Origin of the sequence: Prauserella oleivorans (assembly GCF_042685745.1) — a bacterium.
GTDB classification, from domain to species: domain Bacteria; phylum Actinomycetota; class Actinomycetes; order Mycobacteriales; family Pseudonocardiaceae; genus Prauserella_A; species Prauserella_A oleivorans.
Map to the genome: position 1 here is coordinate 3,042,461 of NZ_JBHUNT010000001.1, position 57,671 is coordinate 3,100,131.

Consider the following 57,671-nt stretch of genomic DNA (forward strand, 5'->3'; position numbering starts at 1 on the left):
CGTTCCAGCGCTGGCTGCCCAGCGTCGGCGCCGTGCTGGCGACCATCGCCGCGGCCGGTCAGGTGCATCGCGAACTGCTGGCCTGGTGACTGCTGGCTTGGGGACGTCCTGGGCGTGCCGTCTCGTGGGACGGCACGCCCGGGGCCTCGTTGTGTCACGCGTGCGGAGTCAGCTCGTCCAGGCCGCTTCCAGCGCTTCCGCGACATCATCGTCACCCCGGTCGCGGTAGGCGCGGAGGATCTGCCGTCTCTTGGCATCCGAGGGCAGACCGACTGCGTTGGCGAGATGCTGTTCCGCACTGTCTGACGCCGCACCGGTCACGCCGATCATGGCAAGCGCCCGGACAAGCGGACCTTCCTCACTGGGCAGGGTGGGCGCCGGCTCCAGCGTGAAGGAGCGATCGTCGGCGAACAACAGGAACACCGACGTTCCTACGGTGATCTCGTCGCGCTCCAGGAATCGCTTGATGCTCGCGACCTGCGGTTGAACACCGGACCACCGTACGGACTGCAGGCCCAGAGCTGAGTGGAACTCGACCGTGTCGCCCGGCTGGAGGCCGATCGCTGTGGCGAGTCCGACGGGAGCGCCGAGGCCCGAACCGCGAAGGTGGTCGGAGGTGACGACGATGCGGTATGCCCAGCTGCCGTCGCGACGGAACAGGTGCCGTGTCTGTTCGGGGCCCTTCCGGCGCGTCGGACCGGCCGTGCTCCTGGTGACCACGCCGTTTCGGGTTTCGAAGGGCGGAGCGGCCGCGTAGGTCCTGATACTCGTTTCCGAGATTCGGTTGAACCGGGAGGTCAATTCCCCGATCAGCTCGTGCAAGGGCACGCTACCGGCGCGTGCGTCGATCACTCGGCCGATCTGGTCCCGGATCGTCGTGTACTCGTCGAAATCCCACTCGCTCAGTGCCCACGTACCACGGTCGACACGCTTGAACCGATCGTCATGAGCCAGCCGGTCCGACCACCCGCGGGCCGAATTGAGCTGCAATCGTTCCGCCATGGTGTCGGCGGTCAGCGGCTCACCGCAAACTGACAGGAGCGCTGCCACGCGGTCGGTGATGGAGCGCGGGCGCGTCAACACGTGACCGTCCATGAGCTCGTATTCACACCATTCTAGCCACGACCGCAGCTCGGCCTCGGTCATGCCGAACTCGCGCAGCACCCGGTCCAGGTCGGACAGGCTGGCGACGCCGTGCTGATCAGTGAGGTCCTCGAGGAGCAGACGAGTGCGTTCCCGTGTCTCGCGGACGTTCGGAGCCAGAGCCCACCCGTCGACCACCTCGAAGTAGTCGTCCAGCTTGTCGAGCACGAACCACAACGGCCTGCCGATGATGCCGACACGCTCATCCAGGATGGGATGTTCGAGCACAAGGCGCTGCATAGCCGCAACGGGTTGGATCTTCGCGCGCAGGCTCTCGAGCAACTTCCCGACCTCGACACTGGCCGCGAGCCACTCATGTAGCTTCGTGCGTACTCCCGCCTCGATCTGACGTGCGCGCTCGCGTGTGATCCCATGGTCGTCACCCAGTTGCTGCAAGGTGACCGGCTCGTCGGCGAACAACCGTTTGGATGCAATGGCCAACTCGCGGCCGTTGAACTGGTCGAACCAGCTTTCCACCTCATGCCGAGCGTCCTCGTACTGCCCGACAGGTTCCGGAAGCCGTTCCGCGCGCGACGAGGTTTCGGTGGCGGACACGTCCGGCGGCGGTTCGACGGCGGCCTCGGCCAGCGTCTTGAGCAGATCGATCACCGTCCTGCGTCCGACGCCCCGGGTGCTCAACAGACTGCCCCACGACAGGTGGACGAGGTCGTGAGCCGTCTCCGCGCCGACCGTACGCAGCAGGTTCCGCGCGCGAGTGCCAAACGGAAGGTGACCGAGCCGGCCGTCACCAGGCAAGCGAGGGAACGCGGAGGCCAACGGTTCGGCTTCGGGCCACAATCGGAGCAACGCGGAGGCGACGCCATAGAAGTACTTCTCCGTGCCCGCCCCGGCGGACCATGCCGACCTGGGTGACTCCGTCAACCACCAACCAGGGGCAGCCGCGACGTTGTCCAGTTCGAACGCCGCCCCGGGACGGCACCGCGCGAGCCATGGAAAGAACTCGGTCCAGGTGCCCCCGTCGGCATCGGCGACCTCCACTACGGGAACGGTGATCTCCGCGTTCTCGATGGTGGGCACGGTGTCCGGCGACCGCACCGGCGGCTCCGGCGTAGGCCCTTCCGGAACCGGCTCGACGGAGCTATCTGGCTCCGCGCTCGCCGCCGGATCGGTCAGGATCGGCCGGATCTTCAGCGTCTCGAGGACCGTCCACAAGGATGCGAGGGCACGTTCCTTGTCCAGGTAGTAGGCGGACTCCCGCACGCGCCAGAACTTCCAGCCACACCGCTTGAGCTCCTGTTCGCGGTACACGTCTTGGGCAAGTTGTTCCGCCGATTCGTGCCAGTGGTCGCCGTCGCATTCGACGGCGAGTTTCGCGCCGTCTCCCGTCACGACGAGGTCGATCCGTCGTCCGTTGCTCTCCACCTGGGGCGTGACGTGATAGCCCCGGCTCACGAGGTCGAGATACACACGCTGCTCGAACAGCGAGTCGAACTGCGGATGACGAACATCGGGCCGCACGTCCGCAAGGACCGGGTCGAGCGGCAACCTGTCCATGGTCATGTGCTCGAGCAAGGAAAGGCGCAGATCGCCCGGATTGAGCCGGTCTCGCGTCACCGAGTGGAACAGGTGGAGTTGGTCCTGCGCACGTGACACCGCAACGTTGAAGCTGCGCTGGAACGACGCGCGGGTGAGGGCGCTGAAATTCTGTTCAGGAGCGACCACCATGGACAACCAGACGACGTGGCGCTCGTCGCCCTGGAAGTCCGCGGCTGTACCGATCCGGAGTCGGCGTTCCTCCCATTGGTCCGGGCCGAAGCCGCGTTTGTGCAGCGCGTCCTTGATCTGGTCGATCTGTCGGTGTCCCTGCAGGACGACCACGCCGAAGGTCTTGTTCTCGTAGGCAGTGTCGTCGAGACAGCCGACAATCGAGTCGGCGATGGCGTCGGCCTCCACCGGGTTCACCAAGGTGCTGTTCTTCCCCTCGACGAAGCTGCCCTCGATGTAATGCGCGCGCAAGGGAGGTAGCCGATCCGCGCCGAACTGCCGTACGGGGACGAGCGGCTGATCCTGGTAGAACTCAGTGGAGCACCACTGGATGATCTCCGGCATACAGCGGAAGTGTTCGCGCAGCCTGACCAGGGGCCCGAACCTGCTACGCAGGAGCGAGAACATGCTCGATTTCGGCGTGAACTCGGTACGCAGGTAGCCGGGCACATCGTGCAGCTCGGCGTCCAGGGACTCGAAAACCGGCTGCAGGGCGCCCGCCAGGGTGTCGGGAGGTGTGCACTGTTTGTCGTCACCGACCACGATGACGCGAGGCGCAAGCCAGAGCAGGAAGCTGCTCGTGAGGTCTGCCTGGCTGGCTTCGTCGACAATGATCACGTCGAATGCATTCTGCCGCGCCGGCACAGTGTCGAGAACCTGCTGAATCGGCATTACCCAGGCCGGTACTGCGTCCTGTGCGACGCTCATCGCCTCGCGCGCGGCCTCGCGGAAACGTTCCGTGAACTTGCCCGTGCCCTTGCCGATGTTGGCGGTGTTGCTTGCGTACGAGCGCAAGGCTCCGACCTGGGTGGAGGTCATGCGACGCAGGCAACTGTTCCACGCCCGTTCGGCAGCGAGTTCGGCCGTGACCGACTCCAGGTCCTGCGTGGTGGACTCCAGCTCCGTCTCGAGCTCCTGCTCTCGTCCCAGCCGCGTCTGCTCCTCGACCCACGCCGTTGCGCAGGCATGTGCCCAGGCTTGTGGCCATGTGGAGACGCGGTCGGTCCACTCCGGTTTGGAAGCTGTGGTCGACAGATCTTCAGCGAGTGTGGGGCAGGCCGAGGTCAGCCGTGACAGTAGGGCGTCACATCGCAGCTGGGCTTGCCGTTGGGCCCACGCTCGCTCCAGCCGGCGGAGGCTGTCCTGGTAGCGATCGGCGTCCTGCCCGCCGATGGCCGCGAGAAGATCATCGTGTTCCGGCGCTCGCCGAGCCGCAGGTACGAGGGCGCTGATCTGTTCTGCGGTGGAAGCGAGCTCGTGGGCTGCCAGTTTCGCGCTGTATGCCTGCTCCGCTTTGATGGCATGGTCGGCGAAGTCGAGGATGTCGTCCAGCGTGCCGAGGCGTGGCCGCATCGCCGGGGGCAATGCGGTGAGCAGCTGGATCAGTTCCGTGCGTACCGAGCGAACCTGTTCGATCTTCTGGTACAGGTCACGTAGCCTGACCAGTTGATCGACGACCGCACTCCGTGGCGCGACGGTATGTACCGCGTATCCCAGAGGTGCAAACGCGACTCGGACCGTTTCGCCGATCTCGATGACGCGCAGGTGGTTCGCTACCTGGAACGCCGTGTCGGCCGTGGTCACGGCCGACCCGGCGACCCGTACGGACGGCAGAAATTCCTCGACGGCTTTCTGTTCCGGCTTCTTGCCCAGTTTGCGGAGCTTTCCGCCGGACTGCAGGTAGGTCCCGAAACTGTGGAATGCGCGGCCGGCCGCCGGCGGGATCGCCTGCGTGGCGACGTCTGCGAATCCGACCGCTTGATCGCAGCGCAGTGCCTCGTCGATCAGCGTCAACGAGTTCGCCGCGGATTGCCACAGGTACTCGTGTTGTTGCCCGAACAGTGCCGCAGTCGTCGCGTCAACCCACGTGGGGTCCGCCGGCGACGAGCGCAGTTGGTTGACTGTCTCGGCCGCGCGTTCGCAGGTCTCCCTCAACTGATGGAAACGTTCGTCCGTCAGCGTGCCCAGGGAGGAGACGAGGGCGCCCTGCTCGCCTTGAGTTACGTCGTTTCCTTGCTGCACACGGTTGACGAGTCCGGCGATCAGGTACTCGTCCGGCAGGTCTTCGCTCCGCGGCAGATCCTGCGTGCGCCGCGAGCGTCGTTCGTCGGTTTCCTCGCGAAGAAGGCGCACCAGTTCGGAGAACTCGTCCGTCGACAGCGGGCAGTCGCCGTCCGCGCGCCCCCGGATCCAGCCGAGATCGGAGTTCTTGTTCAGCTTCCGGACGATCGTGCTCAGAGTGCCGGAATAGCCGGCGGCGATCTCCGGGTGTTCGTACCGCTCCGATTCTCGTAGCGCCCGGATGTCCTCCAGAAGCTTGGCGCGTTGTTGCTTTTCTCGCTCCCGGCGAGCCGACAGCTCACGAATGCGCCGATCGGACGCGCGCGCGTCGAAGGTCGAATGCCGTTCGGAGAGCGTGGTGACGCTCTTGGTGAGAGCCGATCGGCCCTTGCGTTCGATGGCGGTCATCGAGACGCACAGGTCTTGCATCTGTGGGGGCAGTTTGTCTCGCAGTACCCGGAGCGCCTGCGCCTTTTCGCTGGTCACGAGAATACGCTGGCCGCGCGCAAGCAGGGCGCTCATCAGGTTCGCGATCGTGTGGGTCTTTCCGGTGCCGGGCGGACCCTCCACCACGACGCCGCTGTCCTCGCCGAGTCGCCGGATGACATCCCGCTGCTGGTCATTGGCGGGCAAGGGGAACAGCGGGTCGTCGGCGAGCGCTGTGGCCGCAGTCGCGCCGGTCCGTTCCAGCCAGGCGAGCTTGTCTGTCGCCTCGATCGGTTCCACGAGCTGAGCCAAACCGAGCGGCACCGGGGTGTCGGGCTCCTCCAACGCCCCGGCGATGGTCTCGTAGTAGCGACGCAGAGCGTAGGATCCCCGGGAACGCAGAACGATGGCGGGTGCGAAGTCCAGCCGGAACGACTTTCCGACCCGGCTCGCCTCCCATTCGTCGGTGACAGAGCACACGGTGTCGAGGGCGCGTTCGGCCCACTGTTTGAAGAAGCCGGTCACCTCAGGATTGACCGGCGACCCGCCCAGGCTCTGGAGTTTCTCGCGGAGTGGCGGCCCGGCGTTCCGGTCGAAGAAATCGAAGTCACCGATGATCTCGTCGTCCTCGAGCCTCGGCTCGGTGTCGTCGGCGATCACGCAGTGGATGTCGCCGGTCTCGCGGTCGTAGTCGATCCGGATCGGCTGAGTGAGCAGGTGGATCTTGATTGGCCGTCCGTATTCGGTAGCGGCCTGGAACAGACCCGACGCAAGAACGATTTCGAGCGATTCCGGCTGTTGACTGACGTGGCGTTCCATGTCCGCCAGCGTCGCGTGGATCTTCTTGAGGGCCAGCCGGTGCGCCTGCGCTGTAGCCCAGGCTCGCCAGTCGGAAAGCCAGCGGTCGAACGCCTGCTTGACCGCCGGTACGTCCTCAAGGTCGACGATGTCGTGTTCGGTGGGATGCGGGCCTCTCGGCCGCAGTACCGGTTCGTCGCCGTCGGTGTCGACCCAGAATCGCAGCAGGTCAGGCGCTACGGGCTCCGGATCGACTTGGACCTTGGGAACCACGAAGGCCCGACCGCCGGAGATGACATCCTCGTCGATCGGCACGTGCTTCGTGGCCTCGGACAGCCACAGCACTGCCGCGTGGTCGGCGATGTGACGGACCGGGGTGCTCCGCTTGATGGCGAGCTTGCGGAGGAAGCCCATCAGGCGGACGACACGGTCCTTCAGCGCGGGATCATTCTCGGGATTGGCCACCAACGGCTCCTTGCGCGACAAGACGGCGCCCGGACACGACCCGGGCGGTGGTTTTGTCGAGAGATCACAAGAATGCGTTAGCGCTCGGCTATGAGGGTCGCCGGATCGTTACCTGTGGTTCAGCCCGGAAGGTCGGACAACACGTCGCGGATCCTCGGTACCAGCGGGTGACGCCCGCCGTAGTGCCGGATGAGGTCGTCGAGCAGATTCCGTAGCGTCCGGTCCGCATGGTGCCGGCGGCCTGCGCTGAGCTGCCATAGTCCGATCTGGTGTCGGAGCTCGATCGGCCGTGGATCCCGCGGACCGTACACACGTTGCTCGTCGGCAACGAGCTTCTGCGCGATGTCCAGGGCAACGGCCGTGTTGCCCAGCTTGGCTTCGCACTCGGCCTGCTGCGACCGGCACCGGAACACCAGTTCGGTGTCCGGACCATTCGTGGTGGCGAGGTCGTCGGCCAGCGCGGCGTAAGCGGGTGCGGCGGCCCGGTAGTCGCCACCTTCGAACAGGATGTTGGCCAGTTCCAAGCGCACAGCCAGGACGTCCGGGTCCTTCTCGCCGAGGCGCTCGGCAGCCGCTTCGGCGACGGTAGCCAGCGCTTGTGCGGCTTCCTTGTAGCGCGCCTGCCGTGCCAGCTCATCGGCTTCTGCGCGGGTTTCTTCGAGTTCATCCCGGCTGATGTGGGTGCGGGGCGGCCGCGTCGGTTCCGGGGGCTGTGTCGTGGGGTGGGGGACCGTGGAGGGGGCGGGTTGGGTGGGTTCCGGTATCGACACAAAGGTCCTGCTGAGGACGGTTGCGTACATGCGCACCGGACTGGGCACCGTCGGCGGCTTCAGCACGCCTGGCAGAGGGCCGAGATCGGTGGCGTAAGGCAGGAGCCTCGTATAGGCCTCGTGCGCTGACGACGGGCGGTTTTCCGGTTTCTTCTCCAGAAGTGCTCGGAGCACCACATCCAGGCCTGAGGGAATCTCGGGGCGCTTCTCCCGCGCCGAGGCGGGCACCTCGTCGACCTGCTTGTTCATCACGGTGTACGAGGTCGCGCCGGTGAACACGGGGCGCCCGGTGAGCATCTCGTAGAGCGTGCAGCCGAGGGCATACAGGTCGGTCTGCGGTCCGCTCATCGCCGCCAGCACCTGCTCCGGGGCCATGTAGGCGGGGGTGCCGATGCTTTGACCGGTGCGGGTGATCCGGGAACGGTCGCCGAGGTCCAGGGCGACGGCGAGGCCGAAGTCGAGCACCTTCACGGTGCCGTCCGGCTCGAGGATCAGGTTGGCCGGTTTGAGGTCGCGGTGCACCAGGGACGCGTCGTGCGCGACTGCCAGCACGGCACACGCCTGTGCCGCGATCGCCGCCGCCCATCCCACCGGCAGCTGTTCCTGCTGCGCGATCAGGTCACTCAGGCTGATGCCGTGGACGCGTTGCATCACCAAGAAGGGTCTGCCATCCTCGGTGCCCACATCGAAGACAGCGGGCACACCCGGATGCTGAAGACGTGCGGTGATCCGTGACTCACGGACGAACCGGCGGACGAGTTCGTCGTCCGGAATGCCGTCCTGGAATCGGACAAACTTGACGACGACCTCGCGGTCGAGCTTGGCATCGTGGCCGACCCAAACTTCGCCCATGCCCCCGCGGGCCAGCGGCATCGGCTCCAACTCGTACCTGCCGTTGATCACCTTGCGCCGCGTCACGTGCCCTCCCGCTGAGTCTCCGACACAGGTATCACACAGGGTGTCGGCTCAGGAGACGGTAGGCTGCCACCATCGCGAGTACGGCTCGATCACGTCACCGAGCGGCTGCGGGTGCAGCGCGTCGAGGCGGCGGCGCAGCAGCTCGGCGTCGCGAGGGGTGAGGCCGACGAGCGGGCGGCGGAGCTTGATGCTCCAGGCATCCCCGACCCCGGCGAAGGCGTCCAGTTCGGCGACCAGCTCGCCGAGGTCGACGCCGTCCGGCCACGCCGTGGCACTCGGAAAACGGACGTCACAGCCCACCGGGAACCGGCGGCCGCCGAGGTCGACCGGGTCGTCGAGTGCCGCGACCGGGGTTGTCGCGGTGCCGGCGGCGATCACCCGGCCGCGGTCCCGGGTTGGGTTCTTGAAGCAGCCTCGGGTGGTGTACAGGAACAGGGAGTCTCCGGGCGCCAGGGCACGGACTTCGGCGCGGTTCAGGCCGGGAAACGCCATCCGCTGCTCGGTCAGCAGCCAGCCGAGCGCTTCGCGGTCACCGATGACGAGCAGGTAGTCGGCCATTCCGTAACGATAGGAGCTCGGACGGTAGCGCGGCTCGGCCTACCCGCGATGAGTGGGCATGACGTCGCCCACCACGCCGCCGCTGCCCGCGGACGAAGTATGGGACCGGTTGACCCGCGCCCGCGCCGACTACGAGACCGGGGTCGCCACCTGCTACGACGAGGTCTTGCACGAGGTGTCGCAGCGCATCACCGCGGCCGGTTCCGCGGGCAAGGCCGACATCGGTGCGCTCGTCTTCTGGAAGCGCTTGCGAGCCGATACCCGCTGGGTGCGCCGGCTGCACGCCGAGTCCGAGCAGCGGGTGTGGTCGATCATCGCGGTGGCCGTCTCGGCCGTCACCGATGACACGATCCCCACGGTCGAGGCAGCCGCACCGCGGCGCTCGGGCCTTTCGGGAACTGCCCGGGTTCCGATCGGGGCCTGCACTCGCCTCGGCCGTGCTGACGGGCGCCGTGCCGGCCCGCATGGCTGTTTACGACCGGCGTGCACACGCCGCTCTCGGTGCGCTCGGCGTGTCACTCACGGGCACCCGGCAGGTGTACCGCCGTTACATGGAGCAGGTCGAGATGCTGCGAGCGGGAGCGCGTCACCGCGGCCTGGAATGGACGGCCCGGGACATCGACGTGGCCTTGTTCTGGCTGGGCAGCGGAAGTGAGCTCGACCGGTAACGCAGTCGTTGCCGACAGCGAGCACCATGTGCAGAGAGTTCGACACGAGACGAATCGGTGAGCATCGCGTGGTCGATACGCTCGCCAGAGTGGCAGGGGAGACAGTGACGCCGGATATCGCCGTGGGTTCGCAGATCGTCGTGCGGGACGAGGAGTGGCTGGTCCGCTCGGTGCGCCGCACCCGGCACGGCGACTTACGGATCGAGGCGAGTGGCGCTTCCGAGCTGGTGCGGGACCAGGATGCCGTCTTCTACACCTCGCTCGACCGGGACATCGAGGTGCTCGATCCTCGCGCCACCGAGCTCGTGCCGGATGCCAGTCCGGGCTTCCGGAGCTCGCGGCTGTGGCTGGAGTCGCTGCTACGCCAGAGCCCCACGCCGGTGACCGACACGAACATCGTGTCCGGACACCTCGGCCTGGCCGACCGGATGGACTACCAGCTGCGCCCGGCGCACCAGGCGCTGTCCAACCTGCGGCCCCGCATCCTCATCGGGGACGCGGTCGGGCTCGGCAAGACGCTGGAGATCGGCATCACGCTCACGGAGCTGATCGAGCGTGGTCGGGGCGAGCGCATCCTGGTGGTCACGCCCCGCGCGGTGCTGGAACAGTTCCAGCACGAGATGTGGACGCGGTACGCCATCCCGCTGGTCCGGCTCGACTCCGACGGCATCCAGAAGGTCCGGCAAACGCTGCCCGCGACGCGCAACCCGTTCAGCTACTACAAACGGGTGATCGTGTCCATCGACACCCTCAAGAATCCGGCTCGGTACCGCCACCATCTGTCCGGTCACCGCTGGGACGTCGTCGTGATCGACGAGTGCCACAACCTGATCAACAAGGGCACTCAGAACAACAAGCTGGCCCGCCTGCTGGCGCAGCAGACCGATGCCCTGATCCTGGCCAGCGCGACGCCGCACAACGGCGAACCGGAATCGTTCGCCGAGCTGATCAAGCTGCTCGATCCCACGGCCATCGCCGACCCGAAGGACTACCGGGCGAGCGACATCGAGCACCTCTACGTGCGCAGGCACCGCAACTCGCCGGACGTGAAGCTCGAGGTCGGCCACCGGTGGGCGCAGCGGCGGAAGCCGCGCGTGGTGCCGGTGACGCCGACCGCGGAGGAACACGCGGTGCTCGAGGAGCTGACCGACACCTGGCTGCGCCCGGAGTCGGGGCGTCCACCGGTGACCGGCCAGGGTCGGGGGCTGTTCCCGTGGACGCTGTTCAAGGCGTTCCTGTCCTCGCCCAGCGCCTTGCGGACCAGCATTCGGCGCCGGTTGACCACCCTGGCCGGCCGGGGAGACGGCGAAGCGGAGGTCACCGCACTCCAGCGGCTCGACGAGTTGGCCGCGGCGGCCTATGCCCGCGGCCCGGCGAAGCTGGACGCACTGGTGCGGCACCTGTCCGACATCGGCGTGAGCAAGGACAGCGACACCCGCGTGGTCGTCTTCTCCGAACGCATCGACACCCTGCGCTGGCTGAGCGACGAGCTGAGGGGACGGCTCAAGCTACCGGCGCACGCGATCGAGCTGCTGCACGCGCAGCGCCCGGACAACGAGGTCCAGCAGGTGGTGGAGGACTTCGCCCTGGAATCGAGTTCCCTGCGGGTGCTGCTGGCCAGCGACATGGCCTCGGAGGGACTCAACCTGCACCGGCAATGCCACCAGCTCGTGCACTACGACCTGCCGTGGAGCTTCATCCGGATCCAGCAGCGCAACGGCCGCATCGACCGCTACCTGCAGGAGCATGAGCCGCAGATCACCGCGCTGGCCCTGACCTCCGAGGACCCGGACACCGTCAGTGATCTCCGCGTCGTCACCAAGCTTTTGGAGAAGGAGCACGCCGCGAATCAAGCACTCGGTGACGCGGGAGCGCTGCTCGATGTGCGTGACGCGGACATCGAGGAGGAGACGGTGATGGGCTTCCTGCGCGACGATGCCGACCTCGACGTGAAGGTGCCCGAACCCGAGCCCGATGAACTGAACCCGTTCGCGGCGTTGATCGCTACGGGAGGCGAGCACGCCGACGCGCCACCCGTGCCCACCGCGCCGCGGCGGACGTTGTTCGACGACGACGACAACTTCCTCGCCGAGGCGTTGGCCGAGATCGCCGACGACGACAGCACCTTCAATCTGTACCGTGAGGAGGAGACGGACCTCCTCGCGTTCGACACCCCGAAGGACCTGGCCGAGCGGCTGCGTGACCTGCCGGAGAGCTACCTGAGGGAACGGGAGGTCGCCACCCGCATCCGGCTGTCGGCGCAGCCGCGATACGCGGAACGACGCCTCGCCAAGGCCCGCGCCGACGGCGACTCCCTGTGGCCCGACGTCGGCTACCTCGCGCCGAACCACCCGGTGCTGGAATGGGCCACCAGCCGTGCGCTGGCCCGGTTCGGCCGGAACCAGGCACCCGTGATGGCGGCACCGGTGGCCGAGCCGGTGTTCTTGACCCAAGCGACGTGGGCGAACGCGCTGGGCCAGCCGGTGCTCACCCGCTGGGGCGCGGTGACCGGCTTGCCGGACGACCCCGAGGTGGGCGACCTCCGCGAAGCTCTGGAGCGGGCCGGCCTGAAGGAACAGGCACGCAACCCCGGTGGTGTGGAGGGCTGGGTCGACCGGCTCCAGCCGCTGGTTCCGGCGGCGGTGGCCGCCGCGACCGAGGACCTGCGCCGGCATCGGACCGAGATGGAAGGCGCATTGCTGGAACGGCTCGACGAGCACCGCCGGCGATTGTCCCGCTGGGAGCAACAGGCTCTGTTCGTCGTCGAGCAGAGCGGTGGACAAGGCAGGAACAAGCGGCAGGACGTGCTCGACACGAGTGGCGAGGTGTCCGCATTGATCGATTCGCTGGCGGCCGCGGGCGAACCCTTCGTTCGGGTCGTGGGTCTCATCGTGCCCAGCAACCAGCCGGCGTGAAAGGCTTCAGAACCCAGATGTACGACACCATCCGCAACGTCGGCGACTTCCTCTCCCCGCATTGGCTGTCCGAGGCATTCCCCGGCAAGCTGAAGACGCTGACCAAGGACTGGCGGGAACGCGCGACGCAGGGCAAGCACACCCCGCTCAAAGGACTGGCGGGCACCAGCGGGCGGTTCCTGGCAGCCAAAGCAGGCCTGCCCAAACCGGGCGAGGACGGATACACCGACGCGGTCACCGAACTCCACAGCCTGCTGCTGAACGCGCTCGGGTTCGAACCCGCACCCACCGTGCTGGAAACCGAACAGTCGGAAACACCGGTTCGGGTTCCGTTGCTCGCTCGAGCCCAGTCGCCCTCGGGCGAGGCCCTGCATGTGCTCCAGGCTGCACCGGTCGGCGACGTGGACGACCTTTTCGGCGGCACGGCCAAGGACAGCGACGACAGCGAGGACGATCGCACGGACCGGCGGGGGAGACTGCTCGAGCCGGTGACGGTACGGACGGGCAGCACCGAGGCGTCCAAACTCGATGAGATCGACTCGGTCACGAAGGCCGTGCAGCAGGTCTTCCTCACCGAGCACGCGCCGCGGTTCATCCTGGTGCTCGCGGGCGGCTGGGCACTGTTGTCCGATGTGGAGCGGTGGGCCGAGGGGCGGTACCTGGCGTTCGATATGGACACCGCACTGTCGCGTAAGGACGACAAGGCGACGGGCGAGCTGGCGTGGATCGCGGGCCTGCTGTCCGCGGACGTGCTGTTGCCGCAGGAGGACGGGCACAGCCTGCTCGGCGAGTTCTCCGACGATTCCATCAAGCACGCGGTGGGTGTCAGTGAGGACCTGCGCGAAGGTCTGCGCGAGTCGGTGGAGTTGATCGCCAACGAGGTGATCCGGCAACGGCGCGCGAAGGGCGAGCCGGTCGACGGCATCCCCGAGCTTCCGCGCGAACTCACCACGCAGTCGCTGCGGTTCCTGTACCGCATCCTCTTCCTGCTGTATGCCGAGGCGCGGCCCGAACTGGGCATCCTTCCGGCTGGTGACCCGGACTACGACGTCGGTTACGGCCTCGACCGGCTTCGCGAGCTGATCCTGCGTCCGCTCACCGGCACGTCGCGCGAGGGCCATCACCTGCACGACTCGCTGCGCCTGTTGTTCAACCTGGTCAACACCGGCCACCACGAGGGCGAGACCGGCAGCGACGGGCTGGTGTTCGAACCGCTGCGCGCCGACCTGTTCGATCGGCAGCATGCCTACCACATCGACAACGTCGACCTCAGCAACGCGGTTCTGCAGCGGGTGCTGGCGTTGCTGCTGTTGTCGAAGCCGTCGAAGCGAAAGGGCGGCCAGGCCGGCTACGTGTCGTACGCGCAGCTGGGCATCAACCAGCTCGGTGCCGTGTATGAGGGGCTGATGGCCTACAGCGGGTTCATCGCCGAGCGGGAGCTGGTGGAGCTGGCCAAGGACGGCGACCCGGCCAAGGGGACGTGGCTGGTGCCGCGGGAGAAGCTCGCGGACTACGACGAGAAGCACGTGGTCCGGCGTGAGGACCCCCTGACGGGCGAGAAGAGCTTCGTCGTCCATCCGAAGGGCACGTTCGTCTACCGCCTGTCCGGGCGCGACCGCCAGCGCAGCGCCTCGTACTACACGCCGGAGGTCCTGACCCGGACGGTGGTGAAGCACTCGCTGGCCGAGCTGATCGGCGAGGACACGCCCGCCGCCGAGATCCTGGAGTACCGGGTCTGCGAGCCGGCGATGGGCAGCGGCGCGTTCCTCAACGAGGCGATCAACCAGCTCGCCGACGAGTACCTGAAGCGCCGCCAGCGCGAACTGGACCGGACCATCGACCCCGAGTCCTATCGCGACGAACTGCAGAGAGTGAAGGCGTACCTGGCGCTGCACCGCTGCTACGGCGTGGACCTCAACGACACCGCCCGCGAGCTGGCGGAGGTGTCGCTGTGGCTCAACGTGATGCATCAGGGGTTGAAGGCCCCGTGGTTCGGCCTGCACCTCAAGCGCGGCAACTCGCTGATCGGCGCACGTCGCGCTACCTATGACCTGACCGCGCTGGGACGGGCGAAGCAGAGCTGGCTCAAGACCGTGCCGACCGACCGGCCCTTGACCGAGGGGCCGATCGCGGACGGCGAGATCCACCACTTCCTACTGCCCGCCGCCGGGTGGGGTGCGGTGAAGGATGCCAAGCAGGCCAAGGAACTCGCGCCCGAGAAGGTGGCGTGGCTCAAGGACTGGTACAAGGCCGTCACCCGCAAGCCGAACAAGCAGGAAGCCGACCGCCTGCGCGGGCTCGCGCGGCGCGTGGAACGGCTGTGGGAGCTGACCCAGCGGCGGCTGGAGATCAGCGAACGCGAGGTGGCGCGCAGCATCGATGTGTGGGGCGCGGAGCTGCCGCAGGAGGTCACGGGAGTGCCGCGCGAGGAGGTGGAGAGCAAGCTCCAGGACCCCGACGGCCCGTACCAGCGATTGCGCCTGGTGATGGACGCCTGGTGTGCCCTGTTTTTCTGGCCCGTGACGACCGACGTCGAGCCGCCCGACCTCGGTGAGTGGATCACCACGATGGAGGGCCTGCTCGGCGTGGCCGGCAAGGTAGCGCCGAAGGGGCAGGTGGAGCTGGTGGAGAGCGTGGACAGCTTCCACGAACTCGCCGGCCTCGACGACATGGAGAAGACCTACCACGGCATGCGGGACGTGGCAGAACTGCTGCTGGAACACCGCTGGCTCGGCCTCGTCCGGGAGATCGCGAAGCAGGAGGCGTTCTTCCACTGGGAACTCGACTTCGCCCAGGTGTTCAGCCGGGGCGGGTTCGACCTGCAACTCGGTAACCCGCCGTGGGTTCGGCCGACCTGGAAGGACGACGAGACGCTGGCGGAATTCGAGCCGTTCTTCGTATTGCAGGACAAGATCCCTGATGCGACGTTCCGGAAGCGTCGTGGGGAGGTGCTGACCGATCCCGGGGCCGAGCGGCAGTACCTCGGAGAACTCGCCTCCTGGTCTGGGTTGAACGAGCATCTCGGCTCACCGGTCGAGCATCCGGTCTTGGTGGGAGTCCAGACCAACCTCTACACGAGCTTCATGGACCGCACGTGGCGGTCGATGCGAGCGACGGGCATTGTCGGCCTGCTGCACCCGGAAAGTCATTTCACCGACCCGAATGCGGGAATGCTCCGTGCTGAGGCGTATAAGCGACTCAGGCGTTACTGGCAGTTCATCAACGAGTTAAAGCTATTCGAAGATGTCGACAACCACACGGTGTACGGCGTCCATGTCTACGGTACCGCGAGTACGGTTCGATTCTTGCAGATCGCGAATCTGCTGACACCCTCCACACTCGAAGGTTCTCTGGAGCACGGTGGCTCGGGTGATGTACCGGGTATCCAGTACCCGGCTGGCGGCTGGGATCTGCGCCCCCATGCCTCCCGGGTAGTGGAGATCACCGAACGGACCCTCGCCCAATGGGCCGCGCTCTTCGACGGACCCGGAACGCCTGCCGCACAAGCCCGCCTGCTGCGACCGGGTACGAGTGAGCAGCTTGATGCGTTGGCCGCTGTCTCCGAGCAGCGAGTCCGCATGGCTGACTTCGACTACGAGTGGACGAGCGGCTGGCACGAGAAGGGAGCGAAGGGGGACAACTATATAGAGTGGCGCACCGAGTATGCGTCCGAATGGGACGAGGTCATTCTGCAAGGTCCTCAGTTCTCTGTGGCCACACCGTTCGCCAAGGAGCCGAACGAGAACTGTAAGAGCAACAAGGACTACTCCGACTGGGATCTTGAAGAGTTGCCGGAGCGGGTGATTCCCCGTACCAACTATCAGCGCGCCTGCGATCGCGAGCGCTACGACGCGGGCCTCACCCAGTGGAACGGCCGCCCGTACACGGAGTACTACCGCCTTGTCTGGCGTAACATGACCCAGCCAAGTTCCCAACGGTCGTTGATCTCCTCGCTTATCCCGCCGGGGCCAGCCCACATCAACACTATCCATTCACTTGCATTTCCCGAGCTTGCATCGACGGTCGCTGCGGCTGGCTTCTGGGCTTCTATACCATTTGATTACCTAGCCAAAGTAAGCGGCCAGTCGCACATACAAGCCGAACTTGTCGAGCGCTTCCCCGCGCCCCTCGACCACCCCGCCGCCCCCTACCTTCTCCTCCGCACGCTTCGCCTGAACTGCCTCACCCGCGACTACGCGCCGCTGTGGGAAGAGTTGTACGAGCGCGGCTTCGCCGAGGACTCGTGGACGGAGCCGTTCGCCGATTGGCCGAAGCTCGGAGTCGCGAAGCGCGAGTGGACGATGGAGACCCCGTTGCGGTCGGAGTTCGAGCGGCGCGCGGCGCTGGTGGAGATCGACGCGCTGGTCGCGATCATGCTCGGCCTGACCGCCGACCAGCTCTGCCTGATGTACCGCGGGCAGTTCGCCGTACTGCGCAAGTACGAGTACAACATGTGGTTCGACAACCTCGGCCGCAAGATCGCCAAGGACCACCACGCTCATGGCGTGAAGCAGCAGCCCGAGGATTTCAAGCTGCTCCAGGCCTACCTCAACGGGGAGGACTGCGGCGACCTCCTCGACCGCTACGAACTCCCCATCACACCCGTGGACCGAGAGAAGGAAATGCGCGCCGCCTACGCCGACTTCACCGCACGACTCGCCCAGCGGGAGCGTTGATGAAACCCGCCACCCACACCGTCCAGGAACTGTTCGAACGCGACGTCCGCTACATCGTTCCCCTGTACCAGCGCCCGTACGTCTGGAACGAGGAGGAACAGTGGGCGCCGCTGTGGCAGGACATCACGGCCCTGCTCAACCACCACGAAGACACCGGCGACCATGCGCAGTGGTCGCACTTCCTCGGCGCCATCGTGCTCGATCAGGAACAGACCGCTCCCGGCCAGATTCCCCGGTTCACGGTCATCGACGGTCAGCAGCGCCTGACCACGCTCCAACTGCTCGTCGCCGCCGCGGCCAAGGCCATGGCCGAGGTGGGCGCCGACAACGACGCCGCGATCGTGCGTGAGCTCGTGGGCAACAACCCACGCAAGGCCAAGGGCGTCGACCTGTTGAAGGTGTGGCCCACCAACGCCAACCGGGACGCGTTCATCGCCGTCATGTCAGCGGACGGACCAGCCCAGGACCGTCCGGACGACCCGAACAACCTCATCGACGAGGCGTTCGCGTACTTCACCACCCAGATCGGCGACTACCTCCGTGGCAGCGAGGAAGAGGCCGCAGGCGACGACGCGATCCTCGACCGCGCCGAGCGCCTCCGCATCACGTTGTGCGACCTGCTCAAGGTCGTCTCGATCACCCTGGAACCCGACGACAACGCCCAGGTGATCTTCGAGACGCTCAACGCGCGGGGCACGCCGCTGCTGTCGCTCGACCTGGTCAAGAACGCGGTGTTCCGGCTGGCGACCACCCAGGGCCACGACACGGACGAACTCTACGAACGCGTGTGGCGGCCGCAGCTCGACGACACCTACTGGCGCGAGAAACGGCGGCAGGGCCGGCTCAACCGGCCCATCGGCGAACTGTTCCTCATGCACTGGCTGACCATGCGGCTGCACAGCGTCATCCCGGCGACGGAACTGTTCGCGACCTTCAACAAGCGTGTACTGACCGCGGGTGCCGATGCCGGCGCGCTGATTCACGAACTGTGCTCCGACGCGGCGGTCATGCGCTCGTTCGACACCTTGCCACGCGAGTCCCCGGAGGGCCGGTTCTTCGCCCGGCTGGCACCGCTCGACGCCAGCACCGTGCTTCCCGTCGTCCTGCTGCTGTTCCGGTCGCGGGAGGTCAGCGTGGAACGCCGGCGGCGTGCCCTGCGGATGCTCGAGTCGTGGCTGGTGCGCCGGGCGTTGATGCGTTTGACGGCCAAGAACTACAACCGGCTCATTCCCACCCTGATCGCCAAGATCACGGCCGACCTCGAGCACGCCGACGAAGCCCTGCGCGACGGGCTCGCGGAGTCCGCGGCGACCGTCAGCAGGTGGCCGCACGACGACGAGTTCCGCGAGTTCCTGCGGACGCGGGACGTCTACGGCACCGTGTCGCAGCCCAGGATCGTCATGGCGCTGGCCGCGGTGGAGGAGAGCCTGCGTGCCGTGCGCACGGAACCCGTGCCACTGGACCGGCAACTGTCCCTGGAACACCTGCTGCCACAGGAGTGGGCAACGCACTGGCCCCAACCGGAAGGTGTGGACGGCGAGTCTGCGGAGGAAGCCCGGAACGCGCGGCTGCACCGCCTCGGCAACCTCACCCTGGTGACGCACCCGCTCAACTCCTCGATGTCGAACGCGCCCTGGCCCACCAAGCGGGCCGCGCTGAACCAGCACAGCGTCCTGCTCCTCAACTCCCGGCTCGCCGACCGCGATACGTGGGACGAGCACGCCATCGACGAACGCACGGCGTGGCTCGCGGAACGCCTCATCGAGGTCTGGCCAGGCCCCGACTCACCCGAGTGGAAATGAGCCGCCGCACCACCCCGGGACAACTGACTGCTCAGGAGCACTCATGGGCCACGGCAAGAAACCCCGAAGACAACACGATGCGGTGCGAGCGCGGTACGAGCAGCGAATCAGTGCGCTCGAACGCAAAGTAGCGGCGCGGCGAGCGGGAACAGGACACCCAACGTGGCGCACCTACGTGCCCGGATCCACGAAGTCATCTACGAGATGGAACGACTGCTACGGCCGAAAAAGGGTCGGGCGGCACTGCTGGCGCGGGTACACGCGATGTTGCGCGAGCTTCCGGCCACGAAGAGGGGACAGGGGCAGCATGGCCGGCATCCCACTCGGCCCTGGCGGCCAAGCTGCCGCTGCCGCCATCGGGGCCAAACTCAAGACCGTCGAGTCGGAGGTCCGAGCTCTGGTGACCGAACGCAACCGTTGCTTGCGGTCGGATCTTCCGGTCACGCCGGCGCTTCGGGAGCGCGAGGAAGAACTGAACGCACACCTGCGGCCTCTGCTGGCCGACACGCGAGCGACGGTGTCCGACAAGCAACAGCAATCGGCCATCGTCGCGCGCGTCGAACGCACCCGTGCGCGGCTGAGAGCGGCACCGAAACCCAAGACCGCGCGGCCCGTGACGGCGCACCTCGCCCCGGAGTTCGAGCGCCGCGCACGGCTACGCGACGTCCTGGAACGGCAGGAACGCGAACGCCGGGAGGAATCGACATCGGTCCGTACCGTCGGCGGCGGCCTGCCAGGACTGGGCAGGCGCCGATAGCCAGGCCCGGGCGCCGCTGCTTGGTGTCCTCCTGACCTCCCCGCGCGGGAAGGTGGAGACTCGGTAACGGGCCATAACAGCACACGGGCTGACAACGATGGTGACGGTGAGTCACCATGGATCAGGTGGGGAAGGAAGTGCCGATGTACCCGTCGCTGTTGGCGGAGGAGACCAAGCGCGCGGTCACCGAGTATCTGTCCACCACCTTCGCGCTGGCTGACGACGACGCCCGAGCCGCCCTCGAGTCGTTCCTGCTGGACCGTGCCGGCGGCATCTTCCGCGGTCCCTACCTGCGCGTGCGCACGCCGTTCCACCCCGTGAGCAGGCATTGGACGTCCCCGCTCGAGTGGCTCCCCGAAGGCTTCCGTCCCTACCAGCATCAGGCGCGCGCGTTCGAGCGGCTCTCCACCCGGGACAGCCCGGCCGAACCCACCGTCGTCACGACCGGCACCGGGTCCGGCAAGACGGAAGCGTTCCTCTACCCCGTACTCGACCACGCCATGCGCGCCAGGGCGCGAGGCGAGCGCGGCATCAAGGCCATCGTGCTGTACCCGATGAACGCGCTGGTCACCGACCAAGCCCGGCGCATCGCGGAACTCGTGCACGACGACCCGAGACTTCGTGACGTCACGGCCGGTGTCTACATCGGCGGCGAGGGCAAGCAGACCCAGCCGACCCGCGAGCACCTGGTCGACTCACGGCAGGTGCTCCGCGACAACCCACCCGACATCCTGCTCACCAACTACAAGATGCTCGATTTGCTGCTCCTGCGGCGGGCCGACGCGCCACTCTGGGAGCACACCCGAACGAGCCTCCGCTACATCGTGCTCGACGAGTTCCACACCTACGACGGTGCGCAGGGGACGGACGTCGCGATGTTGCTCCGCCGGCTCGGCGCGACGCTCAAGGTCGCCGAGCCCGGCCGCCCACTCGGGCGGATCACGCCCGTCGCCACGTCGGCCACCCTCGGCGGCAGCTCCAAGTCCGCGGAGCTACGGGCGTTCGCCGAGACGGTGTTCGGCACACCGTTCCCGCCGGAGTCGGTGATCACCGAAGACCGGCTCAACGCCGCCGACGTCGTCTCGGACGTTGATTTCGCGGCGCCCATCCCGGATGTGGTGACGGTCAACCACGTCGCCCGGCCGCACGCCGAGCGACCCGACTCCTGGCAAGGGCTGGCGCACGTCTTCCTCGGGGGCGCGATCCCCGACCGGCTCGCGCTCGGTCGCCGGCTCCGCACGAGTTTCCTCACTCGTGCCGTCATCCAGGCGCTCTCCGACGAACCATTGACCCTGCCGGAAGCGGTCGACGCCGTCGCCAACTCGGGTGTGCTGCAGTGGGGGTTGGCCAAGGAACACGATCCGACCGCCGTCGAAGAGGCGTTGCTGCGTTTCCTCGCGTTGCTGTCGGCGGCACGTCTGGACGGTGGGCCGGGGCGTACGCGGCCGCTCGTCAACGTCGAGGTGCAGCTGTGGGTGCGCGAGCTCACCCGGATGTTGCGCGCGGTCTCGGCGACGCCGCGCTTCCGGTGGTGGCACGACGGATCGCACGACGACGAGACCCGGTTCCTCCCGGCCGCGTACTGCCGGGTGTGCGGACGTTCGGGATGGCAGACCACTGCCACCGAACTCGGCGAGGAGCTCGAAGGGTCGCCGGAGAAGGTGTGGCGCGCGAGCGTCACGGACCGCGCCAAGCTTCGGACGCTGCTGCTCGCGCGCGAGGACGAACCGGGCGCCCGACGCATCGACCCGCTCAGTCTCACGTTCTGCCGGGACGGCGAGGAGGGTCTGCCGGTCCTCGTGACCCCGGACGCCGCCGCGAGCGATGATCGATGCCCGTCGTGCGACTCCGACGATGCCATCCGGTTCCTCGGCTCCTCGGTGGCCACTCTCGTGAGCGTCGCGCTGACGCAACTCTTCGGCTCCGACCTCATCGGGAATGCCGAGAAGAAGACGCTCGTCTTCACCGACTCGGTGCAGGACGCTGCCCACCGTGCCGCGTTCATCGAGGGCCGCGCCTTCCAGTTCAACCTGCGCTCCGCGTTGTTGCGCGCGGTCGGCGAGACGCCGCGAAGCCTCCAGGAGGCCACCGTCGCGCTCGCGGGAAGCGACACCGACGACCTCTACGCCATCACTCCCTCCGACTTCGCGCGGCGTCTCGGGCTGACGGGGGAATGGCTCGACCACGATCCGGGAGGCAAGCGGCGCGAGCTGCTCGGCACCCGCCTGACCTTCCAAGCCCACCTGGAAGTCGGGCTGCGGTCGCGACTCGGACGAACCCTCGAGCTCACCGGCGCGCTCGGTGTCGACTTCGATCTCGACCTCGACCACTACGCCGACCTCGCCCGTAACGTGCACGAAAACCTTCCCGAGCGCGGCATGCAACTGCCGCCCCACGACCTCTACGGCGTGTGGATCCTCGGCTTGCTGGACAGGCTCCGGCGGCGGGGCGGCATCGCCCACCAGTGGTTGCGCAAGTACGTCCACCGGGACGGAAACCGGTACCCGATCTGGGGCGGCAGCCCTCCGGGAATGCAGAAGTTCCCGCGAGGCCGCGCCGCACCGATTTTCTACAGCCTCGGCGGCAGGTCCGAATTCGACAACCTGCGGCCCCGCGGCGAATCCTGGCTGACCGACTGGACGCAGCGTTGCCTCGGAATCGACGCTTCCGAAGCGCGTGCGCTCCTCGCGCCGGTCGTCGACCTGCTGGCCGAGGGCGAGACCGCACCACTGACGCGGTACACCTCCCAGTCCGACGCCTCCGTGTACGGCCTGGAGCCGGCCCGGATCCTTCTCGTCCCGCTGACGGATGAGGACCTCGAGACCACGCAGCTGCACTGCCCTCAGTGCCACCACATCCAGCCGGTCCCACCCGGCCGGGCGGAGCTGTGGCGGAACGCGCCATGCCCGCGCATGCGGTGCACCGGCCACCTCGAACCCCGCGCGATGCGGGCCGACAACTTCTACCGGAACCTGTACCGGTCCGGACGGCTGCGCCACCTTGTCACCCACGAACACACGGCACTCCTCGACGACGCCACCCGCCAGCACGTCGAGCGAGCGTTCGCGGGCGGTCACTCGCCGATCGATCCGAATGTGCTCACCTGCACGCCGACGTTGGAGCTCGGCATCGACATCGGGGATCTGTCGACCGTCGGCCTGGCATCACTGCCGCGGAGTCCCGCCAACTACCTCCAGCGTGTCGGCCGCGCGGGCCGTTCCACCGGCAACGCCCTCGTGCTCGCGACCGTGCCGAGCAGTCCCCGCGACCTGTACTTCCTGTCCGAGCCGAAGCACCTCATCAACGGTGAGGTGACTCCGCCCGCGGCGTATCTGTCGGCGACCGAGCTCCTGTGCCGCCAGTACTTCGCCTACTGCCTCGACCGGGTCGCCTCCGGTGATCTGGACATGAAACGGGAGATGCCGAGACTGCTCGGACCGTTGCTGGTCGACGGTCTCGCCGAAGGAACGTGGCTGCGGCAGTTCGTCGACACCGTGACGGACAAGGCCGAGACGCTCGCCACCGGCTTTCTGGAGCTCTACGGAAAGGACGACGTCGACCAGCAGGCTCGAGAGGCCGTGCACGCGTTCGCGGAGAAGGGGCTCCGTAACGCGGTCGCACGGGTAGCCGACGAATGGTCCGCTCAGCGCCACGAGCTGAATCGGCGCATCGGCGAGCTCACCGAAGCCATCGCGCTGCTGGACAAGCAGGGGCACCTCTCGGACGAGGACACCGAGAACCGGCGCCGATGGTCCGGTGAGACCAAGGCGTTGCGGGCGATGCGCGACGAAACCTGGAACCGCAACGCGTTGACCGGGCTTGCCGAGCTGTCCCTGCTGCCCAGTTACAACCTTCGCGACGACCGGACGGAGCTCGATGTCTCCCTCTGGTGGACCACCGACGACGAGGGTGACCGGGGCCTGCAAGCCAGCGAGCACACCTACGGCCGGGGTAGCAGGACCGCGCTCACCGAGTTCGCCCCTGGCGCGGTCTTCTACGCTCAGGGCTACCGGGTCGAGATCGACGCGGTGGAGATCGGTCCCGTCGGCCAGCCACACTGGCGGCACACGCGGCTCTGCCCGGACTGTGGCTGGGGTACGGAGACCGTCGAACCCGCCCCGGCAGAGTGCCCGCGGTGCCGCGGAACGGCCGTGGCCGACGCGGGCGCGGTACACAAGGTCCTCGAACTCCGCCGCGTCTCCGCCGTGCACCGGCGGGACGAGGCGTTGATCGAAGACGAAAGCGAGGACCGTACCCGGACCCGGTTCGTCACCGTCACCGGAGTGGATGTCGAACCCGAGCACGTGACCAGTGCCTGGCGACTGGCCGGTCAGGTCTTCGGCGCCGAGTACGTCCGGCAGGCCACCATCCGCACACTGAACCTCGGCCGGTCCGACCGGCCGGGGCCGGACACCGCGGTGGCCGGGGAACGAACGGGTGCCGCGCGATTCCCCACCTGCGCGTACTGCGGTGTCGTCCGGCAGGGTTCCGAGGACAAGGTGCGCCATCGTGGCTGGTGCTCGACACGTCGTGGTGTGCCTGTCCAGTGGGAGGATCTCCTGTTGTCGCACGAAATCACGACGCAGGCGGTCCGGTTGCTGCTGCCTATGTCGACGTTCCGCATCGGAGTACGCCTGACGTCGCTGAAGGCTGCCATCCTGCTCGGACTACGCCGCGACTTCGGTGGCGACCCCCAGCACCTGGACGTGGTCGCCGCACGCATGCCGGACGAGCACGGGCGGACGCGACAGTTTCTGGTCCTGCACGACACGGTCCCCGGCGGCACCGGGTACCTGGACCGCTTCGGCGACCCGGATCGCATGCGGCGCATCCTCCAACACGCGCACGACGCGCTGGCGTCGTGCCCCTGCCAGTTCGAGGGACGCGTGGCCTGCCATCGCTGCCTGCTCGGAGTCCTGCCCCCCGGTGAGGTGGAGAACGCGCACCGTCGTGTGGCACTCGAGGTGGTCTCGGAGCTGCTCGGCGACTGGAACGTGCAGGAGATCGGGACGGTCACCGCGATCGACATCTCGTCGGTGCAGCTGTCCGAGCTCGAGCTGCGCTTCCGCGAGCAGCTGAAGCGGGCAGTCGACAGCCACACCGAACAGTCGTGGTCCGGGTCCATGGGCAGCCGGGGGGAAGAGCTCGACGTCCGCCTCATCGGCCCTGACGGGGAGCCGCGCCGGTGGACCGTCCGCCCGCTCGTTCCTGTGAAGGCCGGCGAGGTCACGACCGAGCCGGACTTCCTGCTCACCCGCCAGGACACACAGGACGCGCCCGTGGCCGTGTATCTCGACGGCAAGACTTACCACGCCTCGGCCGAGACCGACCGCACCGCCGACGACGCACACAAGCGCGCCGCGCTACGCGACGCCGGTTACCGAGTGTGGTCGCTGACCTGGGAGGACGTCGAGGATTATTCGCGCGTCCTCGACGGTTACGAGAGCAAGCTGCAGGAACTGGTCGACACCACGGTGCGCAACGCCGCTCGGGTCGCCGTGGGGGACCCGCGGGCATCGCTTATGTGGGGCAACCCCATGGAGAGCTTGCTGGCGTATCTGCAGGATCCCGGCGCGCTGGTGTGGGAGGAGACGGCCGTGCGAACGGCGCTGGGTTTGATGGGAGCCCGTGCTCACCTCAGCTCCGCCCCGCTCCAGTGCTCGCCCGAGCGGCTACCGAAGCTACTGCGATCGTGGGCGGGCGGGGAGCCCACGACCTCGACGGGAGGACCGGTCGTCGTCGCGAGCTGTGCGGGCCTGTCCGGGTTGCCGATCGCCGTTGTGGGCAGCACCACGGGTGCCGGCCCGGACAGCGTGGGGGTGCTCACGGTTCTCGACGACCGGCCCAGTGAGGTCGGTGGCACCAACCACGATCGGCGCTGGCGCGAATGGCTGCGCTGGTCCAACCTGCTGCAATTCCTGCCGTTGCCTCGTTACGGCCACGCGATGCCTCTCCGCATGGCCGAATGCTGGACCCGGCGCTCGCTTGACGTGTTCGAGGGAAGAGCGATCCCGCTCGCCATGTTGACTCCCGCCTCGGCGCCCGTCGTGGACGTGGTGCATCCTCGGTGGGACCTCGTCCTCGACTGTACCGACGAGCGCCTGCACGGCCTCGGCAAGCGCCTCGCGGCGCTGGACATCCCGGATCCCGAGCCCGGTGGTGAGGTCGGGGACGGTCTGTGGCCGGTCGAGTTCGCTTGGCCGGACAGCCGCCTGGCTGTCGACGTGGAGGAGAACGAAGCACGGGACGCCTGGCTGGCAAGTCATGGCTGGACGTTGGTGATCCACCCCGGTCATGAGGACGAGGAGGAAACTGTGCGGACGATCGCCGCGGTCTTCGGGGTGGAGGTTCGATGAGTGCGCGCGTGGTGACGTCCGACCTCTTCGGACGCTCGTACTCGCAGCTGGATGGCTCGATCAAGAGCCGGGTGCTGGACTTCATCATCAAGCTCCAGGAACGGCCGGACATGCCCGGCCTCGACCTCAAGACACCCGAAGGCGTGCCGGACAGCCGGATCAAGACCGCGCGGGTCAACGACTTCTGGCGCGCCGTGCTCATCGAACTGCCGAAGTCGAGCGGCTACGTCCTCCTCGCCGTGAAACCCCACGACGACGCCTACGAATTCGCAGGCAAGCTGCGGTTCGGCGTCAACGAGGTAACCGGCGCGCTGGAAGTCGTCGACGAAGCCGCGCTCCACGAGGCGGTCTCGCGGGCGACCTCCACGGTGGCGGTGGGCACGCCTACGCCTGTGCTCAACGGGTTGCGTGCGCGGGATCTTCGCCGTTTCGGCATCGCCGAGGACGTCGCCGCGCACCTCGTCACGCTGACCGACGAGAACCAGGTGCTGACCGTGGCCGAACAACTCCCCGCAGGGCAGGCTAACGCGGTCCTGGACCTGGCAGCCGGTCGGAGCCCGGAGCAGGTGTGGGCCGACCTCGTCGAGTACGACGGGCACGAGATCGATACGTCGGATGTGCTGGCTGCTCTCGACCGCCCACTGTCCCGGCTGACCTTCGCCGACGGCCGCACTGCGGAAGAACTCAGCGCCGTCCTCGAAGGCGACTTCAAGGCGTGGCGCGTGTGGCTGCACCCGCTCCAGCGCAAGCTCGCCTACCACGATGGATGGCGTGGTCCCTTCCGCGTCACCGGTGGCGCGGGGACAGGCAAGACCGTCACGGCCATTCACCGTGCCCGGCACCTTGCACAACGGCTCGACCGCGAGGGCAGCGACGCCAAGGTCCTGTTCACCACGTTCACCAAGAACCTGGCGCAGAACATCGAGTCGCAGCTCAAGGAACTGGCCGGGCCGGAGATCCTGAACCGCGTCGAGGTACGCAACATCGACGCTCTGGCTCAGCGCATCCTGTTCACTGCCAACGAGGGTCGCCAGCGCCCTAAGCTGTGCGGCGACACCGACGATGCGATCCTGGAGACCTGGGAGGCTGTGCGTGGGCATGCGGCCGAGCGCTGGGATGTGGCGTTCCTCCAGGCGGAGTGGGACCAGATCGTGCTGGCCCAAGGCATCGAGGAACGAGCGGAGTATCTGCGCGCGTCGAGAAGCGGCCGCGGGCGGCGGGTCTCGCGGCCGCAGCGCGCCGACCTGTGGAACCTGTTCGAGCGATTCACCCAGCGGCTGAACGCCCAGGGCATGATGACGTACACCCAGGCGGCCGCCCGGGCGGCGACGATCGCGCAGCTGAGCCCGGTGGAGATCGATCGTCCGAGTACGGACAGCGGAACCCGTGCCAGCGCGTTGCCCGCGTACAAGCACGCGATCGTCGACGAAGCGCAGGACCTGCACCCGGCCCACTGGCGCCTCGTGCGTGCACTCGTGCCTCCGGGAGAGGACGACCTGTTCATCGTCGGTGACGCGCATCAGCGGATCTACGGCAAGCCGATCGTGCTGTCGCGGTACGGCATCGAAACGCGGGGGCGTTCGCGCAGACTCACAGTCAATTACCGGACGTCCCGGCAGGTTCTGGACTGGTGCCTCCGCGTCGCCTACGGACACCCGGTGGACGATCTGGAAGGCGATACCGATTCCCTGGCCGGGGCTCGTTCGGCGTTCAGCGGGCCGGAGCCGGAGCTGCGCGGCTTCCGGACGGGGCGTGAGGAGCAGGCTGCTCTCGCCGACAAGTTGCGCGAATGGTCCGAGCTCGGTGTCGCCTGGTCGCAGATGGCGGTCGTCGCCCGCATGCGCGATCAGGTCGACGACATGGCGAAGGCGCTAGTCGCCGCGGGAATTCCGACGGCCAAGGTTGAGCGGAGCACCGACGAGAACGCGCTGGGCGACGAGGTCAGGGTGATGACCATGCACCGGGCGAAGGGACTCGAGTATCGCGGGGTCGCTGTCGTCGGAGCGGGCAGCCGGGAACTACCGCCGCCGTACGCCCGTCAGCTCGACGGCGACGAACGGGAGGCCGCGTGGACTCGGGAACGCAGCCTCCTGTACGTGTCCGGGTCCCGCGCCCGCGAGCACCTCTACATCTCGTGGGTGGGTTCGCCGTCGTCCCTGCTCGGGCTGCCGACGCCACAGACGGCAGACACGGTGACGTAGGTGGCAGACACGGCGACACAGGCGGCAGACACACCCGCCCGGACAGCCCGTCACTCCAGGCCGGTCAGCTCCAGGTAGAGCGCGATCAGTGCCTCGGTCAGTTCCGGTTGCCGGGCGGGTTCGACGGCGGCTTCCTCGGCGAACCGCATCACCACACCGTTGATGGCCTCGGACACCAGTTCGGGGTCCACCGGTGTCCGCGCCCGGCCCTGCTGGACGAGTCGCCGGAGGAACCGGGCGTGCCGGCGGGTGGCGCGGTCGTGGATCTCCGCGCGCAGCGCGCGCATGCGCGGGTCCGACAACGCCTGGTGGGCGATGATGGTGAGCATTCCGGCGTGCCGGACGTAGGCGTCGAGGTAGGCGGTCAGCGTGCTGCGGATCGTCTCGCGCGGAGAGGAGGTGTCGGCACGCTCCTGCAGGGCGAGGAACTCGCCGCGCACCCGGTCGACGAGCGCGTTGAACACCTCGTCCTTCGAGGGGAAGTAGGAGTACACGGTCGGCCGGGTCACGCCGGCTTCAGTGGCGAGCGCGCCGATCGTAGTGCGCGCGTACCCCAGGCGGCAGAACACGCGCTCCGCCGCGTCGAGTAGGAGCTCGCGCTTGTCGGCGAGATCCAGCGCCCGGCTGCCGATCCCGCTCATCGTTCCTCCCGCTGTCGGACACCCATGCTACTTGACAGCACTGTAAAGTAGCAGCACCAACGGGTGAGCGTCTCGAGGAGGAGACATGGCCGGTCTACCCGACATCGCACAGCGGACGTTGCCCGCCGCCTACGAGCGGGTGCTCCAGGAGCGGCCGGACGAGCTCGCCCAGCGCGACCGTACGGGCAGCTGGACCTTCGCCGAAAGTCACGACCGGTCGCTGCGGCTGGGCGCGGGCCTGCGGGCTCTCGGTGCCGGGCGAGGCGACCCGGTGGCGCTGCTGCTCGACAACTCGCTCGACGCGGTCCACACCTGGTCCGGCATCGGGCTGAGCGGCCTGATCGAGGTTCCGGTGAACACCGCCTACGTCGGCGCCTTCCTCACCCACGTGCTCAACGACTCCGGAGCCGCGGTCGCCGTGGTGGAGGGCCGCTACGTCGAGCGGATCCTGGCCGTCGCGGACGAGCTCACGTCGTTGCGGACCCTCGTCGTGCGCGGCGATGCGGCGGCGGCCGACGAGGCACGCCACCGGTTTCGGGTCGTGCCGTTCGGCGAGGTGGAGTCCACGACCCCGGGCTCGCCGGTGCCGGTCGGCCCGGGCGAGCTGCACGCCTACATGTACACCTCCGGCACCACGGGCCGGTCCAAGGGCGTGCTCATCTCCCACGCGCACGCCTACACCTACGCCTCCCGCGAGGACCAGGACCGGCCCCGCCCCGGCGACCGCATCCTCGTGACCCTGCCGCTGTTCCACCTGGCCGGCCAGTGGTACGGCGTGTACCAGGCCCTGATCCACCAGGTGCCGTGCGTGCTCGAGCCCGCGTTCTCGGTGAGCCGGTTCTGGAACGTGGTGCGCGAGCACGATGTCACGGTCACCGTCATGCTGGGCGCGATGGCGGAGCTGCTCCAGCAGCAGGCTCCGCGCCCGGACGACGCCGACAACCCGCTGCAGCTGGCGATCATGGCGCCACTGGCCAGTGACGTGCAGGGCTTCCGCAAGCGGTTCGGCATCGACGTCGCCGCCGTCTATGGCATGAGTGAGATCGGCTGCGTGCTGAACGGGCCGCCGGAGACCATCGTCGGCGGCGAGTGCGGATTCCCGCGGGACGAGTACGACCTGCGGCTCGTCGGCGACGACGGCCGCGACGTCGGCGTCGGCCAGGTGGGGGAGCTGTGGGTGCGCCCGCGGTATCCCGAGACCGTGATGGCCGGCTACCACAACCTGCCCGAGAAGACCGCCGAGACACTGCGCGACGGCTGGGTGCACACCGGCGACGCGTTCCGGCGCGACGGGGCCGGCCGGTTCTTCTTCGCCGACCGGATGAAGGATGCGCTGCGCCGGCGCGGCGAGAACATCTCCAGCTTCGAGGTGGAACGGGTCATCAACGAGTACCCGGAGGTGTACGAGAGCGCGGTGGTGGCCGTGCCGTCCGAGCTCACCGAGGACGAAATCAAGGCCGTCGTCGTGCCGAGGGAGGGCCGGACCGTCGACCCCGAGCAGCTGACGCGGTTTCTCATCGACCGGCTGCCGTACTTCATGGTGCCGCGCTACCTCGAGTTCGCGTCCGAGCTGCCGAAGACACCCACCCAGAAGATCCACAAACACGTGCTGCGCGAGCGGGGCGTGACCTCGGACGTGTGGGACCGGGAGGCCGCGGGCATCGTGCTCCGCCGGCCTCGTTGACCAAGCGACAGCACTCAGACATCGAAGGGAACCACCGGCGTGCCCGTCAGCAAGCTGCTCGTCGCCAACCGGGGCGAGATCGCCGTCCGCATCCTCGACTCGGCCGCGGTCCTGGGCATCCCCACCGTCGCCGTCCATCCCGGGGACGACGCGGACTGCGCCCACGTCCACCGGGCCGACGAGGCCCTGCGGCTCGACGGCTCCGGCCCGGCCGCCTACCTCGACGCCGAGCAGCTCGTGCGGGCCGCGCAGCGCACCGGATGCGACGCCGTGCACCCGGGATACGGCTTCCTGTCCGAGAACGCCGCCTTCGCTGCCCGGTGCGCCCGGGCCGGGATCACCTTCGTCGGCCCGGACCCCGAGACGATCGAGCTGCTCGGCGACAAGGCCCGCGCGCGTGCCCGGGCGCGCGAGCTCGGCATTCCGGTGCTGGACGGCACCGACGGCCCGACCGACCTGGAGGCCGCGCGGGCGTTTCTCGACGCGCTCGGTCCCGGAGGTGCGGTGATGGTCAAGGCACTCGCGGGCGGTGGCGGGCGGGGCATGCGGCCGGTGCTGCGGGCCGAGGAACTGCCCGGCGCGTTCGAGCGGGCCCGCTCCGAGGCGGAGAACGCCTTCGGCGACGGCGCGCTCTACGTCGAACGGCTGCTGCCGCACGCCCGGCACATCGAGGTCCAGCTGGTGGGGGACGGCACGGGCGCCGTGACCCACCTCGGCGACCGCGACTGCAGCGTCCAGCGGCGCAGGCAGAAACTCGTGGAGATGGCCCCTGCACCCGCGCTGGCCGCCGGTGTCCGGGAGCGCCTGCACACCGCGTCGGTCGCGTTCGGACAGTCGATCGCGTTGCGCGGACTGGCGACCGTGGAGTTCCTCGTCGCCGGGACGGAGATCGCGTTCCTCGAGGTGAACCCGCGCATCCAGGTAGAGCACACCGTCACCGAGGAGGTGACGGGCATCGACCTCGTCGAGGTGGCCCTGCGGATCGCGGGCGGAGCGACCCTGGCGGAGCTCGGCCTCGACGCACCGGTGTCCCCGCGCGGAACGGCCGTGCAGGCGCGCGTCAACACCGAGACCCTCCACCCGGACGGCACGGTCCACCCTGCTGCCGGCGTGCTCACCACCTTCCAGCCGCCGGCAGGCCGGGGCGTCCGCGTGGACACGCACGGCTACGCGGGATACGAGGTCGGCGCCCGCTACGACTCGCTGCTGGCCAAGGTCGTGGTGAGCGATCCCGGTGACGAGCCACGGCGTGCCCTCGCCCGGGCCGAGCGCGCCCTTGCCGCGTTCACGGTCGCCGGGGTGGCGACCAACATCGCGCTGCTGCGGGCGGTGCTCGCCCGCTCCGAGCTGGCCGACGGCCGGACGCACACCGCCTTCGTCGAGGAGCACCTGGACGAGTTCGCCGTCGCCGAGGAGCCCGGGGACACCGAGATGTCCGCGCCGCCCGGCACGGTCGCCGTGCCGAGTCCGCTGCAGGGGGTGGTGGTGGAGATCGACGTCGAACCCGGTGACGTGGTGGCGGCGGGCGCGCCGGTGCTCGTGCTCGAGTCGATGAAGATGGAGCACGTCGTCTCGGCGCCCGTGTCCGGAGTGGTGCGGGAGATCCCGGTGAAGGCGGGCGACACGGTGCGCGCCGACGCCGCCGTGGCGTTTCTCGAGGAGGACCCGGAGGCGGGCGAAACTGCCGAGAACGTCGTCACACACGATCCCGACCACGTCCGGCCGGATCTCGCCGAAGCGCTCGAGCGGCACCGGATCGGCCTGGACGAAGGGCGCCCCGAGGCCGTGGCCCGGCGGCACGAGGCGGGCAGGCGCACCGCCCGCGAGAACATCGCCGCCCTGTGCGATCCCGGAACGTTCACCGAGTACGGGGCACTCGCCATCGCCGCGCAGCGACAGCGCCGGTCGCTGGAGGACCTCATCGCCCGCACGCCGGCCGACGGCCTGGTCACCGGCACCGCGCGCGTCGGTGGCAGCCCGTGCGCGGTGATGTCGTACGACTACACCGTGCTCGCCGGGACCCAAGGAATCCAGAACCACCGCAAGACCGACCGGCTCTTCGAGCTCGCCGCTCGCAGGCGGCTGCCGCTCGTGATCTTCGCCGAGGGCGGCGGCGGACGCCCGGGGGACACGGACACCTCCGCCGTGGCGCAGCTCGACGTGCCCACGTTCCGGCTGGCCGCCGAGCTGGCCGGGAAGGTTCCGATGGTTGCGGTGGTGTCCGGCTACTGCTTCGCGGGCAACGCCGCGCTCGCCGGTTCGTGCGACGTCATCATCGCCACCGAGGGCAGCAGCCTCGGCATGGGCGGGCCCGCGATGATCGAGGGCGGAGGCCTCGGCACGGTCGCCCCGGAGGACGTCGGGCCGATGCCCGTGCAGGTGGCGAACGGCGTCGTCGACGTGCTGGTGGCCGACGACGCCGAGGCGGTCGCGACCACCCGGCGCTACCTGTCCTACTTCACCGGCGCGACGACCGACTGGGAGTGCGCCGACCAGCGGCTCCTGCGGCATCTCGTCCCGGAGAACCGCCTGCGGGCCTACGACGTGCGGCCGGTGATCGAGACGCTGGTCGACACCGGCAGTCTGCTCGAGCTGCGGGCCGGATTCGGCGTCGGCATCATCACGGCGCTCGCCCGGCTCGAAGGACGGCCGGTCGGGCTCATCGCCAACAACCCCCGGCACCTCGGCGGCGCCATCGATGGCGACGCCGCCGACAAGGCCGCCCGGTTTCTCACCCTCTGCCAGGCACATGGCCTGCCGGTGGTGTCCCTGTGCGACACGCCGGGGTTCATGGTGGGGCCCGACGCCGAGCGCACGGCCACGGTCCGCAGGTTCGGCGCGATGTTCGTCGCGGGCGCGCGGCTCACCACGCCACTGTGCACCGTGGTGCTGCGCAAGGGGTATGGACTCGGAGCCATGGCGATGGCGGGCGGCGACCTCAAGGCTCCGGTCATCACGGTGAGCTGGCCGACCGGCGAGTTCGGTGGCATGGGGCTGGAGGGCGGGGTGCGCCTGGGGTACCGCAAGGAGCTGGAGGCCATCGCCGACCCCGAGGCTCGGCACGCGCGGTACCAGGAGCTCGTGGCGCAGGCCTACGAGCGTGGCAAGGGACTGAGCACGGCCGCCGCGTTCGAGATCGACGACGTCATCGACCCGGCTGACACCCGCGCGGTGCTCACGCGGACGCTGGAGGTCGCGGCCGAGCGGGACTGAGCCGCTGGGCCGGTCGCGTCGCGAACCCGCCGGCCGCGGTGCGTGTCAGCCCAGGCCGTCGAGTAGCTCCTGGCAGGCCCGCTCACACCGGCGGCACGCCTCGGCGCAGACCCGGCAGTGCTCGTGCTCGGTGGCGTGCAGGTCGCATTCGTCACCGCACGACTTGCAGACGGTCGCGCACGCCTGCAGCACCGCGCGCGTGATGTTGGCGTCGTAGCCGGTGTGACGGGACAGCACCCGTGCCGTCGTGTCGCAGATGTCGGCGCAGTCCTCGTTGGTGCGGATGCACTTGCGTAGCATGGGGAGCATGTCGTCGCGTTCGGACAGACACGCGTCGGCGCACGCCGTGCAGGCCTGGGCGCAGGCGATGCACTCCTCGACGCAGCGCACCAGCGCGTCGCGGTCGACGCCGCCCAGATCGGCGGGGTAGGTCCGGATCATCTCGGCGACAGGCATCGGTTCGGTGTCCTTCCGGCTCGGCGGGTTGGGTGACACTCCACGTCTGCCCGCGCAGGAGCGGCGGGAAACGAGTGTCGGACCGGGCGGTACGGGCTACCCCGGGCGCATGACCGAGCTGACGAGTTTCGTGCTGGCCCGGCTGGACGACGACGAGCGGCGCTACGAGGACGGCGTCCTGCCCACCCTGGACGAGGCCGAACGTCGTGGTCGTCTGCGCATCCTGCGCAGCGACGACGCTCAGGGCCTGCTGCTCCTGCCCGGGCCGGTGCAGGCCGCGGAGGAGCGGGTGCCGGTGCCGTTCCCGGAGAAGGCCGCCTACCTCCGCCGGGAGATCCGGGAGCACGGGGACGGCGACACCGCACGTCTCATCGCCTCCGTCTACGCGGCACACCCGGACTGGCGCGAGGACTGGGAGGTCACGAGCCCCGGCGGCTGAGCCCCGCGACGGTTTCCCACCACGACCGAAGGAGCGACACCATGACGAGCGCACAGCACAAGGACCTCGTCGACGTCATCATCGACGACCACCACGCCTTCGAGCGGGTGTTCCGGGAGCTCGAGGACCGCAGTGCCGACCCGCAGCGCCGCCGGGACCTCGCCGACCACGTCATCACCGAACTGGTGCGGCACTCGGTGGCCGAGGAACAGTTCATGTACCCGGCCGCCCGGCGCTACCTCGAGAACGGTGACGAGCTCGCCGACCACGAGATCGCCGAACACGCCGAGGCGGAGCGGACCATGAAGGACCTCGAGGGTGTCGAGCCCACCGATCCGCGGTTCGACGAGCTGGTCGGCAGCCTGATCGAGGAGGTCCGCCACCACGTGGAGGACGAGGAGAACGACCTGCTGCCGAAGCTGCGCCAGGCCTGCGGACAGCGGGAGCTGCGGGACCTCGGCGAGCAGGTGCTGCGGGCGAAGGAGACCGCGCCCACCCGGCCGCATCCGATGGCGCCGGACACCCCACCCGCGAACCGGATCCTCGACGCGGGCGCCGGCCTGATCGACCGGATGCGCGACAAGCTCACCGGCCGGGCCCACTGACCTCCGTGCCCGTGGGAGGTCGCCCGGCGCTCCCGCGGGTAGCGGTCTCGATGCCGTCCAGCAGTGCGCGCAGGCCGAACTCGAGACTCTCCCGTGCCGCCCGCTCCAGGTAGGGCGCCGACTCGTCGGCGAGGTCGTAGGTGCCTTCCTCGGCGAGCCGGCTCAGGGTGGGGAAGCGCTCGGCGAAGTCCGGCGCGACCTCGTGCAGCATCGCGGAGCGGGCATTCCACCAGTCGTCCTCGGACACCCAGGTGGCCGCGAACGCGTGCCGGGTGTCGGCGACGGTCTGCGCGGCCCCGCGCACGAGGGAGAACAGCGCCGAGGTCGCCTGGCGCAACCGTGGGCCGCGCAGGCCGGACGCGCTCAGGAGCCGCATGGCGTGCTCCAGCACCAGGTATTCGTGCGGGCCGAGCACAGGCCGCGCCTGCGACACCTGCAGCACCCACGGGTGACGCAGCAGGAACCGCCATAGGTCCTCGGCCCAGTCTGTGATCGCCCGGCGCCAGCCGTGGCCTGGGGAGTAGTCGCCGGCGAGCTCGGCGAACGCCTTGTCGTACATCAGATCGACGAGCTCGCCCTTGCTCGGCACATAGGTGTAGAGCGCCATCGCGGTCCGGCCGAGCCGACCGCCGACCGCCCGCATCGACAGTGCCGCCAGGCCCTCGGCGTCGGCGATCTCGATGGCCGTGTCGACGATGAGATCCACCGACAGCCCGGGTTTCGGACCGCGTCCGGGGCGGCCGGACGCTGTGCCGGTGTCCCGCGACAGCAGGGCCATGGTCCGCCGGGGGTCTCCCTGGCCCGCGAACACCGCCACGTCCTTCGGCAACCCCGCCACCTACACCGGCCTGCTCGACCCGATCCGCGCCGAGTTCGCGCGGGAAAACGGGGTGAAGGCGTCGCTGTTCAGCGCCAACTCGCAGGGCGCGTGCCCGCACTGCAAGGGGATCGGCCTCGTCTACACCGACCTGGCGATGATGGCCGGTGTCGCTACGGTGTGTGAGGAGTGCGAGGGCGACCGATTCACCCCGGAGGTGCTCCGCTACACGGTGCGCGGCAGGAACGTCAGCGACGTTCTCGAGATGTCGGTGCGCAGGCGCGGGAGTTCTTCCCCGCGGGACAGGCGCGAGTGATCCTCGACCGGCTCTCCGACGTCGGCCTCGGCTACCTCACGCTCGGGCAGCCGCTCACCAGCGTGGTGAGCGGCAGCGGCTCAAGCTCGCCATCCACATGGCCGAGAAGGCCGCCGTCTACGTGCTCGACGAACCGACATCCGGGTTGCGCCTCGCCGATGTCGACCAGTTGCTGGCCCTGCTCGACCGGCTTGTCGACAACGGCAACACCGTGATCGTCATCGAGTACCACCAAGCCGTGATGGCGCATGCCGACTGGATCATCGACCTGGGTCCGGGTGCCGGTCACGACGGCGGCCGGATCGTGTTCGCCGGCAGGCCCGCGGACCTGATCGCGCACGAGGGCTCGCTCACCGCCCGCCACCTGCGGGACTACGTCGGTGTGTGAGCACACGACGGACTGTAAGGTGCGGACCGGTAGCCCGATCACGACCGAGGACGGAGCCTATGTCGATTGCCGAGATCGAACTTCGCACCCTGTCCGGTGAGCCGGCCACGCTCGGGGGCCTCGGCTGCCGCGTGCTGCTGGTGGTGAACGTGGCGTCGAAGTGCGGCCTGACGCCGCAGTACGCAGGCCTCGAACGGCTGCAGCAGCGGTACGGCGACCAGGGGTTCTCGGTGGCGGCCTTCCCGTGCGACCAGTTCGCGGGGCAGGAGCCCGGAACCCCGGAGGAGATCGCGCAGTTCTGTTCCGCCACCTACGGGGTGACGTTCCCGGTGTTCGAGAAGATCGACGTGAACGGGCCGAACCGGCATCCGCTCTATGCGGAACTGGTCACCGTGCCGGACGCCAACGGCGAAGCAGGTGACATCCAGTGGAACTTCGAGAAATTCCTGGTCCGCGGCGACGGGGCGGTGGCGGCGCGGTTCCGCCCGCGCACGGAGCCGGAGTCGCCGGAGCTGGTCGAGCTGATCGAGAAGGAACTGGCCCGAAGCTAGCGGTCAGTCCTGTGTAGACAGGAACGGAGCGTTCAGATACCGCTCGGCTCCAGGGGTTTCGGCCGGCCTTGCGTAGTCCACCGGCTGTTCGTCGGACGGATTGCTGAACACCACCGGGTGCACGGGATCGTCCTGCCCGTGCGGTGGCCTGGGTACTGCCATGAGCACCTCCTTCTACGACGCGAACCCCCGTCCACGACCGGCAGCGCCGGCCGTGGACGGGGGAACGCCGATGTTGCTCAGAGGCCGCGAACGCCGGTCGCCTGCGGGCCCTTGGCACCCGCGGCAACGGTGAACGACACGCGCTGGCCCTCGTCGAGGTTGCGGAAGCCGTGGCCGTCGATCTCCGAGTAGTGCACGAAGACATCAGAGCCACCGTCGTCGGGAGAGATGAAGCCGAAGCCCTTCTCGCCGTTGAACCACTTCACGGTTCCCTCAGTCATACAAGTCCCCTTCCAGGAGCTGGTCGAACCGGAATCGCACCGTGCGAAACCGGTAAAGCCGCAGGTCAAGACGGCCACCGTTCCAGCTTCTGGCAAGAGACAAGCGACACGCCCGCACCGAATTCCGCGGAGCGTGGAGAACACGAACACGCAAAAAATGCGACTGCGCCAACGACGTTACCACGGCACGGCGCCGCGTGGGGCGCCCAGGGGTGCGCGAGTCGGAAGCCTTCCGGATCGCCGGGCCTCGGCGTAGGGTCACCGACGGACCCATCGTTGGAGTTCGTTCCTGGCGGCCGCACGCCGGTATGCACGTCCCCGGCCTGTCCACACGGTCTGCGGCGCCGCCCACCCCGAGGAAACGGAGTACGCATGGACCAGTCGAGCGGCGTTCGCACCCGCCACGAGCAGGGCCGCTTCGCCCGCGCCAAGGCCGAGGCCAACGGGGTGGAGAGCAGGCAGCGCGCCCGCGCCGCCGTCACCGTGGCGTCCCACGCCTCCGATGTCCACGACTGTGCTGAATTGCTGTCCATGCTCGGCCTGCACCCGGCGCGCACGCCCGGCGACGTGTCGGCATCTGCCTGACCCGCGGGTCCAGCCGGTCCGTTCGTCCATTGTGGCCGGACGGACCGGCGGCACCGTTGCGCTGCCTCAGATCGAGACGCCCTGACTGCGCAGCCACACCAGCGGATCGATCTTGTGGCCGCCCTCGTGCACCTCGAAGTGCAGGTGCGGACCGGTGGACTGGCCGCGGTTGCCGATCGTCGCGATCTGCTGACCCGCGCCGACGCGCTGGCCCACGGAGACGAGCGACTCGTTGATGTGGCCGTACACGGTGATGAGGCCGCCGTCGTGCTGTACCCGCACCCACATGCCGAACCCGCTCGCCGGGCCTGAGGAGATGACCTCACCGGGCAGGGTCGAGTAGATCGGGGTGCCGATGCTGTTGGCGATGTCGATGCCGTAGTGCACGGTGCCCCAGCGGGCGCCGTAGGTGGAGGTCAGGGTGCCGTGCGCGGGGAGCACCGCGCCGCCCGACCCGCTCGCGTTCATCTGCGGCGCGGAGGTCGACCCGCTCGCGCCGGCCTGGAGGGCCTGCTTGCGGGCGAGCAACCGGTCGATGTCGTCCTGGGCGGACTCCTGCTCCCGCTGCGCGGTGGCGTAGGCGCGCTCGGCAGCGGTCTTGGCCTCCGCGGCGGTGCGCTCGTTCCGGCTCGCCTGCTGCAGCGCAGCCTGCGCCGACCGCTCGGCGTCGGTCTTGGCGTCGAGGGCCGTGCGCATGCGCTGCAGGACGTTGAGCTGGTCATCGCCGATGGCGTTGAGCAGCGAGGCGCGCTCCAGCATCTCGGTGGGGCTCTCGGACCCGAGGTAGGCGGTCACCGAGCCCACCGTGCTGCCCTGCCGGAAGCTCGCGGAGGCGAATCGGTCGACGTCGCCCTGCATGGCCTGGACCCGCTGGGCGGCCGCCTTCGCCTCGGTGCTCGACCGTTCGGCCCGGGCGCGGGCATCCCGTGCGGCCTGGCTCGCCGTGCGGTGCCGCTGCTCGGCGGCGGTGAACGCCTCGTACGTCCTGGCCAGTCGTGCCTGCGCGTCGCGAAGGTCGTTCTCGGCGGCCTCGATCTGCTCGGCGAGCGAACCGGGGTCGGACTGCGCGACAGCGGTCGGGGATGCGAGAGCCGCGACCATCGCCACTGCGGCGATCGTCGCGGCGGGCACCGCCCGAGTGAGCGCACGACGCACACTCATGCGGGGTCTCCAATTGTGGTCCAGGGGCACGCGGGGGAACGTGCCGCTCGGGTCGGGGGCAGGGCGACTATGCGCGGCCCCGACCGGGTGAATCCACAACCTTTGACATGTGCCACAACGATTCGATCACGCCGGAGCCACGATACGACCCTGGGTACTTGACCGAATGCGAGGCGTGAGGTGCTCAGCTGAGCGTCTCGTGTGCCCGTTCGGCGCCAGTCGCCGGCTCGGTGTGCACGGCCGCGGCGGTCAGCCGGGGAACGGTCCGGGTCAGCCGGTGTTCGACGGCGTGGGCGATGTCGTGTGCGGCGCCGACATCGAGGGCGTCGTCCACGGTGATGGCGAGTTCGGCGCGGAGACTGTGGCCGATCCAGCGCATGCGGACCTCGCGGACCGCGAGCACGCCCGGGACCTCCGCGGCGGCATGCTCCACGCGCTCGACGAGCTCGGGATCCACGGCGTCCATCAGCCGGCGGAGCACCTCGCGGGCGGCATCCCGGAGGACGACGAGGATGGCCACCGTGATGGCGAGGCCGACGAGCGGGTCGGCGATCGGGAACCCGAGGCCGGTGCCCACGGCGCCGAGCACCACGGCCAGCGACGTGAACCCGTCCGTGCGGGCGTGCAGGCCGTCGGCCACCAGCGCGGCGGACCCGATCTCGCGGCCGACCCGGATCCGGTACCGCGCGACCAGCTCGTTGCCCACGAAGCCGATCACCCCGGCGAGCAGCACGGCCCACAGGTATCGCATCGATTGCGGGTCGGCCAGCCTGCGCACCGACTCGTAGCCCGCCAGCAGGGCGGACGTCGCGATGAGCACGACCACCACGATTCCGGCGAGGTCCTCGGCGCGGCCGAACCCGTAGGTGTAGCGACGGGACGCCGCGCGCCTGCCGAGCACGAACGCGATGGCCAGCGGCACGGACGTCAGGGCGTCGGCGACGTTGTGGATCGTGTCGCTCAGCAGGGCCACGGAGCCGGTGAGCAGCACGATCGCCAGCTGCGCGACGGCCGTGCCGAACAGGGCGACGAAGGACCAGACCAGCGTGCGCAGCCCGCGCGCGCTGGTTTCCAGTGCCGTGTCCACGCGGCCGGCGCTGTCGTGCCCATGCGGGGTGAGCAGGTGGCGCAACCGCTGCCCGAGTCGTGCGTGTCCGTGTCCGTGCCTCTGTCCGTGTCCGTGCCCGGTGGGGTTCGTGCCGTGCGTCATCGTGCCGCCTTCGTCCGCAGTTCCGGCCACCTGCGCAGCCGCCACACGGCAGCGTATCTGCGCACTCACGCAGATACGCAACTACGCTGCTCCGCGGCCTGGCCCGGTACCGTGTCGGCATGCACACGTCCGCGTCCGAGTTCGACATGCCCAACGACGAACAGGTCCACCTCGCCGCGGAGACGTTCCGGCTGCTGGCCGATCCGACGCGCATCAAGGTGCTGTGGGCGCTGCTGCAGGGCGAGTCGTCGGTGGCCTTCCTTGCCGAGCTCGCAGGCGCCTCCCCGACGGCGGTCAGCCAGCACCTCGCCAAGCTGCGGCTCGCCGGACTCGTCACCGGGCGGCGCGAGGGCACGTTCGTCTACTACTCCGCCGCCAACAACCACGTGCGCGGGCTGCTGGCGCAGGCGCTCTTCCATGCCGACCACCTCGACCGGGACCTGCCGGGCGCGCCGAACGCCCACGAGGATCTCGCCCACCACGACCGCCCCCGCAGCAGGGCGTAGCCGGCAAGCACGTCACCGCGCCGGGTCGTGCGGTGCCGGCCGGCGCGCCGGCCACGCGCCCGCATCCCGCGCGAAGCCGGCGGCGAGGCGGAGCAGGACGTCACGCTCGGTCCGGAGCAGGGCGTTCTCGTCCCGGAGCCAGTCGAGTTCGGCCCGCTCGTCGGCCCTCAGCGGGCGGTGGCCGCTCACGCCCGGCTCCCCGTCAGCGCAGCGGATCGCATGCCCGCAGTTCCCCGGGCCGGACCCCCGTGGCGATCTCCTCCGCGAGCAGCCGGCCGGTCACCGGGCCCTGGGTGAGGCCCCACATCCCGTGGCCACCCGCGACGTACACCCCGGGCTCGGCGACTGCTCCGACCAGCGGCCTGCCGTCGGTGGTCACCGGGCGCGGCCCGACCCACTCGTCGGTGCGCTTCTCCCAGCACACGCCGGTGAGCAACGGACGAGCGGACTCCACGATCGCCGTGACGCGGTCGGCGTCCGGGGGATCGTCGGGGCCGCGGAACTCCATCGTTCCTGCCACCCGCACGCCGTCCCGGTACGGCGTGCAGGCCACGCGCACGCCGGGCAGGTACAGCGGACCTGGCACCGGCCGCTCGGTGGGCACGGTGAAGGAGTAGCCGCGGCCCGCGCGGACCGGCACGCGTACCCCGAACCGACGGGTGAACCGGCCCAGCCACGCGCCCGTCGCCAGCACCACCGCGTTGCCCGACACGGTGTCCCAGGATGCCGACACGACGGTGGTGGCGTTGCGGTGCCTGCGCAGGGCGACGGCGTCGAACCCTGTGCGGAGAACACCGCCGCGTGCCCGCACCGACTCCGCGAGCGCGTGGACGAACGCACCCGGATCGACGTAGCGCTGCCCGGCCAGCCGCACGGCCGCGCCGAGCCGGTCCGACGCCTGGGGCATGGCGTCCCGCAACGCCGACCCGGTGAGGCACTCGAAGCTCACCGCCTGGCCGACGCGCTCCAGCCGGTGCAGTTCGCGCACCAGTGCGGTGGCGTCCGACGTGGCCTCGAACCCCGCGGTGATCGGCGCCTCGATCGTGGGGACCAGGACGCCGCCGTCGGCGAGCGCGTCGAACGCCCCGAGGCAGTCGAGGTTGAGCGGCAGGTTGGCCAGCGCCGCCCGTGCCCACGAGCGCCACGTGCAGTGCGCGGCGAACCGGAGCAGGAACCGCCACAGCGCCGGGTCGACACGCGGGGGGACGTGCAGCGGCGCCCGCGGGTCGAGCACGGTGCGCAGGCCGTAGCGCAGCACCGCCGGTTCATTGAGCGGCACGGCCAGTCCAGGGGAGAGCCAGCCCGCGTTGCCCCAGGACGCTCCGGCGGCCACCCCGGTGCGGTCCACCACCGTCACCTCGACGCCGCGCTCCTGGAGGAACCACGCGGTGGAGAGCCCCACCACGCCGGCGCCGACCACCACCGCCGTGCGCGGACCACGGCCGGTCCTGCCGTCCATCGACACCTCCTCACGCCACAGCCGGTTCACCGGCTCTCGACGTCGAGGATCCAGCGGGCGCGGCCGCCGTGGGTTGTCCGAGAACGACAAACGGTGCGGCCGATGTTGTCCGATCCGGGCAAACAGCGGGGTAAGGTCGGCCGGTGGTCACGCTCGATCGCCTCGTCAACGTCCTCGGCGGGTATGGCGCGCGGCTGATCGGGCCGCGGGCCGAGCGGGACGTCGAGCTGCACAGCGTCGCCATGCACGACCCCACGGCGGACGAGCCCGTGGTCGGCGACGTGTTCCTCGCCGTGGGCGTGCCGTCGGTGACCCGCGGCCTCGAGCTGGCGGCCCAGGCGCACTCCAGGGCCGTGCTGGTCCGTGGCGCGTCCGGCCCCGATACCGCCGAGCAGGCACGGCGCGCCGGTCTGGCCGTGCTTGTCGTCGACCCCGCCGTGTCCTGGAGCCAGGTCGCGGGCGCCGTGTACGGCCTCGTGCTCGAGGGCCGGGAGACCGAGGCGGGACGGGGTCCGAGTGACCTGTTCGCCCTCGCCGACACTCTGGCCGGCGCGGTCGGGGGAGCGGTGACCATCGAGGATCCGCACTCGCGGGTGATGGCGTACTCAGGGGCGCAGCAGGACGCCGACCCGGCCCGGCACGACACCATTCTCGGCAGGCGGGTGCCGGAGCCGGTCCGGGAGCTGTTCGAACGCCGGGGCGTGTTCGCCCACCTGGCGGCCTCCGACGCGCCACTGTTCGTGCCCGCCGCGCCGGAACACGGCCTGCACGGCCGGATGGTGGTCGCCGTGCGCGCCGGACGCGAGCTGCTCGGATCGGTGTGGGTTGCCTGCCGGGCGCCACTGGACGACCGGCGCCGCCGGGTCTTCGCCGAGGGCGCGCACACCGTCGCGCTGCACCTGCTGCGCTCCCGGATCAGCGCCGACCTCGAACGGCAGGTGGAGTCGGAGCTGGTGATCGAGCTGCTCGACGGCACCGCCGACGCGGCGGCCGTCATCGGCAAGCTCGGCCTGCCGCCCGGCCGCTTGCGCGTGGTCGCCCTGCAGGCGCACACCGACGAACGGCACGGGGCGATCCTGCTGGCCTTCGAACGCGCCACGACCGGTTTCGGCTGGTCCCGGCCCGGCCGCAGCACCATGTTCGGCAACACCGTGTACACCGTCCTGCCCGCGGGCGAGGACGCCGGCCCAGCCCGGGACTGGCTGCGCGACATCACCGCCGGGCTGCCCGGGCACGTCACGTTCGCCGCGGGCATCGGAGGCGCGGCAGGGCCCGGCGAGCTACCCGCGTCGCGACAGGAGGCCGACGAGAGCCTGGCCCTGCACGCGCTGCACCCGCACCGCGACGTCGTGAGCTACGAGCAGTCGTGGGACGAGATCCTCCTGCAGCGGCTGCGCACCGCCGCGTCGGCGGGCCGCATCCCCGACCGCGGGCCGATCGCCGAACTGGCCCGCCACGACGCCGTCCACGGCACCGGCTACCTCCGGACGCTACGGGCGTGGCTGGAATGCCATGGGGACCGGGTCGCCGCGGCGGCCGAACTCGGGGTGCACCAGAACACCGTGCGCTACCGGCTGCGCAAGATGGCGGAGATCGCCGACCTCGGCCTGGCCGATCCGCGCAAGCGCCTGGCCATGCTCATCACGCTGGCCGTGGCCGACGAGCCCGGGCCGTTCAGTGCCCGGACATTCCGCCGTCCACCGCCAGTGTCGCACCCGTGACGTAGGACGAGGCGGGACTCGCGAGGAACACCACCGCGGCGTCGAGCTCGTGCTGCTCGCCGAGCCTGCCCAGCGTGCTGGTCCGCCCCACGAACGACGTCAGTTGATCCTCCGGGATCTGGGCGGTCATCTCGCTGGCGAAGTAGCCGGGTGCGATCGCGTTGACGCGGATCCCGCGCCTGCCTGACCACTGCTGGGACAGGTCCCGCGTCAGGCCGATGACGCCGGCCTTGCTGGCGGCGTAGGCGGCCTGCGGAGCGTAGGACTTGATGAGCGCGAGCACGCTGCTGATGTTGACGATGCTCGAGCCGGCCTCCATCCGCCGCGCACACGCCTGCGCTGCCCAGTACGCGCCGTTGAGGTTGATGTCGACGACCCGGCGGAAGTCCTCCGGAGACTCCTTGAGCGCCGGGACCGCCGTGCCCACACCGGCGTTGTTGACCAGCACGTCGATCCGCCCGAACTCCTCGACGGCCGCGGCGGCCATGGCCTCGCAGCTGTCCGGATCGCCGACGTCGGTGGCCACGCACAGGGCGCGCCGGCCGGTGCCGCGGACCCGGTCGGCGACCTCCTGCAACCGGTCGGTGCGGCGCGCCGCGAGCACCACGTCGGCACCGGCCTGCGCGAGGGCGAGCGCGAATCCCGCGCCGAGCCCGGAACTCGCGCCGGTGACGACGGCGACCTTGCCGTCCAGCCGGAACAGGTCCAGCACGTTCGTCATGGCAGTCTCCTCACGTGGTCCGGGCGAGGGCACGCAGCCCGGTGGCGGCCAGCGGCGCGACCGCCTCGCCGACCAGCTCGAACCCGGAGCCGCGCGTCATCCCCTTGCGGAAGCGGGCGTGGATGCCCTCGGCGATCACCGCGATCTTGAAGTATCCGAGGCCGACGTAGAAGTCCAGCCTGCCCAGGTCCCGCCCGCTCACCTCGGCGTAGCGCTGGGCGAGGTCGTCGCCGGGTGGCATGTGCTCGCTGGTGGACGCCGCCGACCCGGCCAGCACGAGCGCGAACGCCGGGTCGGAGTACGCCAGATGCAGGCCCAGGTCGGCGAGCGGGTCGCCGAGCGTGGCCATCTCCCAGTCCACGACGGCGCGCACGCGCGCGGGGTCGGCCGGGTCGAGGATCGTGTTGTCGATGCGGTAGTCGCCGTGCACGATCGACGCGCCGCTCTCCTCCGGGCACGCCTCGGCCAGCCGTGCGTGCAGGGTGTCGATGTCCGGCAACGGCCGTGTCCGCACCCGCTGCCACTGGTCATACCACCGGCGCACCTGCCGGGCCAGGTACCCCTGCGGGCGGCCGAAGTCCCCGAGCCCGACGGCGTCCGGGTCGACGGCGTGCAGCCGGGCCAGCACGTCCACGAGCGCGTGCGCACAGCGCGCGATGTCGGCGCGGGAGAGGGTGTGCAGCTCCTCGGCGGTGCGGATGACACGTCCGTCGACGTACTCGACCAGGGCGAACGGCACGCCGAGCACGTCCTCCTCGTCGTACGCGACGGTCGGGGCGACCGGCACGTCGCTGCCGGTGAGCGCGGCGACGACGCGGTACTCGCGGGCCATGTCGTGAGCCGACGGCGTCAGCTCGCCCAGCGGCGGGCGGCGCAGCACCCACCGCTTGTCGCCGTCGCTGAGCAGGTAGGTGAGATTGGACCGTCCACCGTGGAGCAGTTCCGCCTCCAGGCTGCCGCCGAACCCCGGGACGTGCTCGGCGAAGAACCGTTCCAGCGCGGGCAGGTCCAGCCCGTCCAGTGTGGACTGCCCCGTGGCGCTCATCGGGTCGCCTCCGCGTCGTGCCGCCGCATGACCCGGCGGGCGATGGCCCAGCGGTGCGTCTCGGAGGGGCCGTCGTAGATGCGGAACGGGCGCACCTCGCGCAGGAACCGGCCCAGCAGCACGTCGCCGGAGATGCCGAGCGAGCCGCAGATCTGCACGGCCCGGTCGACCACCCGCCACACCGCCTCGGCGCAGAACGTCTTCGCGATCGCGGTCGACTGCGAACCCGAACGACCTTGGTCGAGTTCCCAGCACGCCTGCAGGATCAGCCCGCGCGAGGCGGCGATGTCGATCTCGTTGTCGGCGATCATCTGCTGCACCATGCCGAGGTCACCGAGCCGGGAGCCGAACACCTCCCGCTCGGCGGCACGGGCCACGGCGATGTCCTGGGCGCGGCGGGCGATGCCGAGCCAGCGCATGCAGTGCGTCATGCGCGCCGGGCCCAGCCGTACCTGGGCGTAGCGGAAGCCTTCGTCGACCTCGCCGAGCACGGCGTCGTCGGGAACGCGGCAATTGTCGAACACGAGCTCGATGTGCCCGCCGTAGAGGCTCTCGTCGAGCGTGTCGATGTGCCGGACCGTCTTCATGCCGGGGTTGTCGGCGTCGACGAGGAACATCGTGGCCCCGCCCGCCTCGCCCGGCTTCCCCGAGGTGCGCGCCATGCAGATCGCGAATCCCGCACCCTCGGCGCCGGTGATGAACCACTTGCGTCCCTCGATCCGCCAGCCGCCCTCCTCGCGCTCGGCGTAGGTCGTGAGCGCGCTGGGGTCGGACCCGGCACCCGGTGCGGGCTCGGTCATGGCGAAGCACGACCGGATCTCGCCCGAGGCGAGCGGACGCAGGTAGCGCTCCTTCTGCTCGTCGGTCGCGATGGCCTCGAGCATGTGCATGTTGCCCTCGTCGGGGGCGGCGATGTTCAGCGCGAGTGGCCCGAGCAGCGAATAGCCGGCCTCCTCGAAGACGGCGGCGCGGCCCCGCATGTCCAGCCCGTGCCCGCCGTACTCGGGCGCGACGTGCGGTGCGAACACGCCGGCGTCCTTGGCGGCCCGCTGCAGTTCGATGCGGACGTCCTCCGAGCGGGCGACCCCGCCCGTCCGTTCCTCGATCGGCACCACCACGTCGCGGACGAACTCGGCGGTGCGCCGCGCGAGGTCGGCGACGTCGGGGGTCGGGGTGAGGTCGACGGCCATGGCGCCTCCCAGCGTGCGGCTAACGAGTATTAGCCGCGACTGTAGCCGCCGGTGCTTCTACCCGGCAATGCCCATACCGGAGGCCACCGTCGGTGGCTACGATGGGTTAGCCGTCGCTCTGGAGGTGCCGCGTGGACCGGTCCGACCACATCCGTGCCGCCGCGCTGGAGCTGTTCACGCGCCAGGGCTACGAGGCCACGACCATGGCCGACATCGGCGCCGCGGTCGGCATGCGCGGGCCCAGCCTGTACAAGCACGTCGCGTCGAAGCAGGACCTGCTCGCCGGGATCATGACCGCGACCATGGTGTCCCTGCTCGCCGCGCATCACGCCGCGGTGGCGACCACCGGCGACCCCGTGGAGCGGCTGCGCCGGGCGACCGAGGCCCACGTCCGCTACCACGCCCGGCACCGGCTCGAGGCCTTCGTCGGCAACCGGGAGATCCGCAGCCTCGTCGAGCCGCACCGCGCCCGCGTGCTGGCCCTGCGTGCCGACTACGAGCGCTGCTTCCGGGAGCTCGTGCAGGCCGGTGTCACGGCGGGCGTGTTCCACGTCGGATCGGTGCGCCTGGCGTCCTACGCCGTGCTCGACCTCGGCATGGGCGTCTCGGCGTGGTACCGCGAGGACGGCGAGCTGTCCGAGGACACTGTCGTGTGGCAGTACAGCGAGTTCGCGCTGCGGCTGGTCGGCCACCGGCAGCCCTGACCCGGCGCCCGCGGTGGTGTGGACCCCGGGGTGGCCTGACCCACTTCCGCGATGCCCGGTCATTTACCCACCACCTGCTCTGGATAGAGTCGCCCGGCTGTCCGCGCACGCCGTGCCGGTTCGGGGCCGCACGGCGCACCTGGGGTGCGGCCGGTCCGGGCAACCACCACCGGTCGTCAGGCGTCGGACATGTCGAGAGCCGTGGAGGACCGAGATGACTCTGCTTCGAGCGACGGCGCCCGAAGGAGGCGTGGCCGCGCCGCGGGCGCCCCGCAAGTTCAGGCCGGAGCTGCAAGGCCTGCGGGCACTGGCGGCCGGACTCGTGGTCGTCTACCACGTGTGGCTGGACCGGATCTCCGGCGGCGTCGACGTCTTCTTCCTGGTCTCCGGGTTCCTCATCACCGGTCAGCTCGTGCGCGCGAGTCTGCGCGGCCGCATCGAGTTCCGCCCGATGTGGGGCCGGATGATCAAGCGGCTCTTCCCGGCCGCGCTCACCGTGCTGGCCGCCACGATGGTGGCCGCGTTCGTCTGGCTGCCCGAACATCGGTGGTTCCAGACGATCAAGGAAATCGTCGCCTCGGCCCTGTACGTCGAGAACTGGCAGCTGGCGGCCGACTCGGTGGACTACTTCGCCCAGCACGGCTCGGCCAGCGTGGTACAGCACTTCTGGTCGCTGTCCATCCAGGGGCAGTTCTACCTCGTGTGGCCGGTGCTGATCGCCACGGTCGCGCTGCTCGCCCGGCGTGCCGGCTGGGGGCTGCGCCGCACCGTGTTCGTGACCCTGGCCGTCCTGTTCACGGTGTCGCTGGCGTACTCGGTGTACCTGACCGCGGTGAACCAGCCGTTCGCGTACTTCACGTCGCTGACGCGCGTATGGGAGTTCGCGCTGGGTGGCCTGCTCGCGCTGGCGATCGATCGCATCGCGCTGCCGCGGGCGCTGCGGATCCTGCTCGGCTGGATCGGCGTCGCGGGCCTGGTGTCGTGCGGGCTGGTGCTGCAGGTCGGCACCATGTTCCCGGGCTACGTGGCGCTGTGGCCGATGGTGTCGGCTGCGCTGGTGCTGATCGCCGGCTTCACCGGCAGCCGTCTCGGCGCGGACCGGTTCCTCTCGTCGCGGCCCGCCGTCTACCTCGGCAACATCAGCTACGCGCTGTACCTCTGGCACTGGCCGGTGCTGCTGTTCTACCTGATCGCGCGCGGTCGCGAGGAGGTCGGCTTCCGCGGTGGTGCCGTCATCATCGCGATCGCGCTCGCGCTGTCGGTGCTGACGTACCACCTCGTCGAGAAGCCCGTGCGCGAGTCCCGGATCGGCACCACCACGCGGTGGGGCGCCTACCGGTTCGGCGTGCTGGTGCTGGCGCCCGTGCTGGTCGGCGCGGGGGCGTGGCAGTACGTCGCGACCGAGCGGGCGTCGTACGTGCTCGACCTGGACGACGCCCGGCACCCGGGCGCGCAGGCGGTGGTCACCGGGGCGCCGCTGTTCGACCCCGAGGCGACGGTGGTGCCGCCGCTGGCCGCCCTGCAGGACCAGCACCTGCACTTCCCGGACGAGCAGTGCACGCAGTCGCCGCGGCACCAGGACCTGCGCATCTGCAGCATCGACCCCGCCGGTCCGCCCGCGAAACGCATCGTCGTCGCCGGCGACTCACACGCCCTGCAGTTCGTCACGGCGCTCGAACCGCTCGTGCGGCAGCGCGGCTACCAGATCGTCTCGATGTTCAAGCCCGGCTGCCCGTTCACCGCGACCGTGGGGGACCACCTGCCGGACGGTTGTGTGGACTGGAACGCCGCGGCGCTGCAGGAGATCGTGGAGAGCGGGCCCGACGCGGTGGTGACCATGGCCACCCGGGACGTGCGGCTCGGCCTGACGGAATGGGCTCCCGCGGGTTATGTGGAGCAGTGGCGGCGGCTCGACGCCGCCGGCATCCCGGTGGTCGCGGTGCGGGACAACCCGCGGTTCAGTTTCGCGCCGCCCGAGTGCGTGCAGCAGCACGGCTTCGACTCCCGGGACTGCGCGCGGCTGAGGTCGAAGCTGCTGGCGCCGGTACCGCCGTACGAGTCGGCGCCGGGCGTGCCGCCGAACGTGTCGTTCCTCGACTTCTCCGAGTACTTCTGCCCGGGTGAGCTGTGCCCGCCGGTGATCGGCAACGTGCTCGTCTACATGGACGACAACCACGTCAGCAAGGCCTACATGGAGACTCTGGCGCCGATCGCGAGCGAGGAGCTCGTGCGCACCCTCGGCTGGACCGATCCGGTGGTCGCCGCGCCGCGCTGACCGGCTCACCGATCCGCCAGGCCGCGCCGGCGCCGGGCGCTCCGTGGCGAGGGCCAGGGGTCCGGCCGCGGCAGGCCGGCCGGACCCCGAGGGCCTCAGAGCCAGATCTCCTGTGCCCACTCGGGATGGTCGATGAACGGGTTGCGGTTGTGCTGGTACCGCTCGTAGATCAGGTCGTTGCGGCGGCGTTCGGCGTCGTCCACCGGGTCCGCCTGGTGCCATTCCAGCAGCACCGACGACCGGCCCATATACGGTGCCGAGTCGTTGCCGACCTGATCGTTGAGCTCGAGGTCGGCGTAGCCGTCGTCGCCCTCGTAGCGCACGGCCATGTAGAAGATCATGCGCGCGACGTCCCCCTTGACCTCGTCGCGCGGCTCGAACGATTCGTCGTCGGTGTAGTTGCCCGGCGCGCCCGCGACTTCCCCGCCGCCGTTGTCGAAGTCCTTGTTGCCCCGCTCGCTGTTCACCTGCACGTCGGTGGGGCGGAGGTGATGCAGGTCCGTTCCCGGCCCCTCGGTGCCGAAGTCGCCGTGGGACTTCGCCCACACGTGCTCCCGGTTCCAGTCGCCGACGTTCCCGCCGTTGCTGTCCTCGCTGCGTGACTCCCCGCTGTAGAGCAGGATGACGTTCGCCGGGTCGGCCGGGTCGGCGTCGGTCTCCTTGAGCGCGTCCCACACCTCGTCGTAGGACAGGGTGGAGCTCTCGCTGATGATGTCGTGCAGCGCGGACTCCAGTTCCGCACCGGTCAGGCCTTCGGCGCTGTCGTAGTAGCCGGCGGGCGGTTCCGCCGTGGCGACCGCCGGAGTGGACATCCCCGCGGTGAGCGTGACGGCCGACAACGCTCCCGCCACCCAGCGGGCGGTAGGTGTTCGCATCCCAGGACCTCGTTTCTGACGTCGTCACAAGGGCGGGCCCACCGTCACACGGAGCCGGGCCCGGCCAATACCGACGAACGTCGGCGAACCACGTGAACACCTCGTGTCGCCATGGCGACCGCGCGGTGTGCGGCGAATTCACGCGAGTCCGGGTGCAGTGGAATAGGCCATTCGGCCGTACGTGGAATGGGCCGAACAGTGGTGCCGGAAATGGTGTGGCGCGGCAGGCGGGAAGAAACGCATAAATGTTGCGTTGCATCTCTGTTTCCCTGCTGGCCCGTGGCACCCGGAATGGCCGGGTCGCCGGCGGTGTTCAGCGCTGTTCTGGTCGGCTCCGCGTGGGACGTGTGCGCGTTCTGTCAACAGTCCAGGGCGTGACTAGACCATTCCGGTGCCGTGTCGCTCCCGATTCGTCATCAATTCTGGGCTCGATTGTTATCGAGCAGGTTCGATGGTTGCCTACGGTGACCGGACGATCTCCATGGGTAAGTCGAATAGGGTACGAACACGTCCGCGAGATCGTCGTGAAAGGACCCGGGGAACTTGCCCACAGTTCGAGCCGAAAACCTGTACAAGGTATTCGGGCGGCGTGCACGGGATGCCGTGCGACTGCTCGAGGGCGGTGCCCAACCGTCCGAATTGGATCTGCCTGGAACGACCGCTGCCGTGGTGGACGCGTCGTTCGAGGTGAGATCCGGCGAGATCTTCGTCGTGATGGGCCTTTCCGGATCGGGAAAGTCCACATTGCTCCGCATGCTCAACGGCATCCTGCCGGCCACCTCCGGCCATGTGTACGTCGACGACGCCGACATCACCGCCATGTCGCCGAAAGAGCTCCGGGACATGCGCAGACGCACGATGAGCATGGTGTTCCAGCATTTCGCCCTGTTCCCGCACCGTACGGTCCTGCAGAACGCGGCCTACGGTCTGCAGGTGCAGGGTGTGCCGAAGGAGCAACGCCTCGGACGTGCCCGCGCCGCACTCGAGCTGGTCGGCCTCTCCGGCTGGGAGGAACGGCTGCCCGAGCAACTCTCGGGCGGAATGCGACAGCGTGTCGGGCTGGCCAGGGCGCTCGCCGCCGACACCGACGTGCTGCTGATGGACGAGGCGTTCAGCGCGCTCGACCCGCTCATCAGGCGGGAGATGCAGGACCAGTTGCTGTCCCTGCAGAGCCGGCTCGGCAAGACGATCGTCTTCATCACCCACGACCTCAACGAGGCGATGCGGCTCGGCGACCGGATCGCCATGATGCGCCAGGGCCGGATCGTCCAGATCGGCACCGCGGAAGAGATCCTGACGCACCCGGCGGACGACTACGTCGCCCAGTTCGTGCAGGACGTCGATCGCTCCCGGGTGCTCACCGCACGCTCGGTGATGGACAAGCCGGTGCTCACCGTCGGCGTGGCCGTGGAGCCGGACACGGCGCTGCGGATCATGCACGACCACGGGCTCCCGGCGCTGTTCGTCGTGGACGAGGGCGGCCGGCTGCGCGGCGTGCTGACCGAGAGCGCCACCGCGAGTGCCGCCCGCAGCGGCCGCGCCGTCGGCGAGTTCCTCGCAGAGGACGTCGCCACGGTCGCACCCGACACACCGGTGAACGACATGTTCGCCCTCGCGGCCGCGAGCCCGGTGCCGTTGGCGGTCGTCGACGAGGACGGCAGGCTCGCCGGCCTTGTCCCGCAGTCGGCGCTGCTGGCCGCGCTCGGCGAGGTCGGCCAGGCCGCCACGGAGCCCGAGAAGGAGGCCGCCGATGCGTGAGTTGCTCGCCCAGTCCGGCTGGGAGGTGCCGAGGATCCCGCTCGGTGACTGGTTCGAAGACGCTGTCGACTGGCTCTACGACAGCCTGGGTGACGTGTTCGACGCGATCTCGGAAGGCTTCGACACCATCGTCACCGCGGTCGCCGACGTGCTCACCTGGCCGCCGACGTGGGTGATGATCCTCGTGTTCGGTGCGCTCGCGTTCTGGTTGCGGGGCTGGAAGTTCGGTGTCGCCGCGCTGATCGGCTTCGCGCTGCTGGACTCGCTCGATTCGTTCGGCAGCGCGATGCAGACCTTGGCGCTGGTGCTGCTCGCCGGGGTGATCGCGGTGGTCGTCGCGGTGCCGGTCGGGATTCTCGGCGCCCGCAGCGAGGGCGCGAGCCGCGTCATCAAGCCGGTGATGGACTTCCTGCAGACGATGCCCGCGTTCGTCTACCTGATCCCGGCCGTGATCTTCTTCGGCATCGGTGTGGGCCCCGGCATCGTCGCCACCGTCGTCTTCGCGTTGCCGCCGGGAGTGCGGCTCACCGAGCTCGGCATCCGGCAGGTCGACCGCGAGATGGTCGAGGCGGGGGAGGCCTTCGGCAGCTCGCCCGGCAGGATCCTCACCGGCATCCAGATCCCGCTGGCCATGCCGTCGATCATGGCGGGCGTCAACCAGATCATCATGCTGTCGCTGTCGATGGTCGTCATCGCGGGCATGGTGGGCACTCCCGGACTCGGCGCCGACGTCTTCGGGGCGATCTCCAATCTGGACCAGGCCGGCGGTTTCGAGGCCGGCCTGAGCGTGGTGATCCTGGCGATCTATCTCGACCGGCTCACCGCGTCACTGTCCGCGAAGTCCGCGGTGAGCCGCGCGCGCAAGCTCGCCGGTGCGGCATGAAAACCAGCATGCCAGGAAAGGAGAAGGAATGAGACGCACGAGATTCGGGCGGGTGCTGTCGCTGTTCGCGGCTCTGCTGGCCGTTGTCATGGTGGCCACGGCCTGTGGTGGTGACGACGGTGCCCAAGGCGAAGGCGGCGGCGAGGGCGGCGGGGACCGGAACCTCACCATCGGCTACATCGCCTGGGACGAGAACATCGCGCTCGCGCACCTGTTCAAGGCCCAGCTCGAGGAACGGGGCTACACGGTCGAACTGCGCCAGCTCGATGTGGCGCCGACGTGGCAGGCTCTCGCGCAGGGCGAGATCGACCTGTTCCAGGACGCGTGGCTGCCCACCACGCACGCCACCTACTGGGAGCAGTACCAGGACCAGGTCGAGGACCTTGGCGTGTGGTACGACCAGGCGACCCTGAACATCGCCGTGCCGTCCTACGTGAAGAACGTCAATTCGATCGAGGACCTGAAGAACAACGCCGGCATGTTCAACGGCACGATCACCGGCATCGAACCGGGTGCCGGGCTGACGCGCATCACCCAGGACGAGGTCATCCCGCAGTACGGCCTGCAGGGCACGCTGAACCTTCAGACGTCGTCGACCACGGCGATGCTGAGCGAGCTGCACTCCGCCATCCAGCGCCAGGAGCCGATCGTCGTGACGCTGTGGCACCCTCACTGGGCGTACTCGCGCTACGACCTGAAGGACCTGCAAGACCCGAAGGGGGCCCTGGGTAAGGCCGAGGAGCTGCACATGCTCGGCCGCGAAGGCTTCAGCCAGGACTTCCCGCAGCTGGCGGGAGCCCTCAAGTCGTTCAAGATGACCGACGAACAGCTCGGTTCGCTGGAGGACAAGATCCAGGAGGCAGGCTCCGGCCAGGAGCTGCAGGCGGCCACGGAATGGGCCAACGAGAACAAGAATGTCGTCGACGGCATGTTCGGTAACGTCTGAGAACTCCACCTCGGATGGCGGGTGCCTGGGTTGGGTGCCCGCCATCCGGCGTTTCCGCCCCGACCCGTCCAGTTCGATGTGGACTGTCGTCTCGGTGCGCAGTGGGCCCGTCACGGATCGTCGCGAAACGCTGCGGCAGTCTCGCCGACGGACATGGCCTCCACCAGGCAGGTCAGTCGTGGGTCGCGGCGCAGGGTGACGGCCTTCTGCGACTCGACCTTCGTCTCGACGCCCGTGGGTTGACCATCAAGGGCGCGGGCGTCCCGGCGCGGGTGGCCGGGACGCCCGTCCGCCGAGGTCACGCCAGCAGCGAGCGGCCGATGACCTCCTTCATGATCTCGGTGGTGCCGCCGTAGATGGTCTGGACACGGGAATCGAGGAATGCCCGTGCGATGGGGAACTCCAGTGTGTAGCCGTAGCCGCCGTGCATCTGCAGACACCGGGCGATGACCCGTTGTGCCAGCTCGCTGGCCCACCACTTCGCCTTCGCGGCCTCGACCGGCGACAGTGTGCCGGCGTTCAACGCCAGCACGCTGCGCTCGATGAAGGCACGCGTCACGTCCACCTCGGTGGCCATCTCGGCGAGCCCGAACTTGGTGTGCTGGAACTGCGCGATCGGGGTGCCGAACGCGCTGCGCTCCCTCGTGTAGCCGACCGTCCAGTTCACCGCCGCCTCGGCGATGGCCAGTGAGTAACAGGCGATCGACATCCGTTCCTTCGGCAGGCGCTCCATCACGTGTGGGAAACCCCGGCCCACCGTGCCGAGCACGTTCTCGCCGGGGACGCGAACGTCGTCGAAGAACAGTTCGGACACGGCCTCGCCGCGCCTGCCGATCGTCTCCATCGCGGTGCCCGAGCTGAACCCCGGCATGCCGCGCTCGACGATGAACAGGCTGAAGCGCGGTTTGCCGTCGTCCTCACCGGAACGGGCGAGGACGACGACGAAGTCGGCGTGCTCGCCGTTGGTGATGAACGTCTTGCTCCCGTTCAGCACCCAGTCGCCGCCCTCCTGCCGCGCGAGGGTGCGCACACCGCGCAGGTCGCTGCCCGCTCCGGGTTCGGTCATGGCGATGGCCGTGGTGAGGGTGCCGTCGCACAGGCCCGGGATGAGGCGCTTCTTCTGCTCGTCGGTCGCGAGGTCGAGCAGGTACGGCCCCACCAGGTCGTCCACGAGGCTGAACGCGGCGTTCACCGAGGCGGCGCCCACGCGTGCGAGTTCCTCCATGACGATGAACCGGTACCGGTAGTCGGGCTCACCCCCGCCGCCGTACTCCTCGGGCAGGCTCAGCCCGAGCAAGCCCTGTGCGGCGGCCTTGCGCCACAGCTCCGGATCGATCCGGCCCGCCCGTTCCCAGGCCGCTACGTTTGGTTCGACCTCGCGCCGGACGAACGTGCGCACCGTCTGGCGCCAGAATTCGTGTTCGGGCTCGTAAAAGCTCATGATCCCACTCAGAAGTAGTGCCGGTAGACGGCCTGGGCGACGCAGGCGGGCTTGTCGGCGTTCTCGACCTCGACGGTGAAGTTCAGGGTCGTCTCGACACCGTTGCCCTTGACCTCCACCACGTTCTCCACGGCACCACGCAGGCGGATGCGCGAGCCGACCAGCACGGGGGAGGGGAAGCGCACCTTGTTCAGCCCGTAGTTCACGGCCATGCGAGCGCCTTCGATCTTCAGCAGCCGGGTGAACTGCGGGATGATCAGGGAGAGCGTCAGGTAGCCGTGAGCGATCAGATCGCCGAACGGCGATTCGGCCGCTCGCGCGGTGTCGACGTGAATCCATTGGTGGTCGTCGGTGGCGTCGGCGAAGGTGTTCACCCGGTCCTGGGTGATCTCCATCCAGTCGGTGCGACCCAGATCCGAGCCCGCGAGCTTCTTCAGCCCGTCCATACCGTCCACAGTGATCACGAGTTGTCCTTTCCGAGGGTGCTGGTGGGTGTGGCGCTCAGCGGGTAGCGGTCCCGGAGCCGGTTCTTGAGCAGCTTGCCGGAGGGGTTGCGAGGCAGCTCGGAAACGAAGACGACCGATTTGGGAACCTTGAACTTCGCGAGCCGCTCGGTCGCGTAGCCGATGATGTCGTCGGCGGACGGCGGCTCCGCGGTGGCGGGAACGATGAGGGCGCGACCCACCTCACCCCACGTCGGGTCCGGCACGCCGATCACGGCGCAGTCCCGCACGGCCGGGTGGCCGTGCAGAATCTGTTCCACCTCGGCCGGGTAGACGTTCTCGCCACCCGAGATGTACATGTCCTTGATCCGGTCGACAATGGACACGTCACCGTCGTCGTCCACGGTGGCCAGATCGCCCGAGCGGAACCACTTCCCCCCGGCGAAGCTCGCCTCCGTGGCGTCGGGCCGGTTCCAGTAGCCGGACATGACGTTGGGCCCCTGGACGAGTACCTCGCCGACCTCGCCAGGCCCGACGTCGCGACCCTCGGCGTCCACGACACGGACATCGACGAAGAAGTGCGGTCTGCCGACCGCGCCCACCTTGTCGGCCGCCCGGGTGGGCGGCAGGTACAGCGCACCCGGACCGGTCTCCGTCATGCCGTAGCCCTGGCTGAACGCGATGCCGCGGTCGAGGTAGGTCCGGATGAGGGTGAGCGGTGCGGCCGATCCGCCACTGCTGGCCCGGCGCACCGACGACAGGTCGGTCTCCGGCCAGCGCTGCGGCCTGGTGAGCGCCTCGAAGATCGTCGGCACACCGTGCAGGTGCGTGATGCGGTACCGCTGGACGATGTCCAGGGTGCGTTCGGGATCGAACGCGTCGACGAGCACCACCGTGCCGCCCTTGAGCATGATCGGCAAGCAGTTCATGCTCAGCGCGGCCGCGTGGAAGAGGGG

The 57,671-nt window shown here is 69.3% G+C and carries 42 protein-coding genes and 1 pseudogene (2 of these 43 running past the window's edge); 22 read left to right on the forward strand and 21 right to left on the reverse strand.

Annotated features, from left to right (window positions below; genetic code table 11):
* Nucleotides 1-89: the final stretch of a hypothetical protein gene (locus ACFSZT_RS14855; protein WP_377391883.1), read on the forward strand. The gene continues 370 nt to the left of window position 1, outside the view; 89 of the gene's 459 nt are visible here — the last part of the coding sequence; the start codon falls outside the window, past its left edge; its stop codon occupies nucleotides 87-89.
* A 79-nt stretch (nucleotides 90-168) separates the two neighbouring features.
* Here the strand turns inward: ACFSZT_RS14855 and ACFSZT_RS14860 are convergent, their stop codons facing one another.
* The 4 genes from ACFSZT_RS14860 to ACFSZT_RS14875 form a co-directional block, all read right to left on the reverse strand.
* Nucleotides 169-6,618 (reverse strand): AAA domain-containing protein, encoded by a 6,450-nt coding sequence (locus ACFSZT_RS14860; protein ID WP_377391880.1) that lies wholly within the window; start codon nucleotides 6,616-6,618, stop codon nucleotides 169-171.
* Between the two features lie 119 nt (nucleotides 6,619-6,737).
* On the reverse strand, nucleotides 6,738-8,306 hold the full coding sequence (locus ACFSZT_RS14865; protein WP_377391877.1) for a serine/threonine-protein kinase: 1,569 nt from the start codon (nucleotides 8,304-8,306) through the stop codon (nucleotides 6,738-6,740).
* 48 nt (nucleotides 8,307-8,354) lie between these two features.
* Complete coding sequence (locus ACFSZT_RS14870; protein ID WP_377391875.1) at nucleotides 8,355-8,864, reverse strand: hypothetical protein; 510 nt, start codon at nucleotides 8,862-8,864, stop codon at nucleotides 8,355-8,357.
* Nucleotides 8,865-9,017: 153 nt separating this feature from the next.
* Complete coding sequence (locus ACFSZT_RS14875; RefSeq protein WP_377478269.1) at nucleotides 9,018-9,203, reverse strand: hypothetical protein; 186 nt, start codon at nucleotides 9,201-9,203, stop codon at nucleotides 9,018-9,020.
* 125 nt (nucleotides 9,204-9,328) lie between these two features.
* On the opposite strand from ACFSZT_RS14875, the gene ACFSZT_RS14880 reads away from it, so the two are divergent.
* The 7 genes from ACFSZT_RS14880 to ACFSZT_RS14910 all read left to right on the forward strand — a co-directional run bounded on the left by ACFSZT_RS14880 (nucleotide 9,329) and on the right by ACFSZT_RS14910 (nucleotide 28,239).
* The gene (locus ACFSZT_RS14880; protein ID WP_377391869.1) at nucleotides 9,329-9,532 is read left to right on the forward strand and encodes a hypothetical protein; all 204 of its coding nucleotides are present in this window, start codon (nucleotides 9,329-9,331) and stop codon (nucleotides 9,530-9,532) included.
* A gap of 89 nt (nucleotides 9,533-9,621) precedes the next feature.
* A complete protein-coding gene (locus ACFSZT_RS14885) occupies nucleotides 9,622-12,447 on the forward strand; it encodes a helicase-related protein (protein WP_377391866.1) in 2,826 nt (941 codons plus the stop codon).
* Nucleotides 12,444-17,123, forward strand: coding sequence for an Eco57I restriction-modification methylase domain-containing protein (locus ACFSZT_RS14890; RefSeq protein WP_377391863.1), 4,680 nt, complete (start codon nucleotides 12,444-12,446; stop codon nucleotides 17,121-17,123). Before ACFSZT_RS14885 ends, ACFSZT_RS14890 begins: the two co-directional genes overlap by 4 nt.
* The gene (locus ACFSZT_RS14895; RefSeq protein ID WP_377391860.1) at nucleotides 17,123-18,925 is read left to right on the forward strand and encodes a DUF262 domain-containing protein; all 1,803 of its coding nucleotides are present in this window, start codon (nucleotides 17,123-17,125) and stop codon (nucleotides 18,923-18,925) included. The genes ACFSZT_RS14890 and ACFSZT_RS14895 overlap by 1 nt, the downstream gene beginning before the upstream one ends.
* Before the next feature lie 307 nt (nucleotides 18,926-19,232).
* The gene (locus ACFSZT_RS14900; RefSeq protein WP_377391857.1) at nucleotides 19,233-19,682 is read left to right on the forward strand and encodes a hypothetical protein; all 450 of its coding nucleotides are present in this window, start codon (nucleotides 19,233-19,235) and stop codon (nucleotides 19,680-19,682) included.
* A 116-nt stretch (nucleotides 19,683-19,798) separates the two neighbouring features.
* Nucleotides 19,799-26,038, forward strand: a complete 6,240-nt coding sequence (locus tag ACFSZT_RS14905; protein WP_377391854.1) for a DEAD/DEAH box helicase — start codon at nucleotides 19,799-19,801, stop codon at nucleotides 26,036-26,038.
* Complete coding sequence (locus ACFSZT_RS14910; RefSeq protein ID WP_377391851.1) at nucleotides 26,035-28,239, forward strand: UvrD-helicase domain-containing protein; 2,205 nt, start codon at nucleotides 26,035-26,037, stop codon at nucleotides 28,237-28,239. Before ACFSZT_RS14905 ends, ACFSZT_RS14910 begins: the two co-directional genes overlap by 4 nt.
* A 50-nt stretch (nucleotides 28,240-28,289) precedes the next feature.
* Here ACFSZT_RS14910 and ACFSZT_RS14915 read toward each other — a convergent pair whose 3' ends face one another.
* Nucleotides 28,290-28,880: a TetR/AcrR family transcriptional regulator gene (locus ACFSZT_RS14915; RefSeq protein WP_377391848.1), complete on the reverse strand. Its 591-nt coding sequence runs from the start codon at nucleotides 28,878-28,880 to the stop codon at nucleotides 28,290-28,292.
* A gap of 85 nt (nucleotides 28,881-28,965) precedes the next feature.
* Between ACFSZT_RS14915 and ACFSZT_RS14920 the strand changes: the two genes are divergently transcribed.
* Both ACFSZT_RS14920 and ACFSZT_RS14925 read left to right on the forward strand, forming a co-directional pair.
* On the forward strand, nucleotides 28,966-30,564 hold the full coding sequence (locus ACFSZT_RS14920) for an AMP-binding protein (protein WP_377391845.1): 1,599 nt from the start codon (nucleotides 28,966-28,968) through the stop codon (nucleotides 30,562-30,564).
* 39 nt (nucleotides 30,565-30,603) lie between these two features.
* Nucleotides 30,604-33,777, forward strand: a complete 3,174-nt coding sequence (locus tag ACFSZT_RS14925) for an acetyl-CoA carboxylase family protein (protein WP_377478271.1) — start codon at nucleotides 30,604-30,606, stop codon at nucleotides 33,775-33,777.
* 45 nt (nucleotides 33,778-33,822) lie between these two features.
* On the opposite strand, the gene ACFSZT_RS14930 is transcribed toward ACFSZT_RS14925, so the two are convergent.
* On the reverse strand, nucleotides 33,823-34,233 hold the full coding sequence (locus ACFSZT_RS14930; protein ID WP_377391839.1) for a four-helix bundle copper-binding protein: 411 nt from the start codon (nucleotides 34,231-34,233) through the stop codon (nucleotides 33,823-33,825).
* Nucleotides 34,234-34,342: 109 nt separating this feature from the next.
* Here ACFSZT_RS14930 and ACFSZT_RS14935 point away from each other — a divergent pair, with 109 nt between their 5' ends.
* On the forward strand, nucleotides 34,343-34,672 hold the full coding sequence (locus ACFSZT_RS14935) for a hypothetical protein (protein WP_377391836.1): 330 nt from the start codon (nucleotides 34,343-34,345) through the stop codon (nucleotides 34,670-34,672).
* 41 nt (nucleotides 34,673-34,713) lie between these two features.
* The gene (locus ACFSZT_RS14940; protein ID WP_377391833.1) at nucleotides 34,714-35,277 is read left to right on the forward strand and encodes a hemerythrin domain-containing protein; all 564 of its coding nucleotides are present in this window, start codon (nucleotides 34,714-34,716) and stop codon (nucleotides 35,275-35,277) included.
* Here the strand turns inward: ACFSZT_RS14940 and ACFSZT_RS14945 are convergent.
* Nucleotides 35,258-36,094, reverse strand: coding sequence for a TetR/AcrR family transcriptional regulator (locus ACFSZT_RS14945; RefSeq protein WP_377392025.1), 837 nt, complete (start codon nucleotides 36,092-36,094; stop codon nucleotides 35,258-35,260). The genes ACFSZT_RS14940 and ACFSZT_RS14945 overlap by 20 nt on opposite strands.
* A gap of 10 nt (nucleotides 36,095-36,104) precedes the next feature.
* Between ACFSZT_RS14945 and ACFSZT_RS14950 the strand changes: the two are divergent.
* Together ACFSZT_RS14950 and ACFSZT_RS14955 are read left to right on the forward strand one after the other, a co-directional pair.
* Nucleotides 36,105-36,798 (forward strand): annotated as a pseudogene (locus ACFSZT_RS14950) (excinuclease ABC subunit UvrA); the annotation flags it as partial.
* Between the two features lie 59 nt (nucleotides 36,799-36,857).
* Nucleotides 36,858-37,349, forward strand: coding sequence for a glutathione peroxidase (locus tag ACFSZT_RS14955; RefSeq protein ID WP_377391830.1), 492 nt, complete (start codon nucleotides 36,858-36,860; stop codon nucleotides 37,347-37,349).
* A gap of 3 nt (nucleotides 37,350-37,352) precedes the next feature.
* On the opposite strand, the gene ACFSZT_RS14960 is transcribed toward ACFSZT_RS14955, so the two are convergent.
* Both ACFSZT_RS14960 and ACFSZT_RS14965 read right to left on the reverse strand, forming a co-directional pair.
* Nucleotides 37,353-37,511, reverse strand: coding sequence for a hypothetical protein (locus tag ACFSZT_RS14960; protein WP_377391829.1), 159 nt, complete (start codon nucleotides 37,509-37,511; stop codon nucleotides 37,353-37,355).
* 77 nt (nucleotides 37,512-37,588) lie between these two features.
* A complete protein-coding gene (locus tag ACFSZT_RS14965) occupies nucleotides 37,589-37,792 on the reverse strand; it encodes a cold-shock protein (protein ID WP_377391826.1) in 204 nt (67 codons plus the stop codon).
* A 372-nt stretch (nucleotides 37,793-38,164) separates the two neighbouring features.
* Here ACFSZT_RS14965 and ACFSZT_RS14970 point away from each other — a divergent pair, with 372 nt between their 5' ends.
* Entirely contained in the window at nucleotides 38,165-38,377 is a 213-nt protein-coding gene (locus ACFSZT_RS14970) for a hypothetical protein (RefSeq protein WP_377391823.1), read from the forward strand.
* A gap of 66 nt (nucleotides 38,378-38,443) precedes the next feature.
* Here ACFSZT_RS14970 and ACFSZT_RS14975 read toward each other — a convergent pair whose 3' ends face one another.
* Nucleotides 38,444-39,538: a M23 family metallopeptidase gene (locus ACFSZT_RS14975; protein ID WP_377391820.1), complete on the reverse strand. Its 1,095-nt coding sequence runs from the start codon at nucleotides 39,536-39,538 to the stop codon at nucleotides 38,444-38,446.
* A 184-nt stretch (nucleotides 39,539-39,722) separates the two neighbouring features.
* Nucleotides 39,723-40,748, reverse strand: a complete 1,026-nt coding sequence (locus tag ACFSZT_RS14980; RefSeq protein WP_377391817.1) for a cation diffusion facilitator family transporter — start codon at nucleotides 40,746-40,748, stop codon at nucleotides 39,723-39,725.
* A 119-nt stretch (nucleotides 40,749-40,867) separates the two neighbouring features.
* On the opposite strand from ACFSZT_RS14980, the gene ACFSZT_RS14985 reads away from it, so the two are divergent.
* On the forward strand, nucleotides 40,868-41,254 hold the full coding sequence (locus ACFSZT_RS14985) for an ArsR/SmtB family transcription factor (RefSeq protein WP_377391814.1): 387 nt from the start codon (nucleotides 40,868-40,870) through the stop codon (nucleotides 41,252-41,254).
* Nucleotides 41,255-41,266: 12 nt separating this feature from the next.
* Here the strand turns inward: ACFSZT_RS14985 and ACFSZT_RS14990 are convergent, their stop codons facing one another.
* Both ACFSZT_RS14990 and ACFSZT_RS14995 read right to left on the reverse strand, forming a co-directional pair.
* On the reverse strand, nucleotides 41,267-41,443 hold the full coding sequence (locus ACFSZT_RS14990) for a hypothetical protein (protein WP_377391811.1): 177 nt from the start codon (nucleotides 41,441-41,443) through the stop codon (nucleotides 41,267-41,269).
* Nucleotides 41,444-41,456: 13 nt separating this feature from the next.
* Nucleotides 41,457-42,713: an NAD(P)/FAD-dependent oxidoreductase gene (locus tag ACFSZT_RS14995; protein WP_377391808.1), complete on the reverse strand. Its 1,257-nt coding sequence runs from the start codon at nucleotides 42,711-42,713 to the stop codon at nucleotides 41,457-41,459.
* 143 nt (nucleotides 42,714-42,856) lie between these two features.
* On the opposite strand from ACFSZT_RS14995, the gene ACFSZT_RS15000 reads away from it, so the two are divergent.
* Nucleotides 42,857-44,434 (forward strand): PucR family transcriptional regulator, encoded by a 1,578-nt coding sequence (locus tag ACFSZT_RS15000; protein ID WP_377391805.1) that lies wholly within the window; start codon nucleotides 42,857-42,859, stop codon nucleotides 44,432-44,434.
* Here the strand turns inward: ACFSZT_RS15000 and ACFSZT_RS15005 are convergent.
* The 3 genes from ACFSZT_RS15005 to ACFSZT_RS15015 are packed head-to-tail and all read right to left on the reverse strand — an operon-like array spanning nucleotide 44,388 to nucleotide 47,390.
* Nucleotides 44,388-45,155, reverse strand: a complete 768-nt coding sequence (locus tag ACFSZT_RS15005; protein ID WP_377391802.1) for an SDR family NAD(P)-dependent oxidoreductase — start codon at nucleotides 45,153-45,155, stop codon at nucleotides 44,388-44,390. The genes ACFSZT_RS15000 and ACFSZT_RS15005 overlap by 47 nt on opposite strands.
* Before the next feature lie 10 nt (nucleotides 45,156-45,165).
* Nucleotides 45,166-46,200, reverse strand: a complete 1,035-nt coding sequence (locus ACFSZT_RS15010; protein ID WP_377391799.1) for a phosphotransferase family protein — start codon at nucleotides 46,198-46,200, stop codon at nucleotides 45,166-45,168.
* Nucleotides 46,197-47,390 carry an acyl-CoA dehydrogenase family protein gene (locus ACFSZT_RS15015; protein ID WP_377391796.1) on the reverse strand — a complete coding sequence of 398 codons (1,194 nt, stop codon included), beginning with the start codon at nucleotides 47,388-47,390 and terminating at the stop codon, nucleotides 46,197-46,199. Before ACFSZT_RS15015 ends, ACFSZT_RS15010 begins: the two co-directional genes overlap by 4 nt.
* Before the next feature lie 131 nt (nucleotides 47,391-47,521).
* On the opposite strand from ACFSZT_RS15015, the gene ACFSZT_RS15020 reads away from it, so the two are divergent.
* The gene (locus tag ACFSZT_RS15020; RefSeq protein ID WP_377391794.1) at nucleotides 47,522-48,094 is read left to right on the forward strand and encodes a TetR/AcrR family transcriptional regulator; all 573 of its coding nucleotides are present in this window, start codon (nucleotides 47,522-47,524) and stop codon (nucleotides 48,092-48,094) included.
* 214 nt (nucleotides 48,095-48,308) lie between these two features.
* Nucleotides 48,309-50,369 carry an acyltransferase family protein gene (locus ACFSZT_RS15025; protein WP_377391791.1) on the forward strand — a complete coding sequence of 687 codons (2,061 nt, stop codon included), beginning with the start codon at nucleotides 48,309-48,311 and terminating at the stop codon, nucleotides 50,367-50,369.
* Nucleotides 50,370-50,464: 95 nt separating this feature from the next.
* On the opposite strand, the gene ACFSZT_RS15030 is transcribed toward ACFSZT_RS15025, so the two are convergent.
* Nucleotides 50,465-51,244, reverse strand: coding sequence for an endonuclease I family protein (locus ACFSZT_RS15030; RefSeq protein ID WP_377391788.1), 780 nt, complete (start codon nucleotides 51,242-51,244; stop codon nucleotides 50,465-50,467).
* A gap of 543 nt (nucleotides 51,245-51,787) precedes the next feature.
* Here ACFSZT_RS15030 and ACFSZT_RS15035 point away from each other — a divergent pair.
* From ACFSZT_RS15035 to ACFSZT_RS15045, 3 genes are read left to right on the forward strand one after another with little or no spacing between them, the layout of a single operon-like run.
* Nucleotides 51,788-53,002 carry a quaternary amine ABC transporter ATP-binding protein gene (locus tag ACFSZT_RS15035; protein ID WP_377478273.1) on the forward strand — a complete coding sequence of 405 codons (1,215 nt, stop codon included), beginning with the start codon at nucleotides 51,788-51,790 and terminating at the stop codon, nucleotides 53,000-53,002.
* Entirely contained in the window at nucleotides 52,995-53,885 is an 891-nt protein-coding gene (locus ACFSZT_RS15040) for an ABC transporter permease (protein WP_377391783.1), read from the forward strand. The genes ACFSZT_RS15035 and ACFSZT_RS15040 overlap by 8 nt, the downstream gene beginning before the upstream one ends.
* A gap of 28 nt (nucleotides 53,886-53,913) precedes the next feature.
* On the forward strand, nucleotides 53,914-54,831 hold the full coding sequence (locus tag ACFSZT_RS15045) for a glycine betaine ABC transporter substrate-binding protein (RefSeq protein ID WP_377391780.1): 918 nt from the start codon (nucleotides 53,914-53,916) through the stop codon (nucleotides 54,829-54,831).
* Nucleotides 54,832-54,941: 110 nt separating this feature from the next.
* Here the strand turns inward: ACFSZT_RS15045 and ACFSZT_RS15050 are convergent, their stop codons facing one another.
* The 4 genes in view from ACFSZT_RS15050 to ACFSZT_RS15065 are tightly spaced (at most 14 nt apart) and all read right to left on the reverse strand, a layout consistent with a single transcriptional unit that may run on beyond the window.
* On the reverse strand, nucleotides 54,942-55,133 hold the full coding sequence (locus tag ACFSZT_RS15050; protein ID WP_377391777.1) for a hypothetical protein: 192 nt from the start codon (nucleotides 55,131-55,133) through the stop codon (nucleotides 54,942-54,944).
* Nucleotides 55,130-56,272 (reverse strand): acyl-CoA dehydrogenase family protein, encoded by a 1,143-nt coding sequence (locus tag ACFSZT_RS15055; RefSeq protein WP_377391774.1) that lies wholly within the window; start codon nucleotides 56,270-56,272, stop codon nucleotides 55,130-55,132. Before ACFSZT_RS15055 ends, ACFSZT_RS15050 begins: the two co-directional genes overlap by 4 nt.
* An 8-nt stretch (nucleotides 56,273-56,280) precedes the next feature.
* Nucleotides 56,281-56,718, reverse strand: a complete 438-nt coding sequence (locus tag ACFSZT_RS15060) for a MaoC family dehydratase (RefSeq protein WP_377392022.1) — start codon at nucleotides 56,716-56,718, stop codon at nucleotides 56,281-56,283.
* A gap of 14 nt (nucleotides 56,719-56,732) precedes the next feature.
* Nucleotides 56,733-57,671: the 3' portion of an acyl-CoA synthetase gene (locus ACFSZT_RS15065; RefSeq protein ID WP_377391771.1), read on the reverse strand. It continues 615 nt past the right edge of the window; only the last 939 of its 1,554 coding nucleotides appear in the window; its start codon lies beyond the right edge, outside the window; it ends in the stop codon at nucleotides 56,733-56,735.

Excerpts from the sequence above, each read along its gene's own strand:
- ACFSZT_RS14870 (WP_377391875.1), bottom strand. The coding sequence starts at position 8,864 with ATGGCCGACTACCTGCTCGTCATCGGTGACCGCGAAGCGCTCGGCTGG.
- ACFSZT_RS14880 (WP_377391869.1), top strand. The coding sequence starts at position 9,329 with ATGGCTGTTTACGACCGGCGTGCACACGCCGCTCTCGGTGCGCTCGGC.
- ACFSZT_RS14895 (WP_377391860.1), top strand. The coding sequence starts at position 17,123 with ATGAAACCCGCCACCCACACCGTCCAGGAACTGTTCGAACGCGACGTC.
- ACFSZT_RS14900 (WP_377391857.1), top strand. The coding sequence starts at position 19,233 with ATGGCCGGCATCCCACTCGGCCCTGGCGGCCAAGCTGCCGCTGCCGCC.
- ACFSZT_RS14905 (WP_377391854.1), top strand. The coding sequence starts at position 19,799 with ATGGATCAGGTGGGGAAGGAAGTGCCGATGTACCCGTCGCTGTTGGCG.
- ACFSZT_RS14910 (WP_377391851.1), top strand. The coding sequence starts at position 26,035 with ATGAGTGCGCGCGTGGTGACGTCCGACCTCTTCGGACGCTCGTACTCG.
- ACFSZT_RS14915 (WP_377391848.1), bottom strand. The coding sequence starts at position 28,880 with ATGAGCGGGATCGGCAGCCGGGCGCTGGATCTCGCCGACAAGCGCGAG.
- ACFSZT_RS14920 (WP_377391845.1), top strand. The coding sequence starts at position 28,966 with ATGGCCGGTCTACCCGACATCGCACAGCGGACGTTGCCCGCCGCCTAC.
- ACFSZT_RS14930 (WP_377391839.1), bottom strand. The coding sequence starts at position 34,233 with ATGCCTGTCGCCGAGATGATCCGGACCTACCCCGCCGATCTGGGCGGC.
- ACFSZT_RS14935 (WP_377391836.1), top strand. The coding sequence starts at position 34,343 with ATGACCGAGCTGACGAGTTTCGTGCTGGCCCGGCTGGACGACGACGAG.
- ACFSZT_RS14940 (WP_377391833.1), top strand. The coding sequence starts at position 34,714 with ATGACGAGCGCACAGCACAAGGACCTCGTCGACGTCATCATCGACGAC.
- ACFSZT_RS14955 (WP_377391830.1), top strand. The coding sequence starts at position 36,858 with ATGTCGATTGCCGAGATCGAACTTCGCACCCTGTCCGGTGAGCCGGCC.
- ACFSZT_RS14960 (WP_377391829.1), bottom strand. The coding sequence starts at position 37,511 with ATGGCAGTACCCAGGCCACCGCACGGGCAGGACGATCCCGTGCACCCG.
- ACFSZT_RS14965 (WP_377391826.1), bottom strand. The coding sequence starts at position 37,792 with ATGACTGAGGGAACCGTGAAGTGGTTCAACGGCGAGAAGGGCTTCGGC.
- ACFSZT_RS14970 (WP_377391823.1), top strand. The coding sequence starts at position 38,165 with ATGGACCAGTCGAGCGGCGTTCGCACCCGCCACGAGCAGGGCCGCTTC.
- ACFSZT_RS14975 (WP_377391820.1), bottom strand. The coding sequence starts at position 39,538 with ATGAGTGTGCGTCGTGCGCTCACTCGGGCGGTGCCCGCCGCGACGATC.
- ACFSZT_RS14980 (WP_377391817.1), bottom strand. The coding sequence starts at position 40,748 with ATGACGCACGGCACGAACCCCACCGGGCACGGACACGGACAGAGGCAC.
- ACFSZT_RS14985 (WP_377391814.1), top strand. The coding sequence starts at position 40,868 with ATGCACACGTCCGCGTCCGAGTTCGACATGCCCAACGACGAACAGGTC.
- ACFSZT_RS14995 (WP_377391808.1), bottom strand. The coding sequence starts at position 42,713 with ATGGACGGCAGGACCGGCCGTGGTCCGCGCACGGCGGTGGTGGTCGGC.
- ACFSZT_RS15005 (WP_377391802.1), bottom strand. The coding sequence starts at position 45,155 with ATGACGAACGTGCTGGACCTGTTCCGGCTGGACGGCAAGGTCGCCGTC.
- ACFSZT_RS15010 (WP_377391799.1), bottom strand. The coding sequence starts at position 46,200 with ATGAGCGCCACGGGGCAGTCCACACTGGACGGGCTGGACCTGCCCGCG.
- ACFSZT_RS15015 (WP_377391796.1), bottom strand. The coding sequence starts at position 47,390 with ATGGCCGTCGACCTCACCCCGACCCCCGACGTCGCCGACCTCGCGCGG.
- ACFSZT_RS15025 (WP_377391791.1), top strand. The coding sequence starts at position 48,309 with ATGACTCTGCTTCGAGCGACGGCGCCCGAAGGAGGCGTGGCCGCGCCG.
- ACFSZT_RS15030 (WP_377391788.1), bottom strand. The coding sequence starts at position 51,244 with ATGCGAACACCTACCGCCCGCTGGGTGGCGGGAGCGTTGTCGGCCGTC.
- ACFSZT_RS15040 (WP_377391783.1), top strand. The coding sequence starts at position 52,995 with ATGCGTGAGTTGCTCGCCCAGTCCGGCTGGGAGGTGCCGAGGATCCCG.
- ACFSZT_RS15045 (WP_377391780.1), top strand. The coding sequence starts at position 53,914 with ATGAGACGCACGAGATTCGGGCGGGTGCTGTCGCTGTTCGCGGCTCTG.
- ACFSZT_RS15055 (WP_377391774.1), bottom strand. The coding sequence starts at position 56,272 with ATGAGCTTTTACGAGCCCGAACACGAATTCTGGCGCCAGACGGTGCGC.
- ACFSZT_RS15060 (WP_377392022.1), bottom strand. The coding sequence starts at position 56,718 with ATGGACGGGCTGAAGAAGCTCGCGGGCTCGGATCTGGGTCGCACCGAC.